The sequence below is a fragment of the Sunxiuqinia elliptica genome (genome assembly GCF_900113005.1).
Lineage (GTDB): Bacteria > Bacteroidota > Bacteroidia > Bacteroidales > Prolixibacteraceae > Sunxiuqinia > Sunxiuqinia elliptica.
On record NZ_FONW01000001.1, the window covers coordinates 1 to 57,671 of the forward strand.

Annotated in this window: 41 protein-coding genes (1 of these 41 running past the window's edge); 24 read left to right on the forward strand and 17 right to left on the reverse strand. The window is 41.6% G+C overall.

The genetic code is table 11. The features are described from left to right. The 8 genes from BM156_RS00005 to BM156_RS00045 form a co-directional block, all read left to right on the forward strand. The coding region (locus tag BM156_RS00005) for an integrase core domain-containing protein (RefSeq protein WP_139218177.1) at positions 1–312 on the forward strand (312 nt) is incomplete at its 5' end. 217 nt (positions 313–529) lie between these two features. Further along, a complete protein-coding gene (locus tag BM156_RS20565; protein WP_139218178.1) occupies positions 530–877 on the forward strand; it encodes a hypothetical protein in 348 nt (115 codons plus the stop codon). A 210-nt stretch (positions 878–1,087) separates the two neighbouring features. Beyond that, positions 1,088–2,044: a DUF3800 domain-containing protein gene (locus BM156_RS00020; protein ID WP_093917772.1), complete on the forward strand. Its 957-nt coding sequence runs from the start codon at positions 1,088–1,090 to the stop codon at positions 2,042–2,044. Between the two features lie 132 nt (positions 2,045–2,176). After that, positions 2,177–2,992, forward strand: a complete 816-nt coding sequence (locus tag BM156_RS00025) for an AraC family transcriptional regulator (RefSeq protein WP_093917773.1) — start codon at positions 2,177–2,179, stop codon at positions 2,990–2,992. A 79-nt stretch (positions 2,993–3,071) separates the two neighbouring features. Next, entirely contained in the window at positions 3,072–3,569 is a 498-nt protein-coding gene (locus tag BM156_RS00030; RefSeq protein WP_212733377.1) for a VOC family protein, read from the forward strand. 357 nt (positions 3,570–3,926) lie between these two features. Beyond that, positions 3,927–4,187 (forward strand): ATP-binding cassette domain-containing protein, encoded by a 261-nt coding sequence (locus BM156_RS00035; RefSeq protein ID WP_093917774.1) that lies wholly within the window; start codon positions 3,927–3,929, stop codon positions 4,185–4,187. A 43-nt stretch (positions 4,188–4,230) separates the two neighbouring features. Further along, on the forward strand, positions 4,231–4,641 hold the full coding sequence (locus tag BM156_RS00040; RefSeq protein ID WP_093917775.1) for a hypothetical protein: 411 nt from the start codon (positions 4,231–4,233) through the stop codon (positions 4,639–4,641). Positions 4,642–5,182: 541 nt separating this feature from the next. Further along, positions 5,183–5,626, forward strand: a complete 444-nt coding sequence (locus BM156_RS00045) for a hypothetical protein (RefSeq protein ID WP_139218179.1) — start codon at positions 5,183–5,185, stop codon at positions 5,624–5,626. Between the two features lie 71 nt (positions 5,627–5,697). On the opposite strand, the gene BM156_RS00050 is transcribed toward BM156_RS00045, so the two are convergent. The 11 genes from BM156_RS00050 to BM156_RS00100 form a co-directional block, all read right to left on the reverse strand. Then, a complete protein-coding gene (locus tag BM156_RS00050) occupies positions 5,698–6,414 on the reverse strand; it encodes a hypothetical protein (RefSeq protein ID WP_093917777.1) in 717 nt (238 codons plus the stop codon). A gap of 197 nt (positions 6,415–6,611) precedes the next feature. Further along, on the reverse strand, positions 6,612–11,327 hold the full coding sequence (locus tag BM156_RS00055) for an efflux RND transporter permease subunit (protein ID WP_093917778.1): 4,716 nt from the start codon (positions 11,325–11,327) through the stop codon (positions 6,612–6,614). Between the two features lie 156 nt (positions 11,328–11,483). Then, positions 11,484–14,567, reverse strand: coding sequence for an efflux RND transporter permease subunit (locus BM156_RS00060; protein ID WP_093917779.1), 3,084 nt, complete (start codon positions 14,565–14,567; stop codon positions 11,484–11,486). A gap of 12 nt (positions 14,568–14,579) precedes the next feature. Further along, the gene (locus tag BM156_RS00065; protein ID WP_093917780.1) at positions 14,580–15,638 is read right to left on the reverse strand and encodes an efflux RND transporter periplasmic adaptor subunit; all 1,059 of its coding nucleotides are present in this window, start codon (positions 15,636–15,638) and stop codon (positions 14,580–14,582) included. A 27-nt stretch (positions 15,639–15,665) separates the two neighbouring features. After that, entirely contained in the window at positions 15,666–17,150 is a 1,485-nt protein-coding gene (locus BM156_RS00070; protein WP_093917781.1) for a TolC family protein, read from the reverse strand. A gap of 276 nt (positions 17,151–17,426) precedes the next feature. Continuing rightward, on the reverse strand, positions 17,427–20,759 hold the full coding sequence (locus BM156_RS00075) for a golvesin C-terminal-like domain-containing protein (protein WP_093917782.1): 3,333 nt from the start codon (positions 20,757–20,759) through the stop codon (positions 17,427–17,429). Positions 20,760–20,829: 70 nt separating this feature from the next. Then, positions 20,830–21,723, reverse strand: coding sequence for an ABC transporter ATP-binding protein (locus BM156_RS00080; protein ID WP_093917783.1), 894 nt, complete (start codon positions 21,721–21,723; stop codon positions 20,830–20,832). 296 nt (positions 21,724–22,019) lie between these two features. Beyond that, complete coding sequence (locus BM156_RS00085; RefSeq protein WP_093917784.1) at positions 22,020–22,712, reverse strand: hypothetical protein; 693 nt, start codon at positions 22,710–22,712, stop codon at positions 22,020–22,022. After that, positions 22,699–23,079, reverse strand: a complete 381-nt coding sequence (locus BM156_RS00090; RefSeq protein ID WP_093917785.1) for a GntR family transcriptional regulator — start codon at positions 23,077–23,079, stop codon at positions 22,699–22,701. Before BM156_RS00090 ends, BM156_RS00085 begins: the two co-directional genes overlap by 14 nt. Before the next feature lies 1 nt (position 23,080). Then, positions 23,081–23,878 (reverse strand): hypothetical protein, encoded by a 798-nt coding sequence (locus BM156_RS00095; protein ID WP_093917786.1) that lies wholly within the window; start codon positions 23,876–23,878, stop codon positions 23,081–23,083. A gap of 147 nt (positions 23,879–24,025) precedes the next feature. After that, positions 24,026–24,835 carry an ABC transporter ATP-binding protein gene (locus BM156_RS00100; protein WP_093917787.1) on the reverse strand — a complete coding sequence of 270 codons (810 nt, stop codon included), beginning with the start codon at positions 24,833–24,835 and terminating at the stop codon, positions 24,026–24,028. A 404-nt stretch (positions 24,836–25,239) separates the two neighbouring features. On the opposite strand from BM156_RS00100, the gene BM156_RS00105 reads away from it, so the two are divergent. After that, positions 25,240–26,190: a mechanosensitive ion channel family protein gene (locus BM156_RS00105; RefSeq protein ID WP_093917788.1), complete on the forward strand. Its 951-nt coding sequence runs from the start codon at positions 25,240–25,242 to the stop codon at positions 26,188–26,190. Positions 26,191–26,486: 296 nt separating this feature from the next. Continuing rightward, positions 26,487–27,197, forward strand: a complete 711-nt coding sequence (locus BM156_RS00110) for an SDR family oxidoreductase (protein WP_170846807.1) — start codon at positions 26,487–26,489, stop codon at positions 27,195–27,197. Between the two features lie 4 nt (positions 27,198–27,201). Here the strand turns inward: BM156_RS00110 and gldB are convergent, their stop codons facing one another. Continuing rightward, positions 27,202–28,203 (reverse strand): gliding motility lipoprotein GldB, encoded by a 1,002-nt coding sequence (gene gldB, locus BM156_RS00115; RefSeq protein ID WP_093917790.1) that lies wholly within the window; start codon positions 28,201–28,203, stop codon positions 27,202–27,204. A gap of 132 nt (positions 28,204–28,335) precedes the next feature. Then, positions 28,336–29,163, reverse strand: coding sequence for a hypothetical protein (locus BM156_RS00120; protein ID WP_093917791.1), 828 nt, complete (start codon positions 29,161–29,163; stop codon positions 28,336–28,338). Between the two features lie 304 nt (positions 29,164–29,467). On the opposite strand from BM156_RS00120, the gene BM156_RS00125 reads away from it, so the two are divergent. The 3 genes from BM156_RS00125 to BM156_RS00135 all read left to right on the forward strand — a co-directional run bounded on the left by BM156_RS00125 (position 29,468) and on the right by BM156_RS00135 (position 32,779). Next, positions 29,468–30,145 carry a porin family protein gene (locus BM156_RS00125; RefSeq protein WP_093917792.1) on the forward strand — a complete coding sequence of 226 codons (678 nt, stop codon included), beginning with the start codon at positions 29,468–29,470 and terminating at the stop codon, positions 30,143–30,145. Positions 30,146–30,287: 142 nt separating this feature from the next. Continuing rightward, a complete protein-coding gene (locus tag BM156_RS00130; protein ID WP_093917793.1) occupies positions 30,288–31,931 on the forward strand; it encodes an NAD+ synthase in 1,644 nt (547 codons plus the stop codon). 146 nt (positions 31,932–32,077) lie between these two features. Continuing rightward, positions 32,078–32,779 carry a Crp/Fnr family transcriptional regulator gene (locus BM156_RS00135; RefSeq protein ID WP_243745411.1) on the forward strand — a complete coding sequence of 234 codons (702 nt, stop codon included), beginning with the start codon at positions 32,078–32,080 and terminating at the stop codon, positions 32,777–32,779. Positions 32,780–32,871: 92 nt separating this feature from the next. Here the strand turns inward: BM156_RS00135 and BM156_RS00140 are convergent, their stop codons facing one another. Both BM156_RS00140 and BM156_RS00145 read right to left on the reverse strand, forming a co-directional pair. Then, on the reverse strand, positions 32,872–35,358 hold the full coding sequence (locus BM156_RS00140; RefSeq protein WP_093917794.1) for a bifunctional UDP-N-acetylmuramoyl-tripeptide:D-alanyl-D-alanine ligase/alanine racemase: 2,487 nt from the start codon (positions 35,356–35,358) through the stop codon (positions 32,872–32,874). Next, complete coding sequence (locus BM156_RS00145) at positions 35,351–35,932, reverse strand: thymidine kinase (protein ID WP_093917795.1); 582 nt, start codon at positions 35,930–35,932, stop codon at positions 35,351–35,353. The genes BM156_RS00140 and BM156_RS00145 overlap by 8 nt, the downstream gene beginning before the upstream one ends. Before the next feature lie 77 nt (positions 35,933–36,009). Between BM156_RS00145 and BM156_RS00150 the strand changes: the two genes are divergently transcribed. The 11 genes from BM156_RS00150 to BM156_RS00200 all read left to right on the forward strand — a co-directional run bounded on the left by BM156_RS00150 (position 36,010) and on the right by BM156_RS00200 (position 55,708). After that, entirely contained in the window at positions 36,010–36,888 is an 879-nt protein-coding gene (locus BM156_RS00150; protein ID WP_093917796.1) for a hypothetical protein, read from the forward strand. A 2-nt stretch (positions 36,889–36,890) separates the two neighbouring features. Then, on the forward strand, positions 36,891–37,607 hold the full coding sequence (gene rsmI, locus BM156_RS00155) for a 16S rRNA (cytidine(1402)-2'-O)-methyltransferase (RefSeq protein ID WP_093917797.1): 717 nt from the start codon (positions 36,891–36,893) through the stop codon (positions 37,605–37,607). 93 nt (positions 37,608–37,700) lie between these two features. Further along, on the forward strand, positions 37,701–38,444 hold the full coding sequence (locus BM156_RS00160) for a YjjG family noncanonical pyrimidine nucleotidase (protein ID WP_170846808.1): 744 nt from the start codon (positions 37,701–37,703) through the stop codon (positions 38,442–38,444). Between the two features lie 780 nt (positions 38,445–39,224). Further along, positions 39,225–42,383 carry a SusC/RagA family TonB-linked outer membrane protein gene (locus tag BM156_RS00165; RefSeq protein ID WP_093917799.1) on the forward strand — a complete coding sequence of 1,053 codons (3,159 nt, stop codon included), beginning with the start codon at positions 39,225–39,227 and terminating at the stop codon, positions 42,381–42,383. Positions 42,384–42,402: 19 nt separating this feature from the next. After that, positions 42,403–43,923, forward strand: coding sequence for a SusD/RagB family nutrient-binding outer membrane lipoprotein (locus BM156_RS00170; RefSeq protein ID WP_093917800.1), 1,521 nt, complete (start codon positions 42,403–42,405; stop codon positions 43,921–43,923). A gap of 475 nt (positions 43,924–44,398) precedes the next feature. Next, complete coding sequence (locus BM156_RS00175) at positions 44,399–47,563, forward strand: SusC/RagA family TonB-linked outer membrane protein (RefSeq protein WP_093917801.1); 3,165 nt, start codon at positions 44,399–44,401, stop codon at positions 47,561–47,563. Positions 47,564–47,584: 21 nt separating this feature from the next. Beyond that, positions 47,585–49,102 carry a SusD/RagB family nutrient-binding outer membrane lipoprotein gene (locus tag BM156_RS00180; RefSeq protein WP_093917802.1) on the forward strand — a complete coding sequence of 506 codons (1,518 nt, stop codon included), beginning with the start codon at positions 47,585–47,587 and terminating at the stop codon, positions 49,100–49,102. A 28-nt stretch (positions 49,103–49,130) separates the two neighbouring features. Next, positions 49,131–49,865 (forward strand): BT_2262 family domain-containing protein, encoded by a 735-nt coding sequence (locus BM156_RS00185; RefSeq protein ID WP_093917803.1) that lies wholly within the window; start codon positions 49,131–49,133, stop codon positions 49,863–49,865. 18 nt (positions 49,866–49,883) lie between these two features. After that, entirely contained in the window at positions 49,884–50,402 is a 519-nt protein-coding gene (locus tag BM156_RS00190; protein ID WP_093917804.1) for a lipid-binding protein, read from the forward strand. Positions 50,403–50,912: 510 nt separating this feature from the next. Then, positions 50,913–54,080, forward strand: a complete 3,168-nt coding sequence (locus tag BM156_RS00195) for a SusC/RagA family TonB-linked outer membrane protein (protein WP_093917805.1) — start codon at positions 50,913–50,915, stop codon at positions 54,078–54,080. Between the two features lie 17 nt (positions 54,081–54,097). Continuing rightward, the gene (locus BM156_RS00200; protein WP_093917806.1) at positions 54,098–55,708 is read left to right on the forward strand and encodes a RagB/SusD family nutrient uptake outer membrane protein; all 1,611 of its coding nucleotides are present in this window, start codon (positions 54,098–54,100) and stop codon (positions 55,706–55,708) included. A gap of 258 nt (positions 55,709–55,966) precedes the next feature. Here BM156_RS00200 and BM156_RS00205 read toward each other — a convergent pair whose 3' ends face one another. Continuing rightward, positions 55,967–57,265 (reverse strand): asparagine synthetase B, encoded by a 1,299-nt coding sequence (locus BM156_RS00205; protein ID WP_170846809.1) that lies wholly within the window; start codon positions 57,263–57,265, stop codon positions 55,967–55,969. Beyond that, on the reverse strand, positions 57,231–57,671 hold the 3' portion of the coding sequence (gene dnaB, locus BM156_RS00210; protein ID WP_093917808.1) for a replicative DNA helicase. 1,107 nt of this gene lie beyond the right edge of the window; the window shows 441 of its 1,548 coding nt (coding positions 1,108–1,548); its start codon lies beyond the right edge, outside the window; it ends in the stop codon at positions 57,231–57,233. Before dnaB ends, BM156_RS00205 begins: the two co-directional genes overlap by 35 nt.

Sequence of the window (57,671 nt, forward strand, 5' to 3'; positions counted from 1 at the left end):
TTTCATTCTGACAGGGGGATACAATACGCCTGTACCGAGTTTAAAGAGCTGCTGGCGTCAAATCCATTTGTAACACAAAGCATGAGCAGAAAAGGAGATTGTTGGGACAATGCCGTTGCTGAAAGCTTTTTCAAGACCTTAAAAACAGAATGGATCTACAGAAACAAGTATGCCACAAAAAAGCAAGCGAGAGTTTCTGTTTTTGAATATATAGAAACTTGGTACAATACCCAGAGAACCCATTCTGCTTTAAATTATTTGTCGCCAGTGGAATTTGCTGAATTAATAAATAAACAAAAATTGGCAGCGTAGCTTAACTCAATGTCCACTTTTTTGTTGCAAGTTCAAGCCAGCTTTGCAGGCTTTGCCCCTCTCTTTGAAAAGAGAGGGGACAGAGTCGGTGTAATCCGTTAGGATTGCATAAAACTCCGGGGTGAGTTTGGTTGAAAAAAAACCACTTCCCCATTCACTATTTACGAACTGACTCTCCTCGTTCATTTAATCAGCCTGGCTTCTCCTTTTCCAAAGTTTGAAACTTTGGAAAAGGTTTGATCTCCGCAGGCCACTGTTCTCTGTCAATGCCTTCCCCGTGATGCCCGGCAGCCCTCTGTTTGGGTTCGAGGCCTTGCCCGTGGTGCTCGGCATGCCTTTGTTTGAGATCAGAAGCCTGCCAGCGGTGCACGGCAACCAAATGTTTTGCGTAGAAAGCTTGCCAGTGATGCCCGGCGACCAAATGTTTGTGAACAGAAGCTTGCCAGCGGTGCCCGGCAACAAAATGTTGGCCGACAAAAGCTTGCCGACGATGGCTGGCAGCCAAATGTTTGCGAACAGAAGCTTGCCAGCGACCAATGGGGAGCTATCTAAATCAGTAAGTTAGCACACTTCAAGCTTGAACTACGCTTCTGAAACCTGCAGCTGGCAAGCTCATAGCCTCGACCAGCGATTGTCCAACACTATTTGATCTATCAGCTTTATTCAGAATCAAAATTTCTGGTTAGCAATATCAATTATTATTGCTAATTTAATGCCTCGCCATGACGATGAATAAACGACTAGAACGGTGGGGCTAATTTAAAACAGACAAAATATGATTCTTGGAATAGATGAAGTTGGTGATTTTGCTATAAACTCAGAACAGTTTCATTTTTTCTTAGTCGTTCAACTTGACCAAAATAAAAATGGCATTGAAATTAAGAAGAAACAATTTTCAGACTGGTTGAAAACCATCCCAGAAGAGAAGATAAATGATAATGGAGAGGTAAAAGGCACAGACTTAACTGATGAAGAACTTTATGAGTTTGCTAAACATGTAATAGCAGCTGACCCAATTACTAGAATTCTACAAGTTAGAGTTGTGCCAGCCGAGAATCCACCAGAACTAATTGAAAAATTTAAAGAAATTGAAATTGGAAGAATCCAAGGAGCCATAGAATATTACCAAAAACATGGAAATCAACAAATTGCTAAGGACTTACAAAAACTTACATATTGGTATAAAAATCGAAACTATCAACACTTTCTAAAAATGTTAGTTCTTCACAGGGCAATATCAGAAGCACTAAATGAAACTATTGGAATTTCTATTTTATTAAGTTTTTTACCTGGAAATGAAGAAGAAAAAAACCTTCTTAATATCAAATTAAAAATCGACAGAGATTTTATAAATGGTCCCCAACCCAGAATCTTCTGGGGTGAGATATTGAGGAATGCTATTAGAGAATATTCACAAGCTAAACCTATCCCTGTTCTGGATACATGGAAAGATACTGGACATCCATTCCTAGAAAAATATAAAACTCCTGATGGAAAATTGAATTTCAAAGACATACTTAAAGAAAATTGCCACTTTTTTCACTCCCATGAACATTTTGAAATCCAAATGGCTGACATTGCTGGAAATATAGTGCATAGATATCAGAACAGAGGGAGATGTAAAGATGCCTATGACAAACTAGTTGAACCAATCAGGAAAGAACAAATAGATATAATTCATTTAAAATTGAATCCAAATCCAACAGATGACAATGAAATATTTATTGAATAATATAAAAATAAAAGTCAGCGCATAGCAAATTGTATATGGCATATGGAGCCCAGCATAGTTTGGAAGGTTAAACCCCACACTCTTCATATGGCTGAACCGTTATACCGTCACGCGATGAAACACAAATTGTAGATGAACTATCAAACCATTAAACCACATTGTGATTTAGCGTCCATCGTCAAATTCTACTGGACTTTGGAAGTGCCTTTTGATCCCAAAAATCAGAAGCAAAAAATCATCCCTGACGGCTGCATTGAAATGACATTCAACTTTGGAGACAAGATCAAAAGGTACACTTCGGAAACAGACTTTACCCTTCAGCCTGATGCTATGGTAATGGGACAGAGAACAAAATCATTTGACATCTTACCCCTTGGAAATGTTGACACTTTTGCTATCTGTTTCTATCCTATTGGATTTGCAAACTTCGTTAAACAACCTCTTGAAAACCTGGTTGACAAGGAAACACCTATTTCAGAGCTTTTCGAACAAGAAGAAGCCTCTGAACTAGAGCAACAAATGATTGAAGCGACTAACAGCCAGCAGAGAATCGCGATTATTGAAACCTTTCTTCTGAAAAAACTCAATGAAAAAAATACGATTAGTCAGATCGTGAAATCAACGGTTGATGTCTTTTTAGAAACAAACGGAACGGTTCCAATAAATGCCATTTTGAAGCATGATATTTCAAAGAGAAGACAGCTTGAAAGGCATTTTAGAAAACAAATTGGCATTAGCCCAAAGCAGTTAGGTAAAGCCATTCGACTTCAAGCAACCTTAAATTTGTTGCTCAATAAAAAATCAGAAACACTAACAGCAATTGCTTACGAGAGTGAGTATTTCGACCAAAATCACTTCATAAAAGATTTTAAAGACCTTATCGGGCTTACACCAAAGGAGTTTTTAAACAATGAACACATGACTTTATCTGCACTCTTCTACAAATAAGGTTTGCAGTGTCGCATTTCTACTATTTTGGCTTCGCGCCAGCCATTAGTTTTGCCCTTAAATCAAAATAAGCGCATCAATGGCAATCAAAGGAATAGTTATCGCATCGTTGGTTTCTGCAGTTTGTTTTGTTTCATGCACCAATTCGGACAAGACAAATTCTGATGCAACAACAAAAGACACTTTAACAAACTCAAAAGAAAATGATATGAAAAGTTACGTTTCAATGTTTGAAATTCCAGCAACGGATATTTCACGAGCAATTAATTTTTACCAGGCATTGTTAGACATCAAAATCGAAAAAATGGCTATTGAAGGAATGCTTATGGGAATATTGCCTTATGAAGGACAAATGGTAACGGGTGTGATCATCCAGGCAGATGGATACAAACCATCTCGAAACGGAGTTACCATGTACCTAAACGCAGGAGACAATCTCCAGGTAGCCCTTGACAGAGTAGAAAAAAATGGCGGGCAAATCCTGGTCCCTAAAACAGCACACGCAGACGAAAGTGGATACTTCGCAATCTTCCTTGACTCAGAAGGAAACAAGCTAGCTCTTAACTCGCCAAACTAACGACACTATCATACGTACGGATCTCGCACTGGTCGACTCACTATGTCATCAAAAGCAGAACCGTACTTTTTTATTTTAGATGTAGCATTCCAGTAAAAGAATGTCCCCCCACAACCTCAACCGATCAATTGTAATTTCATTCCCAGGTTCCGATAGTTATCAGGACACAACGACAACTTGCAAATAATCGTTCGCTACTAGACTTACAGCATCATTGTAAATGTAATTTTTTTATATTTGCGCCTCGAAAATAAAACGATATAATAAAAATGTGATTAATAATTTCTTTCAGAGAAATTAAAACCAAACAGTCATAGCCGGTTTAGTTGATTATTCAACTTTTTAGCGAAAGAAATTATGATATATCTACAAGGTAGTTCATCTATCCATCCAGACAAGGATTTACTTTTTGAGAATATATCTTTCTCAATTAACAATTCTGAAAGAAATGCATTAATTGGCAACAACGAAGTCGGAAAAGCAACACTACTGCAACGAATTGCTGGAAAACGACAAGCCTTCGAAGGACCGTTAAAAGCAGAAACAAAACCGTATCATATCCCCAAAATATTTGGACAATTTAATTTATCTGACAATTCCTCAAACGCTGGAAATTGACAGAAAGCCCCATACAAGAACCATTCACAATAATTTATAAACGATGAAGAGAATATTATTTATTTCAGTTTTAGCTGTATTATTTTTAGGTTGTTCTAAAGAGGATGAACCTGAAGTTTCTTCACCAAGTGAGGAAACAGAGCAAGCTGAAGCTTTTTCACTTAGCGGGAAAACATATGCCGCCTATGGAGGTCAGGGAGGAATATATGGCTTCGAAGTCTATGATGTTTACTATGTTAGTAGGTTTACATCAAATAACAATGTTGAACAAACAGCTCGTAAAAATTCTCCAACAGGAGAGATTTTGGGAGCGATTGTCAATTACACCTACACGATTGATTATCCCACGCTAACAATTACAATGGGATCAAATGAGGTCATCGCTACATTTGTAGATGAAGAAACCTATAGAACTGGAAGTGGTTCAAATGTAACGGAATATATCCTGCAATAAACGAAGCACGAACCACTAATTGAGTAGACGGCCGGTGAGCAAAAAAGCTCACTGGAGCGCCTCTCACACCGCCCTTTTAAATAAACTTCTCGCGTTTTTGCAGGTTAAACAGGCCATAGAGTAAAAAGACCACGGCAGCAAGAACGATTTTACTTACCAGAGGCTATCCAATTCTTTAGGAAAGCCTGCCAGCGATACTCTGCAACAACCTATTTGTAGCAAAACGATTCTTTTAAAACCTGCAGCTAGTTAACTGTAGCCTTGACAGGCAATCGTCCAACACTATTTTATCCATCACTTTTTTCTGAATCTAAATTTCTGATTAGCAATATCAATTATTATTGCTAATTTAATGCATCGCATTGACCATAGATAAACTAATAGAACGTTACCAACCATATTCGGAGGCTAAATTAGAATGCAAATGGACAACTTTTTCTTCGACTACATATTTCCGGTTCTTCTAAGTATTGGGATGATTCTTTGGATTTATTGTATTTGGTTCTTAAATAAATACGACAAGAACACGAATAGACTTGTAATGCTGCTCCTTCTGAATATCTATTACGTTCCTTTTTATTTATTCAGGGTTCGGAGAATCAAAAAAGAAAATAGGATAAAAGCTTTAAGTGAAGAAATATATGATTCGGGTTTTATTGAAATGTCCCGTCATAGTATCATCGACACACTTGACTTGTGGGCTTCCGAAGAAAAACAACTTGAATATAAAAAGACTGAAAGTGAAGCGAACCTTACAGATGAATTATTTCAACAATGGAAAACAGTTTACAGAATCGACAATAAAATTATTGGAGAAGCATTCAATAACTTAGAAACTGAATTACTCAAGACATTTGACAAATCAATTGCGATTAGTGATGAAAAATTCAGAAATGATTTTCCTGATATAAATGAATTTCAGAACACAAATGACTGGAAAGTTTTGAATCAATTAGCGAAAGAGATAATAAAAGAAATAAAATAAAAATACGGTTGGTAATTGAGTAGACGGCCGGTGAGCAAAAAGCTCACTGGAGCGCCTCTCACACCACCCTTTTAAATAAACTTCTCGCGTTTTTGCAGGTTAAACAGGCCATAGAGTAAAAAGACCACAGCACCAATCACCAAGAACAGGCGGTTTTTTAGGACAATTCCTTCCCACACCACTTCATTCATCCGCCCGGGAACATTAAAGGGGTTTAGGAACACGAACCACATCGTACGTTCCAATGCATCTGAAAGAATAAGCAGAATTATTCCCAGAATTACCATCACTACTGCTGTTCCATTGCCATTTTTGATGATGGTGGAAAACATAAAAGCCATGCTTCCGAGGAAGAAAACCGGAAACATCAGCTGGCCTGCCATTTCCAGCCAATTAACGGGAGCCAGAAAAATACTGCTGACACCTGCAAAACCAATGAGCAGCAGGAAGACCAACACAAAAATCAGCACCAAACGCACCAGCCAGACTTTGTACCGATAATCCGGAATTCCGAATAAAATTTCGAGAATCCCTGCATCCTGATCGTTCTGAATACCAAAAGTCATGGGATAAAAAATAAGCAGCACTGCCGGAAAAAATAAAACTCCATAAACAAACTCCTCATCAGGCAGTTCGCCATCCAGCACTGCAACGATGGAGACAAAAGCATAAAACGCAAATGCTGCCAACAAGAACCAAATAAACCGTCCTCCAAAGATGATCCGGAAATTATACTGAATCATTTTTCGAATCAGGTTCATCGTATTTTTTAGTTTGAGTGTATCCATAATTGCAGTTTAAAAGTTTGTTGTTATTAAGCAAGCCAGGGCTATCTCGAGTTTCAAATAATCCCGTTTCCGGTCTCCTCTTCACTCCTTGCCCCATGCTCTTACCCCTTTGCTCTTTGCCAAATCCTAAATTGTAAATCGTAAATAGTCTAATCCTCGCTAATTTTGCCTGTGCCTTAGCCTATTCCTTCGCCTTCTTACTTCAAATCTTTAATCAAACATAGGTAAGCATCTTCCAGCAAAGGTTTCGCCTCAATCGCTTCTTCTGCCGGTTTTTCACGGCTCAGCATCCGCACCCGGATGTTATCGCCAACCCGCATGTGGTGCGTAACCAAATGCTTGTTGGGCAGATTCTCAAATGCCTCGGCTGGCACATCGTATTGCCACACCAGTTGATCCGCCAAGCCCACCATATCCATCGGTGTTCCATGATATTTTACCTGTCCCCGGTTAATTACGGCCACCTGGTTACACGAACTTGAAATATCTTCAATAATATGGGTAGAAAAAATGACGATACGCTCGCGACTCAGCTCCACCAGCAAGTTTCGGAACCGAATCCGCTCGCGCGGGTCAAGCCCGGCCGTAGGTTCATCCACCACCAAAATCTTGGGTAAATGCAGTAAAATCTGAGCAATCCCAATCCGCTGTTTCATCCCACCAGAAAAAGAACCAATCTTGTCCCGCCGTTTCTCCCACATGTGTACCGCTTTCAAAACATACTCCACCCGTTCTTCACGCTCCTTCACATCGACCAAGCCTTTCAACAAGGCCTGATAATCCAGAAAATCCTGAGAGGGCATGTCCTCGTAAGTGCCAAATTCCTGTGGCAAATAGCCAATCAGGCCCTGCAGTTCTTCGCGCTTTTCCTGCGTGTCAATGCCATTGATCCACACCTTACCGTAGCTCTGCTCAAAGATTCCGCAGATAATCCGCATCATGGTTGATTTTCCAGCACCATTTGGCCCCAGCAAACCAAACATTCCCGTACCAATTTCAAGCGACACCCCATTGAGCGCTTTAAAGGGCACCCGGCGTTTCCCAATCACCGGAATTTGTTTTACCAAACGGTAAATGGTTCGTCGCAATCGGCTAAAGCGTCCGGTTATCCGGTCGATATTAACCTTTTCTTCGTACAGGCGGCGAGCTGTTACCGACACCATTAAAGCCAAGTACCAAAGGGCTCCGAAAGCTCCAGCCAAACCCGTATACTTGGTCTTTTGCCATAAGATGCCAACTGCCACCAAAGGAAAAAACCAAAACAAAAACCGTTTGACTACTCCGTTGAGCCTGCGATAACGCTTCCGCTGGGTCTCCGCATAACGATGTTCCAAATAAATGGCTACCGGCTTCCAAATCTGGTTCAGGTAGAGATAAACCATCACCATCATAAAACAAATCCAGAAAGTCGCATTTAAAAAGAAGAAGGTAAAATAGATGAGGAAAGCCAGCAGCGGTAACTGCCAAATCAACTGATCAAACTCTCGCAGGGAACGGTATTCCTTTTCCAGCCCGGCACGACGCCTGATATTCAGCCCTCCTCTCCACTCGCGGGCAAAGCGACTTGGTCGGTCGTATATTTTAACCAGGTTTTGAATGACGATATGCACCTTCTCATCCGGCGCAATCAAGCGGCTATTGGCCTTTTTCAAGCTGTTGAGCACAAACCAGGTGATTCCCGGAATAAGCACAACGGCCAGCACGGTATCCAACATTTTCCAAGTCAGAGCATCCACTTCAAAATAGATCAAGACCAAGGTGCCTGCCATCGCCACCAATTGAAATACTTTTAGCTTCCAATCCAATCCGTAAAACCAGTCCAAGGCATTTTCCAATCCCGAATAAAAGGTCGGGATAAAGATCAACGTCAACGCAGTACTCAAAGCCAAGCCACCAATTACGATGATTGCAAAAGGTGCTCCAATCACGCTGACATATTCTGCTTGTCCCATGGCCAGTGGCACCATCGCAACAATCGTGGTTATGGCGGTTATCAAAATTGGTCGCACCCGCGATAAGCCGGCTGTCATCAGGGCCCGAGGCCGACGATAACCCCGTTTTCGGAGAATGTTACTATAATCAATCAGAATGATTCCGTTGTTGACCACCACCCCAAGCAGAATGAGGAAACCGATCATCGTGTTGGTATTGTACAAACTGTTTCCAGTTATAATTAAGGCCAACAGCGAACCGATGGCTGCCAAGGGGATGGAAAAGAGTAAGACAAACGGCGTAGCAAACGATTCGAACACCGAAGCCAGAATCATAAAAATCAGAATGATGGCTGCCAGAATAAGAAACTTGAATTCACTTAAATCATCTTCTTCGTGAATCACTTCAGCTGCAACACCCGATGGAAAATTGTATCCGGCAATCAACGCATCAATATCATAGCGATACGACTCCAGCAAGTCTTTCGATTGCTGCGCCTCCGAAATCAGGCTGTAAGTTATTTCAATCTGCTTTTCCTGGTTCACCCGCTGAATGCTTGCCGGTCCACGAGCGTACACCATCTGCGTAAAATCCTGCATATCGTGCAAACCTCCGGAGGCATCACTAACCGGCAATCGCTTCAGGTCATCCATCGAGCGAGGCTTTTCCTCTTCCTCGTTCTCCTCACCTTGTTTGATGATAATTTCATACTCTTCCACGCCCTGATTAAACTGCACTCCCGTTGCTATTTCACCTGAAAAAGAGTTCAGTTCGCTGGCGACCTGCCCCATATTAATGTTATAAGTAGTCATCAAAAGCGGATCAAATAGCAAGTGAACTTCCGGGCGATTGTCCTGCACGTTGACTCGGGCACTGTTAATAAAATCCTGCTCTTCGAGGAAATACTCCAGGTCTTCCGCCACGGTCTGCATCATTTCAAAATCCTGTCCTTTAATGACCACCTTCTCCTGATCGGTACCAATTCCCATCATGCGCTGAAAGTCACCCATCATATTTCGGGCCCGGCCTCCAAAGCCACCGCCACCGCCGCCAGATTGACTTTCTTCAAAGGAAATTTCGGCCGATCCAATCTTTTTGGTGAGCTCATTAACATCGGCTTTTATGGTCGCAAAATCCCTTCCTCCAATTTTTTCATAGTCTTCAGCCAAAGTAATGGCCACCACCGCTTCTTCTTCCTGAATGGTGCTTACCACATCCTGCTTTTCTGCCAGCTCGCCCAACTTCTCTTCAATCTTAGCCACTGTTTCGTCGGTAGTTTCCAGACTTGAACCCGACGGCATGGTCACAAACAATTGGATCTGGTCATTTTCCACTTCCTGCAGCGAGCTGACACTTAACATCAAACTCACAAATATCGTGATAAAGAAAACGGCAACAGCTCCTAACACAGTGGCTGCCGGATACCGCATGCACGATTTCAGCAGCAACAAATACACTTGCACCATCCGGTTGTTGGTGGTCACCTTCTCAAACGAAACCGATTTTCCGCCTTTTCTTTTCAGGATGTAGTGAATCGCCATTGGAACGAAAAGCAGAGCAACCACCAGCGACACCAACAAGGTTGAGATAATGGAAATCCCAACATTCTTGCCAAGCAATTCAATCATGAAATTACTGGAGAACACAAATGGCAGGAATACCGTGATGGTAGTCAGCGTAGCCGCCAGAATGGATCGCCACACTTCGGATGTTCCCTGAGTCACGGCCGTATCGGGATCAGCGCCTTTCCCCGCCAGCCGGTAAATATTTTCGAGCACCACCACACTGTTGTCGAGCAGCATCCCAATGGCCAAAGCCATGCCCACTAGCGTGAGGCTGTTTAGAGTAATATCGTAGGCATAAAATAAGTTGAAGGCTGTAAAAATGGACACCGGGATCGCCAAGGCAATGAAGGCCACAATCCGAACATTTTTCAGAAACATCCAAAGCACAAATACGGCCATCAGCCCGCCAATCAGTGCCAGATTGATGATCTGATCAATATTCTCCTCCATGGTTTCAGCAGCATTATTCTGCACCACCAATTCCACCTCTTTACGAGCCAGCTCCGCATTCAATTTCTCAATCAACTCCAACACTTTATGCGACAGTTCAATCTGATTGGCCTGCGAGTCATTAATCAGCTGAATTGAAACTGCATCTTTACCATTCACGCGGCTGTAGGTTGTTTCCTCCTTCACCCCAAAACGCACCTCGGCAATATCTTTTAGCAGAATGGGGCCATCAGCCACCACCAGGTTTTCGATATCACTCACCTGGTCATACTCTGCCGTTACATGCACAAAGTAGAGTTTCTCGCTTTCATTCAGGTTACCAACATAAGTCCGCGAACGTGCATTGGATGACAAAGCTGTTCGCACAGCAGCAGGTGTAATACCATAAGCTTCACAGGCTTCCATATTCAGAATAACCTCAATGGATCGTTCGCGTCCGCCAAACACATTGACCCCGGCAATACCATCGACATTCTCCAACTCAGGCGCTATTTCCTGATCCACCACATTCCGCACCCGGTCAACTCCGCCACTTCCCCGAACCTGCAGATCCATAAACTGGGAATTGATTTGCGAGAGGTCCATCCGGTTGACATTCACCATCACCCCTTCCGGCAGCTGGCTTTTTATTTCGTTGATCTTCTCCTGAAGTTTCAGATAAGCAAAACTGAAATCGACATCCTTTTGGTAGTAAACAATGACGGTTCCCATTCGGGAAGTTATATTCGACTCAATCGATTCAATTCCTTCAAGTGTGCCAACAGCTCCCTCAATTGGAATGACAACTTCGTTTTCAAGATACTCCGGATCAGCTATTTGAGGAGTCGTTGCCTGCACAAACAAAAAAGGCAAATCGGCATTGGGCAACAGCTCAACCCCCAATTGTTTATAAGACACGTAACCCAACAGGGTCAGTCCGATAAACAACATACTGATCAAGGTTTTTCTATCAACTATAAATTTCATCTTGTAATTAGACGTTTGATGTTAAATATTTAGGCAATAGCTATTAAAAGAGAGAGAGTCAAGATCCAAGAACCAAGAGGGGATGGAAACGGGAGACAGTTTTCCCCTAAGCACTCTGCCCATCGCTCTCTGCGCTCTGCTCTTTGCTCTCTGCCCTTAGCTCGTCCGCTTCTGCAAACGGTCTTTCACTCCTTCAATCGCCTCGTACATGCACGGCAGCACAACCAGAGTCAACAAAGTTGAAGTGACCAATCCCCCAATCACAGCCAATGCCATGGGCGAGCGCAACGAAGCACTTTCGCCAATTCCCAGGGTTAGTGGGAACAAGGCCAGAATGGTGGTCAAACTAGTCATGATAATTGGGCGAATACGTTGCTGCCCGGCCAATAAAATGGCATCCAAACGAGCCATTCCATCTGCCCGAAGCTGCAAAATCCGATCGATAAAAATGATGGAATCATTCACCGCAATCCCTACCAACATGATAATCCCGATGTAGGCCATAATATTCAATGTTTTACCCAAAAGGAAAAACACCAAAATGGAACCTACCACTGCAAGTGGAATCGTCAACAAAATGGTGAACGGATGCAAAAGTGACTCAAACTGAGAGGCCAAAACCATGTACACCAGCACAATGGACAAGATTAAGGCAAAGCTTAAGCTCGCCATGGATTCTTGCCGCTTAGCTTCTTCCCCACTGATTTTCACCTGATAATCGGGAGGAATATTCATGGGTTGAATCGCTGTTCGTATTTCACGGGCAGCTTGATCCAATGGAACATCTTTTTCCAATTGAGCTGTAATTTTTCCAATCCGGTTCTGATTTCGACGATACACTTCTTTGGGCGATTGACCAATGCGAATATCGGCCAGTTCACTCACCAAAAACTCTTGATTATTACTCGAAATACGTAACTCATCCACCTGCTTCAATCCTTTTTCTGGCAGCTTGATGGTTATGTCCTGCATCTCCCCTTGTCGCTCCACCTGGCCAGCGACTTTTCCTTCCAGCTGATCTTGAATCTGGCTCACCATGTTGGTGACACTCAGGTTATACATGCCCGCTCTCAAGCGATCCACCACAATTTCAACCTCGGGCGAGCCTTCTTCCATGGAAGACTCGAAGTTGTACATTCCCGGAAGGCTCTCCACCCGGCTCATCACCTCAGCGGTTAAGGATTCAATCACCTCCAGATCTTCTCCCTGAACCTCGATCACCAAAGGAGCCTCATCGGTTCCCATGATGCTTTTCAAGGCTGTTTCGTCCTGCTGGTAGTTGATTTCCATGCTTGGAATTTCACCCACGGCCCGACTGATTTTTCGAATTGCTGCCGTTGAAGCCAAGTTCGTTTCCGGCTTCAATATAATTTTGATGGTTGCCGTATTTTCACCTTCAAAAATCTGGTTGGCCGAACCACTAACCCCTCCCGAAGGACCAACATGGCTGTACAAGGTCTCCAAGTCTTCAGCAAGCAATTCTGAGATCAGGGTTTCGAGGTTTTCCACTGCAGCTGAAGTCCGCTCCAGCCGGGTTCCTTCCTGCATGCGAACTTCAAGGCTAAATTCCCGGGTTTCGGTTTTCGGCATAAACTCTGTACCAATAAAAGGAAGCAACAAAGCCGAGCCACCCACCAAAATCAAAGCCAATAAAATCACCAGCCACTTCATTCGAAGCACACGCCCCAGAAAACGGCCATATCCCTTAACCTGAACCGATTGCTTTTGCGTTTTGCGCGGTTTCTTTTTATACAGTAAATTAAAGAGCATCGGGATAACCAGAATGGCTACTGCCAGGGAAGAGACCAGCGAAAAGGCCACTGTCCACGCCTGATCTTTAAACAATTCGCCCGATGCACCGTGCAAATAGACGATGGGCAAAAACACGATGATGGTTGTAATGGTAGAAGCCGTAATTGCCCCGCTCACCTGCGAAGTTCCCTCAATGGCCGCTTCCCGGACCGACATGCCCGATTCATGGTTTCGAAAGATATTCTCCATCACCACGATGGCATTATCCACCAGCATTCCCGCACCAAGAGCCAAACCTCCCAAGGTCATGATATTCAGGCTCAAGCCATTAAAGTACATCAAATTGAAGGTGGCAATGATCGATATCGGGATGGCAATGCTGATAATCAGGGTCGTTCCAAAACGCCTCAGAAAAAGGAACAGGACAAAAACTGCCAGGACAATCCCCAGCAAAGCCGACTCTTCCACTTCATTGATCGCATCGCTGATGAAGCTTCCCTGGTTAGTCACCATTTGTAGCTGATAGCCCGGCAACGCCTTTTCGATATCACCAATGGCCTTGTTAACCTCCTCAACCGCTTTGACCGTGTTAAACTTGGTTTCTTTATAAATAGACAAGCCCAGGCAGCGCTTGCCATTGAGCCGAACAATGTTTTCCGGATCTTTATTCTGAAAGCTCACGTTAGCCACTTCGCGTAAATAAATGGGGGCTGAAGCAACTTTTTCCTGCTCGGCAACCACCGGTTTGTAGCCGACAATAATGTTCTCAAAGTCCTCCCTATCGGTGAGTAAACTCACACCTTTAACCACATAGCGCAAGCCCATCTCCTCAATGCTTCCGCCCGAAATATTTTGGTTGAAACTGTTGATCCTTGTGCTAATCTCATCCAGGCTTAAGCCAAAAGCATCCAGCAGGTAATCGTTGGTTTCGATTAACACCTGCACATCTTCTTCGCCTGCAACATCCACTTCTGCCACCCCCTCCAAACGAATCAACTCATTTCGGATGTAATTGTCAGCCACCTTACGCAAGTCGTTCATGTCGTTGTTCGTCGGATGACTCAATCCCAGCAACATCACCGGCGATGTATTGGGATCGTGCTGCGTAATGTTGATTTCGTCAATATCTTTATTCTGAGCAAATGAACTCACCGCTTTCTGGAGGTCCAGAAAAGCATCGTCCATATCTTTATTCCAGGCATATTCCACCGTAATTTGCGCACTCCCCACTTTTGAGATGGACGAAACCTGAACGACATCCGACTGTCTGATCGCCAGCGCCTCGAGGTTCTCAACAAATTGCTTTTCCATCTCTTCCGGAGGACGTTCGCCCGACTCCATCTCAATAAACAGGCGTGGGTTGTTCAAATCCGGGAACAGGTCAACGCCCAGCTTATCATACGAGATGTAGCCCAACAGCACGATGCCAAGCACCAACATCCAAATGGTAACCGGATAGTTGACCGAAAATTCGCTTAACTTCTTCACGGCTAATCCTTTCTATTTGATGATTTTTACTTTGGAACGATCGCGCAGGGTCTCAAACCCTTTGACCACCAAGCGGTCATTGGCTTTCAAGCCCGAGGTAATTTCAACCCGGTCCTGATTTTCGTAGCCAAGCGTTACTTGTTTTTGTTCTGCCGTTCCCTTAACCACGATGAATACGGATTTGCCCCGTTGGTTCGACAAAATCACATCTTTAGGAATGACAATGACGCTATCTTTTCGATCCAGAATAATTTCGGCCTGAACAAACATCCCGGGGCGTAATTTCAACGCTTCATTCTGAACTTCCAGGTTGCCTTTAAAAGTCCGTGTTTCAGTACTGATAGCCGGCGATAGTGCTCCAACTTTTCCCTGCAAAGTATCTTCAGGAAGCGTGTAATTCATCACCCGAATCACTTGATTCTTATCGACCTCATTGATGTATTTCTCCGGAAGATTAACCTCCAGGTTCAAGGTTTCATAGCTCATCAAAGTGGCCACTTCTGCATTGCTGGCTACTTTTGTTCCCTCAGTAAAGTAGGGTAACTCGGTAATTACCCCGGTAAATGGAGCACGTACCTTCATCTTCTCCAACTGAATCTGAGCCAGCTTATAGCTATCGCGTGCGTTTACCGCCGACACTTCTGCATTACTCAGTTCACTTTGAGTCACTCCCCCCTTGTCAAACAACGATTTTTGCTTGGTGTACTGTTGCTCCGAAATATCCAGATTCAGCTTTTTGGCTTCCAAACCGATATTATTTACATACTCTTCATCCTCCAACTGCACAATTACTTGTCCTTGTTTTACCTTATCGCCAAGCATAAACGGCTTCCCAGTCGCCGGATTCACTTCCAGTGCATACCTGCCACTCATTTCAGTCAATAGGCTGGCTTCTTTTATTGCGGTTACTGTTCCGGTCGTATTGATGGTTTGTTCAATGAAACCAGGCTTAAGGTCTTCCACAGAAACCGGAATGGCAACTTCTGTTTCTGAATCGGCATTTTGATTGTTACAAGCTCCTAAGCCCAACAAGGCAAGGATCGTAATCAAGTGGTAAATTTTGATCTTCATGGGACTACGTTTATTGGTGGATGAATGCTAGTTTTTTCTTTTTTGAATAATTTCTTCAGGCACAATTCCCTGTTTGGATTCAAAATCGTACAAGGTTTGAATCTTCAGGTTAAGCAGTTCGATCTTATAATTGATCAACGACTCGGCATAGGCCATTTTCTTTTCAGAGAGCTGATTCTGATACAGGTTCAGATCCATACTGGTTAAATCGCCATTGGCGTATCGCTCCAGGTTGATTTCATAGGTTAACTGTGCATTTTTCTCGTTCTGACGCGCAATGTCGATTTGATTTTCGAGGTTGAGCAATGACCGGTATACTTTCCGGATGTCCAGCACAATTTGAATTTCCTGTTGCTCGGCGTTTAACTCCTGTGTTTTTATAACGGCTTCCTGTGCCTTAATCCGGGACTTTTTCTCACCCCAATCAAAAAGTGGCACATTGAACGAAACTGATACTTTGGGATTATTCGTAGGACTGTCGTAAATATCGCCCAGCTTACGGTCATCCCCAATGATCCCAATCGACAAGTCCATCTCACCCCGAAATTCATTCGAAGCTTTGGTCCGAATCAACCCAAATTGCGATGTTTCAATATCAATCTCACGTTGACGAATCTCCATACGCGAACCCAAGCCATAGTCAATGGCTTTTTGCAGGTCAACCTCCACAGGATTAGCCTCTACATTCGACATGACAGCAAAATCCTCGAAGATGTCCATCCCGATGTATTGCTTGAATTGATCCTTGTAGTTTTCGAGTAACACCCTTTGGTTTTGAACGTTCGACTTAGCCGTGGCATAGTTGAGCTCGGCTTGGTACAGCTCTTCCCGGGCTGCCAGTCCCGCCTCCACTTTGTTCTTGGTTATATCAAAACTCTTCTCGGTATTGGCTAACTCATCCTCGGTAATGCTCAAACTCATTTGTGCCAGGTAAACATCGTAAAAATACTGGGTTACCAGTTTCTCCAGATTGAGTTTCTGCATCGCATAACTCAGGTTTGAGTTTTCAAGATCCAGCTCTAACTCTTTCAGCTCCAAACGCAACTTATTATAGGTAAACAACGGCTGGTTCAAACTCAAATACAGGTTGTTTGAAAATGAACGGTCCTCAATATTGTTGGTGCTACTGGTACTTTTTTGCCATCCAAAACGATTCACCAACTGCACTGTTCCATCGGTTATCAAAATGGGCTGAGAAACCGTGAAAGTTCCCGAAGCTCCAAGCGACTCATTGGTGTACCAATTGGAATAATAATCGTCAAATGCACGTGTACGGCTGTAATCAATCGGATTAAGGCTCAAGGCAAACTGAGACTTCAAACTCGCCCGTTTAGCATTCAACGACTCTTGCGAGCGTTCTAATCCCAACAGCGAGGTTCGAATATCAGGGCTGTTTTGAGATGCTATTTCCAATGCTCTATCCAGGTTTAGCAACTGTTGTCCGAAAGCAAATCCGGCTGGCATGAAAGCAAGCAAGAACAGCAGTTTGATTGTTTTAAATCGTGTCTTCATATATTCGTTTTCAGTTTCAAGTTCTTAATTTCAAGTTTCAGGTTCACTTCTCACCTCCGCTCACCGTTCACAGTTTCAGCTTTCATCCTGGCTCTTCGCTCTCTGCTCTCTGCTATTTGTTCGAACGTTTGAGAAATGGTTTGAATTTGTTCCGGCCATCCATTGATCACCGACCACTTCTTCAATCATCTCCCGACAACTATCGGGCATCAATCAAAAATCACCGTCCATTCTCCCATCTCCGCTCTCCTCTTGGCTCTCTGCCCATTGCACTTCCTACTGCTTCACCAATTTCACAGCATCGGCAACCACCAAGCGCGCTTCCGACTCATTCGTTAGTTCAATACGAGCGGTATCTGAAGAAAAATAATAAGCTCCCAAATGGTTCCAGCCATCTTCAGCCGACTTCAAATCAACCAAAGCGTCTTCTTCTCCATCATCATGATGCACGATGAAATGGTATTCACCGTTCTTATTTCCGCCCCAACGCCCCCGGCGATCTTCTTTGTAGACGTAAGCGTACACATCATAAAAACCGGCCTCAGAAACGGGAACGTTCCAGGTAGCCACTTTATCTCCTACGCCGGATCGCAAGTAATAGGCCGACCGGATGTAGGCGCCATAAAATTCAGAATTCGTTGTCAAAGTCCAGGTACGGGGAGCTCGCCAAGAAGTGAATCCAGCATACTTTTCAGGATTCTGATTCTCCTTAATCAGTAATTCGCGAAGCAAGCTTGTTTCAGCCTCTCCACGGACTTCAAAGCCCGGATCTTCGTTATCCAGAATTAGCTCATTGTCTTCCGCAATCCGAACAGGTATATCCACCACTTGCTCTCCTTCGTACGGAACAGCTTTCTTATCTTCTTCAATGTTTTCCAACGGCATTCTAATTTCCGAAGGAATATTTTTAGAGGCTAGTGTATTGATCGAAAATCCACGAGGACTTTCATTCAACAAGAAGCTCACTTCCTTGCTTTGCTTTCCTTCTAAATGAATCAGTTTAGTAATTGTTTCCGGGGCTCCACCACCTCCAAAACGTCTTCCACCACCTCCCAAGCGAAAGTCAACGGTCAGGATGCCTTCTGTCTCTTCGGTATTACTCACCTTAAACTTCACCATCGTTTTCAACTGGTCGCCATCCAACACATTGACTGCATCGACCGATCCAATTAAAAACGCAGGCAGTTCTTTACTACTAAACCAGCCTTCCATGTACGGAATCAGGTCGATTCCAAATTCTTGTTGAAGGGCGGTATTGAAATCATCAATCGTTGATGCTGAAAACTTGGCATCATTCAGGTAGGCATATAAAAAGTCTTCAAAAGCATCCCCTTCCACTTTTGTTTTAATAATTGAAAACAAGGTCTTTCCTTTCAGTTGAATGACATTGTCAATAATCTGCTTTTGCTCCGGATCTTCCAGTATTTCCTCGAAACTATGCGATAACAAGGCCAAGTTTCCTTTTTCATCTTCGGACATCCCTTGTAAGTTACGCACCCAGCCCATTTGCTGCCCATCGGTTTTCAGTTTTTTGTAAGCTTCAAAAACACGATCGGTAACCGGCCAGCGCTCCGAACGAATGTAGTAGGCATAGTTGTAGAACAATGGAAAGACATAGAACGGGTTCTTCTTTTCCTCAACTTCCACTTCGCCACGCGAACGGTTCACATCGGGGCGCCCTTGCTCCCGAGTAAATGTGGACAGAAAATTCTGAAGGATCCTGATCTTCCGCTCTTCTGGTGTCAGGTTCTGCTCATCTCTGCCTCCCCATCGCCGACGTCGTTCCATTTGACCGTAAAAGTCAGCATCACGCTCCAACAAACCTTTTTCCGGATAAAGAATCATCCCGGGTTGAATTTGCTCACGCGCCCCAGTCAAAATCCGATCATAAGCAGTAAACTGAATCGGCACCTCAACCAGAGAAAGCTGCTCAAAGGGATAATATAAATCAACATTTCGCTCAAAATCCTGCAAGGCCTCAGTGATAATTGATGGAATGGTATCCTGAACATCTTCAAAAAAGGCTGAAAAATAATCGTGTCCTTTTCGGTAATAAATGTTGAAATCCAAGCCATCAATCTCCCGGCTCATCTGCTCATACTCACCAATGGCTAAAGCAATTTGCGATTGCGCATGAGAATTGGTAAAAACAAACCGATTATCCTGCTCTTCCAGCTCTCCTTGCGAAACGGCCCTTAGTCCTTTTGCAGTAATCACTTCCAACCGGTAATCACTAAACTGGCGGGCAGCCCATTGTTTGTTTTTTAATCCAAAGCCAACTCCCGGAATCGGATACCAATTTGCTTCGCGTGTAAGCAATACGTATGAAGGAGTGACAAACGCATAACGCTTATCAATTTGGTAAAGAAAGTTATGATAGGGTTCTGCCAAGGTCTCATCGTCCACATCCAAAAAACAAGCAGCCTCGTTAATTTTGCCTTGGTATTGAAAAGTCAACTGCAATTCACCGCCTGCAGGAACCCTTAAGTTGGTTAGCTTGACTAAGCCCAACTCTCGCTTATAGGTTTGACTCTGCCCGTTAACCAGCACTTGGCTCACCTGCAAGCCCGGATTCAGGCTAAAGATAACTTCATCAATAGCTTCATCGGAATTATTCCAAGCTTCAAGCGTCGTTTTACAAGCGATTGTCTCTCCCAGATGTTCCAACTGAATGTCGTAAGCTGACACCTCCAACTGTTGTGCTTCCAGATAGCGATCATTCAAGCTGATCATCTCTTCCCGCAGCTTCTGATCATCTAAAAAAGAATGAACATGTAAATAACCCAGGTAAAGTCCACCCGTCAAAGCAATGACGCCAACGATCAAAGACCAAAGACGCATTTTGTCGGAATGCGGAAGTCGACGCAACAACAAGATTGTGAAGCAAATGAAGGCTATGCCAAGCAGAAGATACATCCCACGGTGAATCAGGATGGTTTCCTGATTGCCAAAGCCAACAAAGTCAGACATGGTCAGCGGAATGTTATAGGCCATATAATCAAACAGGTAGTAAAACTTGTTTCGCAGGTAAAACAACGAAATGGCAACATAACCCAACAGTACCACAAAGGTAACTGCCTGATTTCGGAGCAATGACATCACTAAAAACGACAGCCCCATGATGAATATCAACGTTGGCACACTGATCACCAGAAAGTAACTGAGGTAAGCCATGGCATTGACACCCGTATTCTTTGTAATGAGGTTAAACAGCAAGGCAATAGCCAATATAATCAGGTTCAACACGATAAAGACCACGAAATTTCCTAAAGTCTTTCCTAAAACATACTCTCCGTTAGTCATCGGACGCATGTAAATGACCTCAGTTGTATCCAGTTTTTTATCTCGTTTCAGGAAATCGGATGCCAGAAAAATGGCAATCACCGCCTGCACCACATTCAAAAACAACAAATTGACATAAGGAATGATGGATGGAAGTCCTTTAATGGACCATTCGCCTGCCCCTCCACTGGATTCAATTAAAACTCCAAAATTGAAAAACGATAGAAACACAATGGCCAGTATGGCAAAAATCCGGAAGAACCAGCTTCTCAATAAAGTTTTGGTTTCGTAGCGGGCAATCGATCGTATGTTATGAATCGAGATCATAAAAAGTTTAGCGTTGTCAGTTTTCTGTTTATCGTTTCTTATTTATTGTTCTGGTCAAGGGCCTCAATTATCACCCTGCTGTCCATTGATTCAGACGGCTTTCCATAAAATAGACATAGGCGTGCTCTAGGTTTGGATCAATCGCATGCCCATTGTATCCATTGATCTCGTCAGCCACAAGCTGAATCTCCCAGCCTTCACTGGTTGGCACATTCGAAATTACTGGATATTTTTCATTGATTTCCTGATATTCTCGCTCGCTGGCATTGATCAGCCATACTTTTCCAACCGCTTGTTCAACCAAATCGTCCGGCGAACCACTGTAAGCCAGTTCTCCCTGGTTAAGCAAAGCCATGCTCTTACATGTGCTTGAAATATCCCCCACGATATGCGTAGACAGAATAATTATCACATCCTTCGTAGAAATAGTGGACAGCAGATTTCGAAACCGAATTCGTTCCTCCGGATCCAAGCCGGTTGTTGGCTCATCCACAATAATAATCTTCGGCTCATTAATCAAGGCTTGAGCAATTCCCAATCGTCGTTTCATCCCACCCGACAAGCGATTTGCCTGCCGATCGCGGGCTTCAAACAAGCCCACCTCTTCCAGCATCCGATCAACTGCATCTGCACGCCTCTTGCCCGACTTTATCCCAGCCAAACGTGCAGCGTAATCCAAAAATTCGTAGGTTTTTAGCTTCGAGAAAAAACGAAAGTCCTGAGGCAGGTAACCCAACATTTTGCGAATCTCTTTCCGATCTTTCTCCAAGTCAAGTCCATTCATCGTTACCTTACCATGACTTGGTTTCATCAAAGTGACCAGGATACGCATCAAGCTTGATTTACCGGCTCCATTGGGACCTAACAAACCAAACATGCCATTTTCGATTTCCAGATGCACGTCATGCAATGCCCGGTTCCCGTTGGGATAAATTTTGCTTAGTTGGTCAATCGTTATTTTCATTCGTTTTTAATTGTTCATTTATGTGGCATCCTCTACCTGCCCAGCTTACCATATCAGAAGAGCAACTTTTACCAGCTTAAACCATCTCGCTATCGGGAAATGCATCATCTTTTTAGGTAGATTTAAAAGACATCAATCTGAATCAAGTTTGCTCTCTGGTCGTAATATGAAGACTCTATTTTATTCAAAACGTTTAATGCTTAGCAAGATAAAATAAGCTTTTCCAAGTTAAATACGTTTACTTTTTTCGATGAAGAGGGCGAAATTCAAGACAAGTACTTTTATTTATTCTACTGCTATTGGTTCCACATCCGATAGTGACTTCTTTCGTCTACACTCAGACTTATCTTTCTTATCGGCGAATAACCATCTAAGTGAGCCCCATTCGTAAGTGTCCCTTCTAACTCCCCAATTTCAGTCTCAAATATTCGGATTTCAGTCTGATTCAAATCAAAGTTTAGTCGATCAATTTTCTGATTGTTAAACTGAATGTGGCTGTTTGAACTTCCTAAAATAGCTAAGTGCCCCAATTTTGGAGTCGTATACTCCGATCGCATATAAAGCCAACTATCGGTTAAGCTGACTACCACAGAATCGGATTCAAAATCAATTAAACTCACCTCACTATTCTGATTTACTCTCAGGTTCTGAATATCGTTCACAACAAGCTCCAAAGGCATCCCCCTTACCTCTCTTTCAGGTTGAGCTAAAAACAGCGTATCATTCTTCACATTCCAAGTCGGCATCACCAAACCACTATCCAGCGAACTATAATTAACTGTCAACTGATTTGAAGCTCCATTTCTGATTTGAAGCTTGACATACTTTTCTGCCACAACCGTTGAAAACTCGCCCAAAGCCTCGTTCTTAGAATGATATTCTTCGGGAGCTATTTCCCACAAGTGCACTTTTCCGGACCAGAAAAGCAAAACGGTACTTCCTACAAGAAACACCACAAAAGACAGGATGATATAATTACTCGTTTTCATTGCAATCGTTATTTTTTATCACATCCAATAGTTCAGACAGATCGTTACTGGTTAATTTTAAAAGTTTTACTTTTCGAATAAGATCGGGTAAGTCCATCTCATAAAACGTTGACTTCTCGCGGCTACGAACAAGTTCAAGCGCTTCATCTGAAACGAAAAATCCTATTCCTCGCTTGTTTTCAAAAATCCCAGCGTCGCTTAAAATGGTATAAGTTCTCATCACCGTATTCCGGTTGACTTCAAAATCAGCTGCCAAATCCCGAATTGAAGGAACCCGATCTCCCGGATTCAACTTCCCCTCCAAAATCTGATGGCACAGGTTATCTGCTATTTGCAGAAAGATTCCTTTCGTCGATTGAAATTCCATTTCAGATTTCTTTTTCCTTAAGTTTCATATAAGCCAATGGAAGAAAAAACAACCAAGTTGAATAGGCCAGCATGTAAAAATAAAGTTGAATGTTAATCAAATCGTCTGTAAGCCTGTATTCTCTGACAAAAATATCGAAACCACTCACCACATCGGGGTAAAAAAGATGAGACAATAACACAAAAAACACAATCAATAAACCAATGGTTATTGCAACAACAATCAAGGTTTTAACCAATGCAAAGCGATTAAAAAATGTAGCACCAGCAAAAGCAATTGAAAAACAAGAAAGACCTGATAATATAACTGCCAGCCGATCTCTAAAACTCGGAAGCTCTTCGAACAAGTTGGCATACGAAAAATCTGGAATTATAGACGGATCATAATTTCGAAGAGGGTTAGGAACCATAGAAGCCTTAGCCAAATGAGCCCCCACCCAAAACAATCCCATGCCGATAAAGGTGACCAGAACAACTCGAATCACAAATTGCACCAGGAACTTTTCAAAAATCGATGCTGGTAGCAAAAAGTAGTTCCCTCTCAACACCGAATTATTCAGCGCAGGGAAAGCTGTTCCTACAAGTACCAAGAGCCCCATAAAATACATGATAAGCACAGGAAAATAGTCCTCGTAACTATTAAATCCAGACCGCCCCATGTACATAAAGAACCAAATGAAGCCATAGGCAATAATCCCCATCCCTAGAATTCCCAACAGATAGAGTCTCTGATTAATCAACAAATCATATTTCAACAAACGGGCAAAACGGTTCAAACTAAAAAAACGGTTCAATTTCATCTGTATAAATTTTAATTTCCTGATCATTTAAAAATTCAAATTTGACAGACAGAACCGCTCCATCCGTCGCTCTCACATAAAATTTGTTCATTCTTGTTTTTGTAATTTTTGAATGAAAAATTTCATGTTCGTTTCATAACTCCAGTTTTAAATGGCTTCCTTCACCAAAGCGTTAAATAATAATTCCAAATCAACCTCCGATTCTTGTCGATCGGCAGCAAGCATAACCTTAAATCCACTCGGGCATCTTTCATAATAGAGTGGAGACTCAATAACAGCAAGCGAGTCGACGGCTAAGAATTTCCACTGCTGACTAATTTCATCCATATTTTTGTCTAAAATGATTTTTCCTTCATCAAGCACCAACACTTTCTCTATGATGGTTTCCACATCTTTTACCTGATGGGTCGAAATCAACACTAGCTGCTCATCGGTCACAGATCGAATCAAGACCTTTCGAAAAAGACTTTTGGATGGAATATCCAACCCATTGGTGGGCTCATCTAAAATCAGTAGCTTACAGTTGGTAGACAAAGCAAAAGCAATCAAAAACTTTTTGCGCTGCCCATGTGAGAGTTTATTGATATTTCGCTGAGACGCAAGTTCAAAATCCTTTAATATTTGCGCCATCTTTTCATAATCAAAATCAGGATAGAGTGGTGCCGTCGCTTTCACATAACAAGAGATTGTTACCGGCGGAAGGATGAACTCTTCGGGAACAAAATAAATACTCTCTAAAAATGAGGGATTCCGTTCAAAAGGCTCATAACCATTTATCTTCAATTGTCCCCCTTTGGGTGCCAACAGGCCAGCAATCAATTTGAGCAAAGTCGTTTTCCCTGCTCCATTCTTTCCCAAAAGCCCAGCAATGCTTCCGTTTTCTTGCCGAAATGAAAAGCTGGAAAATAATTCCTGTTGCCTTTTATAGCGAAAGCTCATTTCTTGAATTGAAATCATGATTAAGAATATTAGTGTCCTATCAAACTAGGACACAAATTAAATTCTTTTTTCAATCCCTTCCAAGCCTCACTCAAGTTTCATTCTGTTTACCCTCGATTACACAAAAACCAACCACCTATCAATCACATATATATGGTAAAATATTTTCCAAGAAAAAAGTAAAACATGCTTCTAAAACATAGTTTTACTTTTCACAAAACAAAGCTTCAAGAAGGCCTATATTCGTCTGTGAACCCTTTTCCACACATTCCAATAACCTCCACATTCATTGTAAAATTTTTGCTTCGCCCCATTCACTCTTGAAGCCCAGCAACTCAGCGTTCCACTGACAATAATTATTTTTGGCACGATATTGTTTTTTACCATAACTTACAGAAGTAATTCAACTCAAAATACAAGCGATGGAAAAATTATTTACTGATGAATTTTGGGAAACATTAATAGGAAGTATTACTAAGTGGCTGGTTACAGAACTTCCTGCCATACTCTTTCTCATCATCCTCCTAGTCATAGCCTTACGCACCAGTTCTTTCATGATTAGAAAACTTAAAAACGTGCTGGCAAAACGCACCGTTAACCAAACTGATGAACCCAACCTGGAAGTAGAAAAACGACTGAATACCCTTATGGGGATTGTGAAAAAAGGGGTTGCCATTTTCATCTGGACAATCTTCATCATGATTTTCCTAAAGAAAATAAACATCGACATTGCTCCCCTAATTGCCGGTGCCGGGATTGTTGGTTTGGCAGTTGGTTTCGGTGCCCAGGAACTGGTTCGGGATTTTATCACCGGCTTTTTCATTTTGCTCGAAAATCAAATCCGAACAGGCGATGTAGCCATTATCAATGGAACCAGTGGACTGGTTGAAAAAATAGAGCTACGTACCATTACCTTGCGCGACTTATCGGGGACTGTTCATGTCTTTCAGAATGGAAAAATCAATACCGTTTCCAACATGACCAAAGGGTGGTCGGCCATTGTCTTCGACATTGGCGTTGCCTACAAAGAAAACCTGGATCGTGTAATGGAGATTATGAGTGAAGTTGCAGAAGACCTTCGCCAAGATCAAAAGTTTAAATCGCTCATTTTGGAGCCTATGGAAATTTTTGGCTTGGATAGTTTTGGAGATAGTGCTCTTGTGGTTAAAGGACGGATTAAAACCAAGCCAATCCAACAATGGGTTGTTGGGCGCGAATACCGAAAACGTTTAAAAGAAGCTTTTGACAAACACAAGATTGAGATTCCATTTCCACACCGGACGATTTATTGGGGTGAAGAAATTGATCCATTGAAACTAACGCTGAGACAGGCCGAAAAACAAGCCAAAGGACAAAGCGAACAGACGAAATAAACAAGTTTGCTTACAGAATTTAGAAAGCAATATTGTTACATGAAGATTCGAAAAGCTGACCAGGAACATGGTCAGCTTTTTCTTTTGCTGTTTTCTGACAAGAATCGGCACGTTACTCCTTGCCACTAAATTCAAATTCCTGCTCTGATTCGACTGGCTTCTTTCGAATGATTTCAATCAAAAATATCCACGGAAGTGGTTTTCTATTGAACATCGACCAATAGAATCGTGATTGTCCCTGCTGGTAAGGACCTGTTATTTTTTGTAATTTCGAAGAAATGCAAAAGACCAACACAATGAATCAAACAAAAACAGCCATTATCACCGGAGCGAGTCAAGGAATTGGAAAAAACTGTGCTTTAGGGCTAGCAAGAATGGGTTACCATTGCATTTTGATGGCTCGCAACCAAGAGAAGCTGGAAGAAGTTGCAGAAATCATCAAACAAAATGGAGGGGAATCGTCCTTATTTGCCGTCGACCTCACCCAAGAAGAAGAATTGGTCAGCTGTTTACAAACAATCAAGAAATACTACGGCAATATTCAAGTCTTGGTCAACAATGCCGGGATGTACACCGGCGGAACATTGCAAATCACCAGCCATGCTTTCAGGCAACAACTGGAACTAAACCTGACTGCCGGCTTTATCCTTCTTCAAGAGCTTGTTCCCGTGATGAAAGCTCAAAAAAGTGGCTCCATTTTCAACATTGTTTCTCGATCAGGGAAGGTTGGCTTTGCACAAAGTGGTGCTTACTCGGCCTCTAAATTTGGCTTGCTTGGCTTAAGCGAATCGCTGTACCGCGAATTGGCTGAATATGGCATAGCAGTAACTGCAATTTGCCCTGCATGGGTAGCCACCGAAATGGCTTCAGTAGCCGGTTCTCCTCATCAGAATGATGAAATGATTCAACCCGAAGACATTTTCAAAACCATTGCTTATCTGCTTTCACTTGCTCCCAATACACGTATCAAAGAAATTGTTATCGAAGCTCGGAAAAGCATTCGTTAGCAGACTATTCTGGCTGATAACCAGACTGATTTAAAATTCCCAGGTAATCGTGATTCTCCATTAGCTGTTTCAAGGTCGTTTCTGGGTTTTTCCGCATGTAACTCCGAACAATCTGCCATCCCAACCAAGCGCCAACACGCCCTGGTGATTCGGTTGAAAAACTAGAGGTGTAGGGACCATCATCGACATAGCGTTTGATATCCATCCGGTTGGTAGAAAAGAGTAGGTTTTGCTCTGCCATATAACTCCACATGGCGGCCTCACTATTCTCGCAAAAAGTAAGTTGAGCACCAGTATAGCCAACAACCACGCTGTCGGGCGCATCTGGCATCATCGCCTCGACAAAATACAGCAGACTTCCTTGGTGCACCATGCTTTCAACTACTTTACTGGCTTTAGCACTAATTGGAAATTCCGTAGCTCCCCAAAAGTACATTGCATCCGGTACAATCTTCTGCGGATACATATTTCGAATTTTATAGGCCGGAATGCCCAGTCGTGGATAATAATAGGAATTAGCGCCCAGGTACCTATCCAAACTAATCCCAATCAGCGAATCGGCGACCACCACCGACTGGTTCAATCCACTTATGCAGGTATAAATGTTCGGAACCACCTTTTCTGGAAAGTAATAATGATAATGCTTGAATGCCTGCTGAAATTCATCAGCCAACTCCTCCCGGTCAATCAGCTTATCTGTTTGCTGTTTCAAGTTCACAATCATCGTATCGGCAACAAACGACTTTAATTGGGGCAAAAAATCCGCTTGCTCTGGTCCACCTATCCCAATCATATGGAAGTTGAACAACTCAAAGAAACGCCCATATTCTTGCTCTAATTTCGGAACGGTCATTTCTAGTTGCTCAGTTGTCTCCAAAAGCGCCTTATCATACGACTTGAACTCCTGAGTGATTTCGATATCTGAAACATCAATCTTCAATGGATTTCGCTGACAAGCAAAAACACTTACTAATATAATCAACACTAGGATCCAGCAATTTCTCATCTTCTGTTCTTTTGATTTTCCTCGGAGTGAATAAAAGCCCCGACTGTTTTTAATCGGGGCTACACCTTTAACTCTTCAAACTAACAAATATTTCACAAAAGAATCAATTTCTGACACCTTCTCTTTATAAGATCATTCTTGTTTCCAAGCAGAATCAATCACTTCCCAAAGTTCAGCTTTTACCTGCTTCCTCACCTGATTCGTTTCCGTTGTCAGCTCATTCATCATTTTTCCCGGATGTGCCTTCTCAAAGGCCTCCATAATATCAGCTGCTCCCAATTTCGAAAAGTCAGCATAATAGTCAACTGTTACGTAATCGTAAGGCATCCCAGCGCCCATCGGATAAACGCATTCCCACAACGACCAGCCCGACCTTGTTCCAGCATCCACCAAAGCCTGATGGACGGGCTTCCAAACTTTACGTTCATGCTCAACATAGGCGCCGCCATTGCCGGGCTTCACTTTCATAAAATTAACCTGAATGTACTTAAAGTCTCCCGGTCCGCCTTCCGGATAAACAAAGTCATCCCGATACAAAAGCTGTTTCCGAACCAACTCCCGACTGCTTAAAGTTTCAGCGAAAGCTTTGTCCAGATCTTTTCCCGGATGGACCTTTTCCATATCGACTTGAAACGTGTGTTCCAGCTTGGCCGGATCATCAAAAAGCGCCGCAGTAACAAAGTTATACTCATCGTCGCTTCCCGCATAATGAATGGCGTAAAGCACCCAGCCGACAATCTCTCCCTGTTTGATTCGCTCCTCGTGAATTGGCTTCCAAACTTCCTTCTCCAATTCTACATACTTCGCTTCATCGCCCTGCTTGACTTTCATAAAATCAACTACCACAAAATAGTTCTTGCTTTCCTGAGCTTGACTTTTCAACACAAAAGCTCCCATAAAAAGACTTAATACTAAGGCAAAAAGAGTCACCTTCGACATCGCAATTTTTCTTGTTCTCATTGTAAATCCATTTTAAGTTAACCCACTAGTTTCTAGAATAAGTTACGACTTATTTAGATCAAATAAAAATAAAACATCCACCCAAAACACTAACGCACAGCAACTTAAAATAAAGTTCATTAAAGGCAGATAACATAGACAAATGCTATGTTACAATTTATAGAGAAGGGTGATAAACTGCCCTGAAACGTTCAAGAAAAGTGTGATTGACCAAACAGAATTGCCTTTTTAAATAGAATATTCGAGATTTGCAGATACAAAAATGCAAAGAACAAGCGTTCTCTAAGTCAGAAAACAAACAGCTATGAAACAGAAATATCAAAAATTGTGGATCATTATCCTGCTTATTTTCGCAGGTCAGGCTTCTTGGGCTCAAGGAAAAACGGAGCTGTCTTTTACGGCAAGCCCAACCATTAACTGGCTATCATCAGATCAAAAAGGAGTTGAAAGTGGGAAAGTCACCCTTGGCTTTAACTACGGAGTAAATGCCGATTTTTATTTTGATGAAGGCAACCGCTATGCATTGGCAACAGGGCTTCTAATTAACAGCACCGGCGGAAATCTTCGCTATTACGACAATTCTGATGATATCCAGTTTTCCAGACATACTTTTGACTCCGGCACCACTTTTCGTTACCGCCTAAAATACATTGAAGTGCCATTGGCTCTGAAGCTGAAAACCAGCCAATTCCGTCGTTGGTCATATTGGGGACAATTCGGGTTCTCTGGAATGATCAATATCCAGTCTAAAGGAGACAGCAGCAATGACCTCCTGGATAAAAGCAATATCAATGACGAAGTTAAACTATTCAACCTTGCACTAAACATTGGTGTTGGTTCACATTTCGATTTGGGAGGCAATAATGCGATTGATGTAGGAATTGTTTACAAAAACGGTTTTATGGATGTCACCTCCAACAATCAGTTTAAGGATAAAACCGATCTTAATTCGCTGATGTTAAAACTTGGCTTGGTTTTCTAGAAATCAACCCGTTTTTTCTCTTTTTCAATTATTTTTGCTCTCCAAAGCAGATTGATCATCAAATGAGCCTCAAGAGTTCCCTATCTGACTAAAAAAGCAGATGGGGCATTGACACATTTGAAAACATAGAATTTTAAATCAAATGAAAATAGCACTTGCGCAACTGAACTACCACATTGGTAATTTCGAAGATAATGCCCGAAAAATTATCGAAGCGATCCAGAAAGCTGAACAGCAACAAGCCGAGCTGGTTGTCTTTTCAGAATTAGCCGTAACTGGATATTATCCTCATGATTTGCTCGAACGGAAGGAATTTATCGAACAGGCGGAGCAAACCATCGAAAAGATAGCAAGTGCCTGTACCAATATTGCCGCACTGGTTGGTGCACCAAGCATCAATACCGACAGCGATGGAAAACAGCTTTTTAATTCAGCTTTTTTCCTAAAAGATGGACAAGTTCAAGCAATTCGCCATAAATCCCTGCTTCCAACATATGACATTTTTGACGAATACCGGCATTTTGAGCCCAACAAACAGTTCGAACTCATTGAACTCAATGGGAAAAAACTGGCCGTAACAATTTGCGAAGATCTTTGGGACGAGCAACCAACCCACAATGTGTTTGGCAAAAACAAACTTTATACCTGCTCTCCATTTGAAGAGTTGAGCAAGCTGAAACCAGATTTGATGATCAATTTATCAGCTTCTCCGTTTTCTCACAACCAAGCGAATTGGCGAAAAAATGTGTTGGTAAACAAAGCCATTCACTACCAATTACCCATTGTGTACGTCAACCAAATTGGCGCTCAAACTGAAATTGTTTTTGATGGAGGCTCTTGCTTTTTAAAAGCAGATGGAAGCATTCCGGTAGAGTTGGCCTATTTCCAGGAAGATTTTCAGATAATTGATACTGACAATCCAAAGGCACATACACAAGCCCAAACAGATTACATCGCCAAAATACATGAAGCCTTGGTGCTCGGAATTCGGGATTATTTCCAGAAATCCGGTTTCAAAGATGCTGTTTTAGGACTTTCCGGAGGAATTGATTCCGCCTTAGTTTGTGCCCTTGCCGTTGATGCCTTGGGCAAAGACCATGTTCGGGGCATCCTGATGCCATCAAAATACTCGTCTGATCATAGTGTTGCCGATGCTGTTCAGTTGGCCGAAAACCTGGGAATTCAATACGACACCGTCCCTATTCAAAATATGGTTAACGAGTTCGAGAAACAACTGGCCCCTCTCTTTGAGAACACACCAAGTGGCGTTGCTGAAGAAAATATCCAAGCCCGTACTCGCGGAACCTTGGTTATGGCCGTATCGAACAAATTTGGACACATACTCCTCAATACAACCAATAAAAGCGAATGTGCCGTAGGGTATGGAACCTTGTACGGTGACATGAATGGAGGACTAGCCGTTCTGGGCGATGTATACAAAACGGATGTTTACAAGCTATCGCACTACATCAACCGAGAGCAGGAAATCATTCCCATCAACAGTATCCAAAAGCCACCATCAGCAGAATTGCGTCCCGACCAAAAAGATACTGATTCGCTACCCGACTATGATATTTTAGATGACATCTTGTTTAACTACATAGAACTCAACAAGTCACCTCAAGAAATCATTGAAAAAGGCTTTGAGCAAGAAACCGTCAAAAAAATTATAAAAATGGTTAACCGAAATGAGTATAAACGGTTCCAAGCCCCCCCTATTTTAAGAGTAAGTTCGAAAGCTTTCGGCTTTGGCAGAAAGATGCCCCTGGTTGCGAAATACGACTAGTTCCAAAAAGAGTAAAAAAAACAAAAGCCCCTGTACACGAGGCCTGATGTGGCTCAGCGCTTTTTAGCATAAAAGATTTCTAAAACGTTTTTTATTTGTTAAAATTAGTTAACTTTGATGCTCTATAACATATAAAGTTGGAATATATGCTGAGTCACGAAATGGGGATTAAGGAGATGCTGGAAAATCCGAAATCGGTTTTCAGCCTTTTAACTCCTGAAGAAAAAGAACTACTGCTCAAACACATCACGTTGACCAATTTTAAGAAAAACGAATTCATTTACAAGGAAGGGGATAAACCAACCGGGTTTTCGTTTTTAATTGAAGGAAAAATCAAGATTTTTAAGGAGGGAGTCGGAGGACGTGAACAAATTATCCGGATGACCAAACCCAATGGTTTTATTGGGTATCGCGCGCTTCTGGCAGAAGAAATCCACATTGCCTCGGCAGTCGCTTTAGAAGACTCTTTAGCGTGCCATGTCGATTCTGGATTCTTTTTTAACCACATGCTGAAAAACTCGGACATTACAGCAAAGCTCTTACGGAAACTAGCTCGCGAACTTGGGTTCTCAAACAGCCGAACCGTTACCCTTACACAAAAGCACATCCGAGGCCGATTGGCTGAATCGCTGCTTTTGCTAAAAGAAAAATACGGCTTTGAAAACGATGGGGCAACTCTGAAAGTTTTCTTGTCTCGTGAGGATATTGCGAACTTGTCTAACATGACCACCAGCAATGCCATCCGAACTTTATCAACCTTTGCAGGCGAAAGAGTCATTGCCATTGACGGCCGGAAAATTCGAATCTTGGATTCACAGAAACTCGAACGCATAAGTAAACTTGGATAAACTGGTTTCACTAAAAACCAGAAAAAAGGAGAAAACAAGTACAAACTTGATTTCTCCTTTTTTATTTCTTCACCTTACGGCTTAAGTCAATTTTATTCTTGAGAATAAATGCGCTTCACACGCTGCGATATGCCTGTTAATATTTCGTAGGGAATAGTTCCAGCCCATGCCGCCAGCTCCGTTAAATGAATGTGCGAGCCCATTAACTCCACTAAATCGCCGGCTTTCACTTCAACATCAGTAACATCCAACATCGTCATATCCATACAAACATTTCCAATTACAGGAACTACGCAACCATTCACCCACATCTTGCCACCACCATTACTAAACCGCCGGTCATAACCATCAGCGTACCCAACCGGAACAACCGCTACCTTTTTGGGGTTTGCAACTTCCCCTTTACGCCCATATCCAACAGTCTCTCCCTCGTCAACTTCTTTAATCTGCGAAATCGTACTCACCCAACGGGCAACCGGACGAACAGATACGGCAGAAGTAGCCGCGACCCCGTAAAGCCCAATTCCTAAGCGTACCATCTCCATTTGAAATTCAGGAAACCGTTCGATTCCGGCGGAATTCAATAAATGCCGAATAACCGGATTCTTCTGCCTGGACACTACCTCCTCAGCTAAATCAACAAAACGGGTGTACTGTTCTTTGGTAAAGTCATCATGCAAAGATTCGTCGGTTGCAGCCAAATGCGAAAAAACCGATTGAATTCTCAAGGTATCATTTCCACCAACTTCCTCGGCCAGATGCTTCAACTCCTCAAGCTTGGAAAATCCCAAGCGGTGCATGCCTGTTTCTAGCTTAATGTGTATCGGATAGTCAGAAACAGCAGCACTTTGGGCTGCCCGATAAAAAGCTTTGAAAACCTCGACAGAATAAACGTTAGGCTCAAGGTGATAGGCAATCATCGCATCAAAGCTATGCGCTTCAGGATTCATTACAATAATTGGAACGGTAATTCCCGCTCTTCTTAACTCAATGCCCTCGTCGGCAACAGCTACTGCCAGGTAGTCGACTTTCTGATACTCCAATGCCCTCGCAATCTCTACCGTTCCGCTTCCATAGGAAAACGCTTTCACCATAATCATGATTTTGGTTCCAGGCTTGATCTGGCTTCTGAAAGCATTCAGGTTTTCAACCAAGGTGTTTAAACTAATTTCGAGCCTCGTTTGATGATATTTTTTTTGAAGAATTGCCGCCAAATCCTCAAAACAAAACTCACGTGCACCTTTTAGCAAAATGGCTTCATCGGCAAACAAATTATCAGGATGTTTATCCAATAACTCTTGAGTTGATGAGAAAAACTGAGAGGGTAATTGAAATACAGACCGGAACTTACCAATCGTTTCGCCAATTCCAATTAGCCGACTCACCTTATTCAGCATTAGCAAACGGTTAATTTCTGCATACAGTTGATCCGGAGGAAATCCTGACTGTCGCATATCTGATAAAACGACCGTCTTATGCTGTCGGCTTGAACTGGTTTGTTGCTCCTGAAACTGCAAAGCAATTTCCAACGAGTTGATATCAGAATTATAGAAATCATTAATCAGAATACAACCATTAATTCCCTCTTTCAATTCTAATCGCATCGCTATGGGCTGCAAATCTTCAAAAGCAGTTGCCAGCACCGATGAAAACCAGCCTTGCACCAAAATCAATGCTAAACAATGGCAAGCATCCTCAATGGAAGCTTCATCACAAAACGGAATGACCACCTGATGCTGAATTCCATCCCAAGCAAAACCAATCCGTGTTTTCTGCCCCTGCTTCTCTATACCAAAAAGCAAGTCAGCTTCTTGCTGACCTTCTATTGCCCAGGAAAACAACCGAGTTGACACCCCCTTAAACTTTTTTGCGACCTGCTGAGCAATCCAAGTTGTATCTGCTCTAAAAACCAACAGTCTTGCATTTTCAAAAAGCTGTAGTTTCTCCTCTAGTTTTTCTTCTAAGCTCGAGAAATTCTCCTGATGCGCATCACCTATATTGGTTAAAATACCCAACTCCGGACGAATTAAGCCAGCCAATTTTCGCATTTCGCCAGGCTTCGAAATTCCAGCTTCCAGAATTCCCAAATCAGCCTCTCCCTGCATACTCCAAATAGAAACAGGAACACCAACCTGCGAGTTATAACTCCTCGGACTTCGCCGAATACGAAACTGGTCTTGTAGCAAATCGAACAACCATTCTTTAACTACCGTTTTTCCATTGCTCCCCGTAACTGCCAATACCGGAAAGTCAAAATGATTCCGAACATCGGAAGCCAACTTCTGCAAAGCTTCCAAAGTATCTTTCACTTCGATAAAATGTGCTTGCCCAAACTCCTCAAACTCCGCTGGGAAGTGCGAAACAACAAAACAGCGCACGCCTTTTTCATACAACTCCGAAACGTACTGGTGCCCGTCATGCCGCTCACCCGCTAGGGCAAAAAACACAGTCACCACCGGATCAACCAAAGTCCGGCTATCAATAGCCACATTCCGAATATTAAAATCAGACGCTAAAGCGCCCTTCTGATAAGTACCATTAAGAATAGATCCTAATTCTTTTATTGAGAGATCACTCATGAGTCATTACTTTATTGTAGCAAACCCGACACAGCGGTTCATATTCCGTCTTTTCTCCCAGCATTACTTGCTTTTCGTTGGACACCAACCGATGAGAAAACTGAGCCACACTTCCGCATCGCATGCAAATGGCATGCACTTTCGAAACGTAATTGGCAATTGCCATAAGCTCAGGCATTGGACCAAAAGGTTTTCCTTTAAAATCCATATCTAAGCCAGCAACAATAACCCGAACACCCAAGTCGGCCAGTTTCTGGCACACCTCAACCAATCCTTGATCAAAAAACTGCGCTTCATCGATGCCAACAACATCAACATTCCCAGCTAACAACAAAATATTCGCTGAATTTTCTACAGGCGAGCTTGGAATCGAGTTTTCATCGTGTGAAACCACCTTTTCATCAGAATAGCGGGTATCAACCACCGGTTTAAAAATCTCCACCTTTTGCCGCGCAAACTGTGCACGCCTCAACCGCCTAATTAATTCTTCTGTTTTGCCTGAAAACATAGAACCGGCAATAACTTCAATTGTCCCACCGTTTTTATGATGGCTGACATCCCTTTCAAGAAACATTTACCGTGATTAGTTTTGGATTTTACTACTTTTACAAAAGTAACGAATTTGTTGGGTTAAATTGTTTTTAATTAAATATGGAAAAACAGAAATTAATACAAATCATATTAAAAGATTTAAGAGAATTAGATGATATAGCGGATGGACTGGGACGCTCTCAGGGCCTTTCGAATTTTGAGATTGATATTGCGCTAAGTAAATCAAAACTCATCTATCAGGAATTCCAATTTTTACAGGAAATAGAAAAACAAAAGGTTGAAATCCCTTCAATCCCCAAACCTGTAGAAGCTCCAGTAAAAGAAACTTTAGCAGATCATCCAGCGCCTCAAGTTGAAACAGTTGCTCAAGAAGAGGCGGAGGAAGAACGACCAACAGAAACACCAACAGCTGAAAAGCCAGAGACAGTTTCAGAAGAAAAAGTTGCGGAACAACACAAACCTGAAACAGCTTCTGAAGCAAGCATTACCGAGGAGGAAATTGCTGTAGAGATCAAAAATGAGCCACTGGAATCAACAACAGCGACAAAGGAAGCGATTGAAGTAGAGGAAATAGCAGCAGAATCTCCAGCTCCAAAAGAAGAACCACAAAAAAAGGACGATACAATCGATGAAGAAGAGCTAACAGAAGAGCCCACAGAACAAAAGATTGTAGGTGAAAATTTTGCCAAGGGAAAGTCGCTCAATGATTTGCTTCTTGAAAGTAAAACACTGGATCAGAAACTGGCTAACTCTCCAATCGAAAAGCTGGAAACTGCTATTGGCTTGAACGACCGTTTTCAATACACACGGGAACTGTTCAACAACAACCCGGAGCTATTCAGAGACACCGTAAAAGAAATAGATCAATCCACAAATCTGGAAGAAGCCGTAAGTTTTCTTAATTCAAATTTTAAATGGAAAAAGACGGAAACCTCCATTCAATTTGCACAATTAGTAAAACGTCGCTTCACAAATTAATTATGGGAAAACTATATATTGTACCAACTCCAATTGGCAATCTGGACGATATGACGCTTCGGGCCATTAAAGTTCTGAAGGAGGTAGATCTTATTTTAGCCGAAGACACACGCACCTCTTCGAAACTGCTGCATCATTTCGAGATTCAAAAAAAACTATTCTCACATCATAAGTTCAACGAACATAAAACCGTAGAAAACATTGCTCAACGCATCGCTGCCGGTGAAACAATCGCACTAATTTCCGATGCCGGAACCCCTGCGATCAGTGATCCTGGCTACCTCTTAGTAAGAGCCTGCCTCGACCACGATGTTGAAGTTGAATGTCTTCCCGGAGCTACGGCTCTAATCCCTGCGTTGGTCAATTCTGGTCTTCCTAACGACCGCTTCTGCTTCGAGGGATTTCTTCCGCCGAAAAAAGGACGCCAAAAAAAGTTAACCCAACTTGCCGAAGAAGAGCGCACCATGGTTTTCTACGAATCGCCTTACCGCTTGGTAAAAAGCCTGGAACAATTTGCCGAGTTTTTTGGGGCAGAACGCAGGGCCTCTGTTTCGAGAGAATTGAGCAAACTCCATGAAGAAAACCAACAAGGCACTTTAACTGAATTAGCTGAGCACTTCAAATCCAAAAAGGTTAAGGGAGAAATCGTCATCGTTGTTGAAGGCAAACAGCAACAAAAGCAAAAAACTGACGGTTCACCAAAAGAACAAAAGAGCTGAAAACAGATGATCACATTTTCATACAACTTAGATTTTAGAAACCGTCTGTCTTACTCAGTAGAATATAAGAGTAGAACTCGAAACTGAATGTCCATGAGAAGATACGACCACTTATTTTTTGACCTCGATCATACTCTTTGGGACTTTGAAACCAATTCAAGGCTAGCCATGCAGCAAACAATTCTCGAGCTAAAGCTGGAGTCCCAAATAATCGATTTTGAACAATTCATTCACTATTACGAACAGATCAACAGCCAGCTTTGGGAATTATACAGAAAGCAAGAAATTAGAAAACCGGAACTCATCAGACAACGATTTGAGCAAACGCTTTCCCATTTTGAGATTCATGGAACTGATCCGATGGTCATGAACGACCACTACCTCAAACGAATGCCCCTGCAGAAGAAGCTCTACCCTAGAGTTATTGAAACACTTGAATATCTCCAACAGAAAGGCTATCAAATGCACATCATCACCAATGGCTTTACAGAAGTACAGCATCAAAAGATTGAATCCAGCGGACTAAGCCCTTACTTTCAGCGTGTTTTTATATCTGAAGAGATTCAGGCTCCAAAACCTGACAAACGTATTTTCCAATACGCCCTTTCATCATGCAATGCCAAAAAAAATAGAAGTATCATGATTGGCGACTCCTGGGAATCGGATATAGAAGGTGCTCGCAATTTCGGAATCAGCCAGATATTCATAGATAATACTAGCAGCTTCCCTCAAAAAATGCACACACACCCTAATAAAAACTCATTTACAAAGACATCACCCCCTAAAAACACCACCCACATCATTAAAAGCATCAAAGAACTAACACGATTACTCTAATTCGAGATTTCTTAACATCAATTTAAACTTCCCCCATATACAAACCAAAGTTCTAGAAAGACAAAGCTTTAGAATTACAAATTATCAACATCGCCGTTCTGGCAACCAAAGTAAAAGCCTCCGGAGCCTATACCGTACGTCTGTTAAGCAATATCAACAATTTACTTACAGTTATATTTTTTTACATTTGCAATTGTTGCATTTTAAAAGAAAGAGAAACTCAAAGCTTTCATTTTAATCCACCAGCACTAAAAATGAAGCAACTTAAAAAAATAAATTGGTTGTTTTATAACATAAGACAGAACAAGCAGAACAAATAATCAAACCCTTCAAAAGAACATAACAACGAAATAAAAAAATGCAAAAACTAATAAAATTTAGCACAAGAAAAATCTACAAGAGAACAACTTACAAACAAACAATACGAACAAATGTCTAAAGATGATTAATTATATATATTTACATATCTAGTAAAATTACTCATGAATGTCATTTCATTACACCTATGACATTTGTCAATTAATCAATCAACTTAACATTAAAATTTTCATGATTTTGCCTTTTTTCTAATTTTGTAATTGTTAATTTTTTTTAACATTTCACAAATAGTTTAAAAGAAGAAGCCAGAAATGGCTTAACAAACAACAGAGGGGACGGCTTATTTGGGGGAATAATCGTCTCTGACTTCAAAAACAAAGGGGAACAACAAATTCACATTCACCTCTCCTTAGAAAGAAAAAGTAAAAGAATTGATGCTGTTTATTTATTAAAATTATTTCTATGAAAAAAATCGCATTACTGCTTGCAATTTTTGCAATTGGCTTGCAGTCCCTATGGGCTCAAACCAAGGAAATTACAGGTACAGTAACCTCTTCGGAGGATGGAAGCTCAATACCAGGGGTTTCTGTGTCTGTCAAAAACACCACCTTAGGAACAATTACCGATCTTGATGGAAACTATGTATTAAAAGTACCTCAAGATGCAACGACACTTGTTTTTTCATTTGTTGGAATGCAAACCCAGGAAGCTGAAATTACAGGTACCACAATTAATGTAGCCCTAGAATCTGATGTTGTTGGAATCAACGAAGTTGTTGTTACTGCACTGGGAACAAGCCGGGCTAAAAAATCTCTGGGATACGCCTCACAAGGAGTAAGTAGTGAAGAACTAACTGCGGCAAATTCAGTTAGCCCGATTTCATCACTATCAGGAAAAGTTGCCGGACTGCAGATTTCCGGACAAAACTTCTCCGGATCTCAGAACATTCTAATCAGAGGTGCTAGCTCTTTCAGTCAAAACAACCAACCATTATTCGTTGTAGATGGAGTCCCCATCAGCAACGAAAACTTCAATACCACAAGCACTCAAAACGGAGGCGGTGGCTATGACTATGGATCAATGACCAATGACTTGAACTCATATGATGTAGCCAGTGTCGAAGTACTGAAAGGAAGTGCGGCTTCTGCGCTGTATGGTAGCCGTGGTCAGAATGGAGTGATCATGATTACCACAAAATCAGGAAAAGCTGGGAAAAAATCTTTTTCTGTAGAAGTCAACTCTGGAGTCAATTTCGAGACCGTTTCTATTTTGCCAAAACAACAGAAACAATACGGAGGAGGCTACGGATTTGAAACCGTGTCCATCGAAGGGAAAGACTACCTCATCCCAGACTACGCCGTAGATGAAAGCTGGGGACCAAAGTATGAAGGCCAAGAAGTTCTACACTGGTGGGGCGTTGCAGATTACGAACAAGGCATAACAAGCACCCCCCAAACGGCTCCTTGGGTTGCCCCTAAAAATGATGTAAAATCATTCTACGAAACAGGTGTTTCCTATCAAAACTCACTAAACGTAGTTACTACAAGCGACCGTTCTGCCCTGAGAGTTGGCTACACAAACGTCAACATGACAGGTATTGTACCAAACTCCGAGCAAGAAAAACACAACTTCAACATCAACGGACAATCATCTCTATTCGAGGACATCATCGAGTTGAATGCCAATTTGAATGTAATCAAAACAGAGACTATGGGGCGTCCTCAATTTGGATATGGAGACAACTCACAATCACAAAAATTCTTCCAGTGGGGACAACGTCAGTTAGACTTTGACAAACTAAAAGACTACATCAACCCAGACGGGACACAACGAGTATGGAACCGGAAATCTTTAACGAATCCAAAACCCAACTACTCAGACAACCCCTACTGGACCGCCTATAAAAACTACCAAGATGACGATCGCACAAGAATCTTCGGTAAAGCAGGACTGAAAGCGAACATTACGGACTATTTAAGTGCGTCAGGTAATTTTTACTACGACACCTACACATTTAATCAAAGAGAACGTGTAGCAAAAGGTTCACAAGCCCTTTCAAGCTATTTGCAGATTAACCGCCAAGCAACAGAAATTAACTTGGAAGGAAAATTAGAATTCAACCGCAATTTCGAAGATTTCAGCGTACTTGCAATGCTTGGTGCCAACACCCGCAAGAATGATTATTCAAGATTCGAAGGAGAAACAAACGGAGGCTTGGTTGTAGACGGACTTTATAACTTAAACAACTCTGCCAACCAACCGCTACTGGATGATTTCAAACGAGAAATTCAAGTTAACAGCTGGTTTGCATCTGCTAGTGTTGGCTACAAAGACATGCTTTACCTTGACGGAACATTCCGTAAAGACTACGACTCCACTCTTCCAACAGGTTCGAACGAATATTCCTACTCTTCTGTTTCTGCCAGCTTCTTAGCATCAGAACTTTTAGAAGTTGATTGGTTGGACAATTTAAAAGTTCGCGCCAATTACGGAGAGACAGGTAACGGAACAGAAGCCTACCAAGTATTTAATACTTATCTCATCAGCGATCCATTCAATGGAAGCCCTCAGTTCACCAATGACGATCGCCTAAAAAATCAGAATCTAAAACCTGAGCTGACCAGCGAAATTGAATTCGGAATTGAAGCTGCTTTCCTAAAAAACAGAATTGGATTTGATATCAGCTACTATAATCGCGACACCAAAAACCAGATCGTTCCAATTGAAGTAAGTGGAGCCAGTGGCTACGTAGAGCGAGTAATCAATGCAGGAAAAATCAATAACAAAGGGGTTGAAATTCTGCTGTATGGAACTCCGGTTAAGATCAAAGATTTCTCCTGGGACATCACGTTAAACTTTGCTAAAAACCAAAACGAAGTCCTTGATTTACCTGAAGGCCTAGACAAGATCCAGCTAGCAAGAGCTCCTTTTGGCGGCGCATACATCAATGCTGTTGAAGGAGCAACATTCCAGGAAATTTTCGCCTATGACTATGTTCATGACGAAAAAGGCAATAAAGTTGTTGGCGAAGACGGCATCTACCTAACCTCCGGAGAACTAACTTCCGTAGGATCCGTGCTTCCAGACTACACAGCCGGGATTCACAATTCTTTCAAATACAAGAATTTCGATTTTAGTGCACTCATCGACATCTCCGAAGGTGGAAAGTATTACTCGATCACCAACATGTGGGGAATGTACTCAGGAATGGCAGAAGGCACTGCAGTTCCAACATCCAACGGAAACACCATCCGCGAAGATGGCATTATCTTACCTGGCGTAAAAGAAGACGGTTCTCCCAATACAACATCAATCACAGCTGAAGACTGGGGAGTATCTCACTATCATGGAAATGGAACCCCCAGTGCAACCAGTATCTTTGATGCTTCCTATATCAAACTTCGTGAAGTCACTTTAGGTTACACCATTCCAAAATTTGTTGACATCATCGAATCTGTCCGCCTATCCATTTATGGGCGAAACCTTGCAGTTTGGGGATTAGACAACAAGGGAATTGATCCAGAAACGGTCGTTGGTGGATCTGGGAATATTCAAGGACTTGAAGGAGGAATCATTCCTGCCACACGCTCTTTTGGATTCAACCTAAAAATTAATTTCTAACAATATTAATACGATAAATATGAAGACATTAAAATATATCACACTTTTCTTCGTAGGCGTCTTGCTATTTTCTTCCTGTGAGGTTGACTACTATGGTGATCCAAACAATCCAGAAATTGCACCTACATATGGAATCATGAACCGTGTCCAAAAAAGATTCATGGACGACACTCGTGACGAATGGTTCTCCGGGCGTCAAATGTTATTATGGGTTCAATACTGGAATCAGGTAAACTACACTGAAGAAGACCGCTTTCAATATCGTGAAACCGTCAACCAAGGAGCTTGGGACGACATTTACAAAAACGCTCAAGACCTGAAAGACATCATCACCCTTAACACAGACGAAGCAACTAAAGGAGACATGGCTCAGTTTGGAGCAAATGTCAACCAAATTGCCGCTGCCAGAATCATGCTAACTTACGTTTATCTTCAAGCAGTTGAACTCTGGGGAGACGTGCCATACTGGTCATACGGAAGCGACAATCCATCCTTCCAAGCCAATCAACTAAAGGACAATGGCATCGATCGGCCGGCCTACGCTAAGCAAGAAGACATCTATGCAGACATGCTCAAAGAACTCGATGAAGCCCAACAAAGCATCATCACTTCTGAAAACATGATTGATGGAGATAACTTCTTTGACGGAAATGCAGCTCAATGGAAAAAGTTCGCAAACTCTCTTCGCTTAAGAATAGCCAACCGAATCAAAGACGTTTATCCAGCAGCTGAAAGCCACATTACTGGTGCCATCGCCGCTGGAGTGATGGAATCAAACGAAGACAACGCAGGAGTAACCTACGAAGACAATGCAGTTAACGGAGCTCCAATGTACAGAGCCTTCGTTGTTGAAGCTCGTACAGACTTTGCTCCTTCCATGCAATTTGTCGAGTTACTTCAAGGAGAAAGAGGACCTTTCGCCGTTGAAGATCCTCGTCTTGACCTATTTGTCGCAGACAATGAAGATGGCTTTAAAGTAGGCATCCCTTTAACTGAAGCTAACGAAGTCGTTACCTCATTTAAAGCCGAATCAATGCCAGGGGACGCCATCCTAAGCGCAGATTATACCGAAATTTACATGGAGTATGCTGAAGTGTGCTTCATCATGAGCGAAAATAACAACTGGGATCAAAGCTGGTATGAAAAAGGAGTTAAAGCATCTCTTGATCGATGGGGAGTAGATGCTACTACAGCAGACGATTACATTGCAAATCTTCCTGCTGCAAGCGAGGAAACAGTCATGATGCAAAAGTATATCGCACTTTACATGCAACCAATGGAGGCATGGAGCGAATATCGCAGAACGGGCTATCCCAACACATTAGTACAACCAAACACTCCTTATGAGTACACTTGGCCAACTGCTGACGGGACAGCAACAGAAACCTATGAATTCAAACCAATAGGAGGACTAACTGACGTTCCTGGAAGAAACAAATACCTTCTGAACGAAGCCAGCATCAATGACGACAATGTCAAAGCCGCTGCTTCATCCATCGGAGGAGACAAGCAAGACACTCCACTTTGGTGGGCTAACTAAAAAAAGACTAGGACTGGAGCAGGCACTTCTTTCTCCTTCAATTTCAAAGAAAAGTTCTCAGTAACTACCTCTCCAGTCCTTCCTTTAATAAAAAAAGCAATATTTTCTATAACATATGTTGTAAAAAATATTGCTTTTTTTATTATGTATTATTCTTTTTAAACCCCAGTAAAAATAGGGGATCCATAACACCACACTTTCCAATTTCACAACTAGTAGAAACAAAGAATCTATCAAAGAGCTTGTTATATCTACCATTTTCATTTTCAGAATTCAATCAAATCCTTATTTTTGTTAGAGTTAAGATTTTTTAACATTTGTTATACAATACAAATGGAAATTGAAGGGGAACAAACTTAACACATTCTTACCGGTTGGGGGACCGGAATATTAATCTCTTTTAAGAAAGCAAATCATATTCGCTATCTACGATATAACTTAGAATTGATGCTGTTTAATTATTAAAATTATTTCTATGAAAAAAATCGCATTGTTACTTGCAATTTTTGCATTTGGGTTGCAGTCAGTCTTGGCGCAAACCAATGAAATTACAGGGACAGTAACTTCTGCTGAGGATGGAAGTTCCATCCCAGGTGTTTCTGTTTCTGTAAAAGGTACCACTCTTGGTACGATTACTGATTTTGATGGGAAATATACACTGAAGGTTCCCGAAAATGCAACCACCTTAGTTTTCTCCTTTGTCGGTATGCAAACACAAGAAGCTCCAATCAACGGGGCTACTGTCAACGTACAAATGGAAGCGGATGTTGTGGGAATCAACGAAGTAGTAGTCACAGCACTGGGAATTTCCAAAGAACGTAAGTCTTTAGGCTTTGCTTCAACGTCTGTTAGTAGTGAAGAATTCGCTGAAGCAAAAACAATTAATCCGATGAATGCCCTGCAAGGGAAAGTTGCCGGAGTAGATATTTCTAGTGCTCCAAGCCCCGGAGGAACCCAAAACGTAATCATACGTGGAACTTCTTCTTTCTCCAGCAACCAACCTCTCTATGTAGTAGATGGCGTTCCAATCACCAACTCTCAAGTACAAACGGGATCATCTCTCAACTGGAATACAGACTTTGGATCAGGGCTAAATGCAGTCAACCCTGATGATATCGAAACAATGACAATCCTAAAAGGAGCCGCAGCAACAGCACTATACGGTTCCAGAGCCGCAAACGGGGTCATACTCATCAAAACTAAATCAGGTAAAAACACAGGTGGCAAGATGAGAGTAAGCTACGACGGCTCGATAACTGTTCAGAATGTAGGACGAATTCCAGAACGTCAGAGCAAATTCGGACAAGGATGGAGTGGAGATCATGCACTTGACGAAAACGGAAACTGGGGACCTAAATACGACGGGCAGATGCGTCTTTGGGGATTTATTGTAAATAACAGCCAGTTATTAAAGCCATATGCTTTTGTAGAATCTAGAGTAAGAGATTTTTACGACTATGGCATAAGTTATAAAAATGCAGTTTCTGTATCTGGTGGAAATGAAAACACAACCTATTTCATGTCTGTTTCAAACAATAACACAGACGGTGTTTTACCGGAAGACTTTGACACCTACAAAAGAACTACACTTTCAAGCAAAGGAAGCCATAAGTGGGGCAGATTAAAGCTTAGCTCATCAATCAACTTTAGCAATGAGAAGACAAAAGCTGTTCCATCAGGACAAGGAAACTCTGTTTTCAGAAGCCTTTGGGAAATCGCAGAAGACTACTCCATTGTTGATTTTAAAGATTACAAAAACCCATTTTTCAACCTTGACAATTATTTCACTCCATATGGACTGAACCCTTACTACGCTTTGTTTGAAAACGGTTCAGAACAAAAGAGAAATAAGTTTTACGGAAAAGTCCAAGCAGACTTGGATATAACAAATGAGTTGTCTTTTACTTATCGTTTTGGAGGAGACTTTGAAGCTACCAACACAGAAGCATGGGTTGCTATTGTCGATATTCCAGAAGATGCTCCTAGTTATAATGCTCAATCCCTAGATCCTGGTAGTTACTCAATAGCCAAAAGAGCTCGATACGAGACAAACCATGATGCATTCTTGAAATACAACAAGAATTTCGGAGAGAAATTCAGTTTAAATGCACTTATTGGAGCAAACATTAATGAAAGAGGTTTCCAAAGAGTCACTGGAGAGCTCACTGCACTTGACGTACCAGGATACTATAATCTTTCAAACGGAACTTCTGATGCTGTTGCTTCTCAATACGAAAGTAAAAGAAGACTTTGGGGTGCATTTGCAAACGCAGAACTAGGTTACAATGACTATTTATACCTAACAGTAACTGCTCGTAATGACTGGTCTTCTACCTTACCGCCAGAAAACAATAGCTATTTCTACCCTGGAGTAACAGGAAGTGTTATTCTATCAGAACTAGCCAAAGAAAGTGGTATGTCATTAAATGCTATTGATTTTGCAAAACTAAGAGTAGCCTATGGATGGACTGGTAATGACGCTGGTGTATATGACATATATCCTGTTTTCCAAAAAGGTTTTATCGATAACCCTGGATTCCCAAATGTCGATGATCTGGAATTTCCGCTAAATGGAATAAATTCTTGGATGATTAGCAACCAACTGGGAAGTCCTGACCTTGCACCTGAGATTACAAAGGAATATGAACTTGGGCTTGAAATGAATATGTTCTCAAACCGCCTAGGATTTGACGTTTCATACTACAACAAGCTAACCGAAGGACTTATTAACTCTCAACCTCTTGACCCCTCTTCAGGATATACCTCAATTGTTAATAATATTGGAGATGTTAGAAACAAAGGGTTCGAAATACTCCTATTTGGATCACCAATTAGAACAAACAACTTCGAGTGGATCGTAAGTGCCAATTACTCCCAAAATGATAACACTGTTGAAAGCCTTGCTGAAGGCGAAATCTTTTTAGCGGGTTATGGTGGAGCAAGCATTGTTGCAGTTGAAGGTAAAGAAATGGGGCTGTTTAAAACATTTATCACTCAAACAACTGAAATTAACGGAGAAGAACACATTGTAGTCGATGGAAACGGAATGCCTCTCTCAACTCCTGATGAAGTTGTTCTAGATAAAAGTATCAACGAAGACTTTAGAGCTGGTCTATCAAATACATTCAAATACAAAGGAATTGCACTTGGAGCTACTTTAGACCTACGTTACGGAGGCTACATTTACTCTTATCAAAAAGACTACATGGGCTGGACTGGTAGTGGATTGGAAACAACATTCAATGACAGAAATCCATTTATTATTCCAAATTCTGTAGCGTTAGTCAATGGTGAATATGTAGAAAACACAACACCTGTAGCATCTGCTGACTTACACGACTTCTATAGTGAAGGAGGCTTCAACCGTACGGATGAATTCTTTATCGATAGGTCATATCTGAAACTAAGAGAAGTAAAACTCACCTATGACCTTCCTAAAAGATTTGCTCGCAAATTAGGCGTTGAAAGCGTAAGAGCTTCTGTTGTTGCCGGCAACATCTTACTCTGGACTCCTTCGGAGAATCAATACATTGACCCTGAAACAACCACATTCGGGAATGACCTTAGTGCAAAATTTGGTGAATTTGGAGCCAATCCAACTAACCAAAATTACACATTCGGGTTATCTGTTACATTTTAATCATTTATAAACTATAGAATTATGAATCTAAAAAAATTACTATACATTTCACTGATTACCCTTCTAACTTCAACGTTAGTTGGATGTGAAGATTGGTTGGATGTAAACAGAGATCCCAACAATCTAAGTGAACTTAGCAGCCCCGAAACTGTTCTTCCTGTTGCTCAACTTGGAATAGCAAATGCTTTAATGGGATGGGAAATGGGTTTTCACGGTGCATTTTGGTCACAATATTGGACCCAAGATCACACGTCATCTCAATTCAAATTTATTGATCAATACAATGAAGATGATTTTAGCATCACTTATCGTAACCTTGTTCCATTTGCATTAAACGACCTAAAAGGCATAATGGCTAGGTCAGAAGAAGGAAGTGGAACTTATATTATAGCAGAAGCACTTTCTATCTACACTTGGCAAATAGTAACTGACACATGGGGAGACATCCCTTATTCTGAAGCTCTTGGTGGAGAAGAAGGTTCTTTTTCTCCCAAGTTCGATACTCAAGAATCAATTTACGATGATCTACTAACAAGAGTTGATGCGCTGCTTCAAATGAACTTCGCAAGTGCAACAATCACCTCTCGATACGATTTCATATTTGATGGTGATATGCTAAAATGGAAGGCCTTCGTAAAATCATTAAAACTAAAATTAATGATCCGCCTTTCTGAAACATCCAAATACAATAACGCTGATTTGATCGCTCTTGCAGAAGCCGGAGGATTCATTACTGAGAATGCAATGATACACGGCAACATCTGGAACGACAAAGACGGCAAACGTCACCCAATGGACGAATTCATCGATGCGGGATATTTTGACAATGTTATTGCTAGTAGAACAATGATCGAATACCTTGTTGTAAACAACGATCCTAGAATTGGAAAACTTTATGAGCCTACTCCTGATGGAAACTATTTAGGATCATTCCAAGGAGACTTTGCTTACACCGGTGACACTGACGGAGATGGGACTACTGATGACAAGGAAGATTTCAGCTTGGTTAGTTTTGCTCCAACTTCAGACATCCCCTTAATGACGACCTGGGAAATCAATTTTTATCTTGCTGAAATCTATGCTAGAGCCAACAACTCAGGCGAAGCAAAAGCTTATTATGACAATGCTGTTCAAGCTTCCATGGATTATTGGGAAGTCAGCGGCTCAATTACTGGATCAGGAGAATATGCTGAATGGCCAAACGGAACTGTAGAAGAAAACATAAAGGCTATAGCTATGCAAAAGTGGGTAGCTTATTGTAAACTTCAGCATATGGAAGCATTCTACGAAAGAAACAGGACCAAATATCCTTCTGTTAGCTCAATTTTAATTAAAACACCGGCAGATCGATCGGATATTCATCTTAATTACCCAGCAGGAGAATTTATCGTATCTATTGCAGGGCAAGGTAAATTGAGTGGCAATCTTCCTGCTTCTCCTATTTATCCAAATGATGTTGTAACAAGAAACACTACCAAACCATCTCAAAAAACAAGCATGGGTGAGAAAGTATGGTGGGATCAAAAAGCAGGTAAATAGTTTTTTTAACTTTTAACTAAGTACAAATATGAAATCAATTTATTCACTTATAAGCATGATTGTCCTTTTAAGCCTGTTTACAAGTTGTGACAAGGAATCTGAAGGATGGTCAACAACAATAACCCACTATGTGACCTTTTCATTTGATATGGCAGAAGGCACTGACCAATTAGGGAACAATAAAATAATCATCGACAAAGGAGAGGCATACGATGTCAATCAAAACTTTGCTGCGATGGAAGGAGAAACAGATGTTATTGATAAAGTTTCAATTGATGGAAGTGTAGATGGAAATACCCCTGGATATTACGTTGTAGACTATTCTGCAATTAACAACGATGGCTATTCTGCTGCTGCCTCCATTGGTGTTTTTGTTTCTAATCCTGATATAACAACGGACTTTTCCGGCAGTTACAGCGGAGACGTATACAGAACTCCTACAGGTGGCTCTTACGAAGATTCTCCAGTAACAATTAAAAAAATTACTGACGGCATCTTTTACATAGACAGATTGCTGGGAAGCTACTATTATGACGGTGTCGGTTATAAAATATATGGAAATTATTTTGTCCATGGGTTTGTTCGACTTAATGCAGATAATACACTGACTCACCTAGCTAGCATCTCTCCTGCCTGGCAAGATACGCTGGGCGGTGAAGGAATTGTAGATGGCAAATATGATCCCGAAACCGGAGTTATCACCTTTGGATCAATCTATGCTGGAGGTCGCACCTTCCATGTTACCTTAACTCCTAATGAATAACGCTTAAAATCTTTTAACATGAACAGAATATATCTATACGCAATCATTTTCAGCTTCTTTGGAATTCTTAGTGGTTGCCAAGAAGACCCTGAGATCTGGGATAGCTCAACTGCAGATTTCGACGGGAACTGGTATGTACAGTACAACCACGAAACTCTGGGAGAAGACCCTTTTGGTGAAGGCCTTACAACTTTATATACCTACAACACGGCATCCAATGACGGAGCTGAGATATGGTTTACTGATGAAGGTGGTTTTTGGGATTATAAAGTTCGTATTCCTGTAAATCAAGCTAGTTTAACTTTTGGAAGTACGTCTGAAGTAACAAGCATCATAGACGGCTATGAAATAAAAGTCATTGTCAATAATGGAAAGATTATCAAAAACGCAGTAGAGCTCCCCTCTGGAGCCATTGTTGATAGTATCTATTTCGAAGTGTGGTTTGAAGACCTTCAAGATGCCACTGAAATTGAAAATGATAAACTCATTGTTGGAGGCCACAGAAAATCAGGTTTTGAAGAAGATGAGCCTCATTAATCAATAAAGTACGTTAAGATTTAGGACTGGAGCAGGCACTTCTTTCTCCTTCAATTTCAAAGAAAAGTTCTCAGTAACTACCTCTCCAGTCCTTCCTTTTACATCAAAAGCGATATTTTTTATAGTTTATGTTATAAAAAATATCGCTTTTTTTATTTCTGCCTACTTCCCTGAAAACTCCATATTCAGTGGGTTTATAAAAAACAACTATCAATCAAAAGCCCCTTCCAGGTAACAATTTCTTAAGACAAATCACAATCCTGGGAGATTTCATTCCCAAAATTCAACGAAATCCTTACTTTTGTTAGAATTAAACTTTTTTAACATTCGTGTTAAAAGTTACAAATTGAAATTGAAGGACCAATTTTGTATCAAGTTTAACTAAACCACTTTCTGCTCTATAAATGGGGTAGACTGTAATCGTATTTCCATCGTAGGAATAGAACTCTATACGAGTTTTTCTATATATGAAGAAAATTATTATGCTGTTTAATTATTAAAGTTATATCTATGAAAAGAATCGCATTATTGCTTGCAATTTTTGCTATTGGGTTGCAGTCAGTACTGGCTCAAACCAAGGAAATTACAGGTACAGTAACTTCCGCGGAGGACGGAAGTACAATCCCTGGTGTTTCCGTGTCTGTTAAAGGGACAACCATGGGGACAATTACAGACCTTGATGGACACTACGTAATTAAAGTACCAGAAGAAGCCTCAACATTAGTCTTCTCGTTTGTGGGACTTCAAACTCAAGAGTTAGAAATTTCGGGATCAGTCCTTAATGCAACTCTGACTCAAGACTTCGTAGGAGTTGAAGAAGTAATGGTAGTTGCCTATGGTACCTCTACAAAAGGCTCCTTTACTGGATCTGCCGCAGTTTTAGATAATGAAAAACTTGAAAAACGCCAAGTGTCAAACGTATCGAATGCGCTGGCAGGAGCTGTTGCAGGTGTACAAATACTTGCAGACAATGGTCAGCCAGGATCTTCTGCAAAAGTTCGTGTACGCGGAGTAGGCTCAATCAATGCCGAATCAGATCCACTCTATGTTGTTGACGGTATTCCATTTGATGGTGATCTGTCTTCTATCAACAGTTCTGATATTGAGTCCATGACTGTCTTGAAAGATGCTGCCTCAACTGCCTTATACGGAGCCCGGGGAGCTAACGGAATCATCATGATTACCACCAAGAAAGGTACTTCTGGTGAAGCAAGAATCAACTTCGACATGAAAGTAGGTGTAAATTCACGCTCGGTAAAAAACTATGACGTATTTACAAGTCATCAGAAATACACAGAAAAAGCCTACAATGCTATTTACAATGCCGGAATATACAATTTGAACTACGACGAAGCTCAAGCAAATGCTTACGCAAATGAAAAATTAGTCACTAAATCTGAAGGAGGTTACGGTTACCAAATCTATACTGTTCCAACAGGAGAGCTCCTAATTGGGACTGACGGGAAACTAAATCCAAATGCGACATTGGGATATGCTGATGCAGATTACTATTACACCCCAGACAACTGGGCTGACGAAACATTTTCAAAAAACCCAAGACAGGACTACAACCTTTCAATTTCCGGAGGAAATGATAAGCAAAACTATTTCCTTTCATTAGGCTATATGGATGATCAAGGTGTTGTTTCTGGTTCAGGATTTAACCGTATTTCAGGACGTTTCAACGGAGACCACAAAGTAAAAGAGTGGTTAAAGGTTGGAGCAAACGTAAGTTACAGCCAAATCAACAGCGATTATCCTGATGAGCAAATTACGACTAACTCCAGTGGTAATGCATTCTACATCGCAAACTACATTGCTCCTGTATATCCAATGTATGTTCGTGATGCTGCAACAAAAGACATTCTATTAAATGTAGGCCGTAAGGTTTATGACTATGGTGACGGAGAAAGCACGAATTTCTCACGTACGTTCATGCAGATATCAAATCCTGCAGGTGATTTAGCATACAACAAAACCGAGTATTTAAAAGATATCGTAAATAGTTCTTGGTATGCTGAACTAACACCTCTTACAGGTCTGAAACTTACAGCCAAATATGGCTTCAATGTAGACAACACCAAATACAATTCATTGGGTAACGCCTACATGGGGCAAAGCGCTGCCTATGGAGGTACAGCCTACCAAGAACAAACTCGTATACAAGGTTTAAACCAGCAATACATTGCTTATTACCAATTTATGCTTGATGACATTCATCAATTCGACATCACAGCGGGTTACGATGGATACACCTACTCAGAAGAGCTCATTTTCGCTTCAGGTCAAAACCTGTATAATCCTGAAAGCTACTATGTGAACAATGCCATTGACAACCTTAGAGGTGGAGGGAAAATAGATAACTACGCCACAAAAGGTATCCTTGGACGTGTAAACTATTCATACAATGACACCTACTTTGCAAACATCGCCTACCGTCGCGATGCCTCTTCTCGCTTTAGCCCAGATAATCGTTGGGGGAATTTCTACTCTGCAAGTGTCGCATGGATGATGAGCAATGAGGATTTCCTTACCGGTGTTCACTGGATCAACATGCTAAAATTAAAAGCATCATACGGGGAACAAGGAAACGATGACATTGGTAATTACTACGCATGGCTTGACCAGTTCAATATGACGGGCTCCGATGGATTTTTCTCTGATGGTCCACGAAAATATAAAGGGAATGCTGACCTAACATGGGAAACATCAACTTCATACAACATAGGAGCTGATTTCACCCTTTTCAATAATATCCTATCTGGATCATTAGAATACTTTGGGCGTAAGTCTGTCGACATGCTGTACTACAAACCAATACAAGGCAGCCAAGGCTACACTTCACTTCCGATGAACGTTGGATCAATGACTAACTCAGGACTAGAAATAGACCTAGCTTGGAATATTGTAAAAACCAACAATATTCAATGGAGTCTGAACACAAACGCGACCTCAATAAAGAATAAGATCAATGAACTTCACCCTGACTTAGAAGGTGAACTAATCGATGGAACTCGTATTTACGAAGAAGGAGAGTCAATGTACCGGATGTATTTAGCTGAGTATGCTGGGGTAGATGCTGAAACAGGCTTAGCGCAATATTGGGCTGAAGACGAAGATGGAAATCGAATCAAAACAAATGATTACTCTCTGGCTCAAGAATATAAAACGGCGACTGAAGATTTACTTCCAACAGTTTATGGAGGATTCGGAACAACCATCGATGCTTATGGATTTGATGCATCAATTCAGTTCTCCTACCAACTAGGAGGTAAAATCTATGACGCAGGCTACGCTCAATTAATGCATGGAGGAAAAGCAAGTTCAGCCGGAACTAATTGGCACAAGGACATTAACAACGCTTGGACTCCAACAAATACAGATACGAATGTTCCTCGTTTAAATGCAAATGACCTATACGCTAATTCTCGATCAACTCGTTTCATCACAAGCTCAGATTACCTAAGCCTTAATAACATCACAGTAGGTTATACCCTACCAAAAAACATGGCAAATTCTGTAAAATTTGAGAAAATCAGAGTTTATTTCACAGCTGATAACGTTGCATTAGTCTCAAAACGTAAAGGACTGGATCCACGCCAAAGCTACGTACAAGCAACAACTGCTCGTTACACGCCAATCCGCACCGTATCAGGAGGAATCAATCTAATATTCTAATTATAAAATTGAAAACGATGAATATTAATAAAATATATTTTCTTGCACTAATCGCATCCCTTTCCTTAGCATTAACAAGCTGCGAGGATTTGGATACACTCCCTGGGGGGAAAGAAGTTACAGATTCGCAAAAAGATGAGGTTGTGAACAACGACCCATCTAAGGCCGAAGCTGGAGTCAACTCCATTTTTGCTCAGTTTTCCGTTTTTGCTCCAAACGAGAAGGTTTTTGACGCCGAACGTCATAACGATTTTGGCTATGGTGCTTTAATGATGTTCACTGATGCCAATGGAAACGATGTAATATCTGAAGACAATGGTTACAACTGGACTGGCAATGATCTTGACTATACAGACCGGGAACATACCTCTCGAGAAGTTCAAATCATATGGAATGAAATGTACGCCATCATTGACATGACCAACAGTGTTATTGGAGCCAATCCATTGGATGTTGAAGACCCCACTCGTCAGTTCTATTTAGGACAAGGACTAGCAACCCGATCTTTTAGCTATTGGGTTCTAGCTCAACTATTCCAATTCAACTATGTTGGCAATGAATCAGCTCTTTGTGTACCCATTGTTACCAATGAAAATTCAGATGAAACAGCGATAAACGGTGCACCACGCGCTACCGTGAAAGAAGTTTACGAATTGATTCAATCAGACATTGACAAGGCTATCGACCTGCTAACTAAGGCAGAGGGAGAAGGAATAGCTCGTAAAGACAAACGCTATGTTGACCTATCTGTTGCCTATGGGATCCGTGCTCGGATCAACCTAACCATGCAAAAGTGGTCTGAGGCAGCTAGTGATGCAGCAAAAGCAATTGAGCTATCGAGTGCTGCTCCTGCAAGCATCGAAGATGTAAAGAAACCTGCTTTCTGGACTGTTAATGAAGCAAACTGGATGTGGGGTATTGTCATCAATGAGACTGACAGGGTTGTTACTTCCGGTATTGTAAACTGGATTTCTCACATCGGATCACTAAACTGGGGCTATGCCAACTACTCAGGAGGAAAACAAATCAACAAAATACTGTTTGAATCAATTCCTGCAAGTGATGTTCGTAAAGGATGGTGGATTGATGAAGACTTAACTTCACCAAATTTAAATGAAGAACAAGCTGAAAAAATGGTAAAAACCGGTTACCCGGCTTTTACTCAAGTTAAATTTGCTCCTTATAATAATATCGTTGGAAACTCAACAAATGCCAACGACATTCCTCTGATGCGTATTGAAGAGATGTACTTAATTAAGGCAGAAGCTGAAGCGATGAGCGGAGCAGACGGCAAGTCAACCTTGGAAAACTTCGTGAAAACATACCGTAATCCGGACTATGTTTGCCAAGCAACTTCCGCGACTGACATCCAGGAGGAAGTATTCAATCAGCGTCGTATTGAGCTGTGGGGTGAAGGCCTGAATTGGTTCGATATTATGCGTTTAAACAAAGGGGTTGATCGTAGAGGTGCTGGATATCCAAATGCGACAACGATATTTAATATTCCTCCCAAAGATAATATTCTACTTTGGCGTATTCCGGAGGCTGAAATTCAAGCCAACCCATCTTTGAGCGAGGCTGACAACAACCCTCATGCATCAAAACCAACTCCAGTAGAAGATATCTAATTTGCTAATCTTCCATTTTTACAAAACATGGAAATTAAGCAAACTTAACAATATCAAAGGAGGTCAATTCGAATAGAATTGACTTCCTTTCTTTTAGAAATATCCTTGATTTGTTCCCGCCTTAACACTTGGTAACTCATACACCGAAACAAAAAAGCAGATTAAGCATATAACAATACCAGAGAAACTTACATCGATACCAAAAATAGAATAATATCCCCTCAAGAAACTGTTTCGATAATACTCCAAACACTAGTATCACGTCTTCTGCTTTTTCTTTTTTGCTGCGGGAAAAAGAATATTATTTAAGATTAGGCGGTAGCCCGGAGAAGTAGGATGAAGGCTTAAGTCGGTAGGTGGATCACCTACTAAGTGACGGTAATCTTCAGGATCGTGTCCTCCATAAAAAGTCCAAAATCCTTTACCAAGCTCACCATGAATATAACGGGCCTCTCCTGCTGCTTTATTCTCCCCCATAATCAGAACATTGGGCTTTACCAATTGATGATTAAAAGCCGTAGTTTGCCCCATAAATCCCTTTATAATACGCTGGTGGTTTTGGGTCAACATGGTAGGTACCGGATCCCATTTGGCCGAAAAATCAAATAGCGTAAAATAGTCTTCGGTAGGTCTCACTTTTCTTGTCACCGAAACATCAATATCCGAAAATTCATACTCAAATGGATCTTTCACAACCTTAAAATTGTGGAAAGCCAAAGCATGATCATAATTCAGTTTCTCATTCATATGCGGGTCAGCCGGATCTCCATCGAACATGGATTCACAGATATCAATCCCATCTGCAGCAATGGCAATGTCATACGTGTCGGTTGCTGCACACATGGCGAATAAGAATCCCCCTTGAGCGATGTAAGCTTGTATTTGCTTGGCCACAGCCCGTTTCATTTCAGATACCTTTGCAAATCCCATTCGCTCAGCCAATGCCTTATTGGTATTAACTTCCTGCTGGTACCATGGCATGTGTTGGTAGGAACGATAAAACTTCCCAAACTGCCCGGTAAAATCTTCGTGGTGCAAATGAAGCCAATCGTAATCTTTAAGTTGATCCGTTAATATTTCTTCATCGTAGATGACATCGTAGGGAATCTCGGCATAGGTTAATACCAAGGTAACCGCATCGTCCCATGGCTGTTTATTGGGCGGAGAATAAACGGCAACTTTAGGCGCTTTCTGCATGCTTATTGCATCCTGATTGACCTCAGGAAGCGCAATTTCGGACAAAATAGCGTTGGATTGAGCGTCAGCAATTTTCTCCACACTTACCCCACGAACCAAACATTCGTTTTCAATCTCTTCGTAATAGGGAATCAGAAAACTGCCTCCCCGATAGTTCAAAAGCCATTTTACTTCAATGGCTTGCTCCAAGGTCCAGTAAGCAATTCCATAAGCTTTTAAATGATCCTTTTGCTTTCCATCCATTGGAACCAACAGATAGACAGCAAAACTACTTTGCGCAACTAATAGCGAAAAGCATATAAACAAGAACAGTTTTTTGAATTTTTTAGAATGGAATATCATCTGATTTAGGTACCTCATAGGAATCGGAATTTTCAGATTCAAAGCCGCTGTTAACAGGCATTTCAACGCCTCCCATATCGTCATTCATTTTCGATCCAAATGTCTGCCCTACAATACCTCCGCCAATCTCTTCCGGAATTACAGTTTCCAAATCACAAAACTTAACTTGTTGTTTCTTAAAGGCTAACTGAACATCTCCGACCGAACCATTCCTGTGCTTGGCAATGATAATTTCAGCAACACCCAGTAGTGAATTCCCATTCTCGTCTTCGGTAATTCCATAATACTCCGGACGGTGAATAAACAATACCAAGTCGGCATCCTGCTCAATTGCTCCAGATTCCCTCAAGTCAGATAGCTGAGGACGCTTTCCTTCACGCGACTCCACCGAACGGTTCAACTGGGAAAGTGCCAAAATAGGAAT

Bases quoted from the DNA above. Each gene is read 5' to 3' on its own strand.
- BM156_RS00020 (WP_093917772.1), top strand. From the start codon at position 1,088: ATGATTCTTGGAATAGATGAAGTTGGTGATTTTGCTATAAACTCAGAA.
- BM156_RS00025 (WP_093917773.1), top strand. From the start codon at position 2,177: ATGAACTATCAAACCATTAAACCACATTGTGATTTAGCGTCCATCGTC.
- BM156_RS00030 (WP_212733377.1), top strand. From the start codon at position 3,072: ATGGCAATCAAAGGAATAGTTATCGCATCGTTGGTTTCTGCAGTTTGT.
- BM156_RS00035 (WP_093917774.1), top strand. From the start codon at position 3,927: ATGATATATCTACAAGGTAGTTCATCTATCCATCCAGACAAGGATTTA.
- BM156_RS00040 (WP_093917775.1), top strand. From the start codon at position 4,231: ATGAAGAGAATATTATTTATTTCAGTTTTAGCTGTATTATTTTTAGGT.
- BM156_RS00045 (WP_139218179.1), top strand. From the start codon at position 5,183: ATGCTGCTCCTTCTGAATATCTATTACGTTCCTTTTTATTTATTCAGG.
- BM156_RS00050 (WP_093917777.1), bottom strand. From the start codon at position 6,414: ATGGATACACTCAAACTAAAAAATACGATGAACCTGATTCGAAAAATG.
- BM156_RS00055 (WP_093917778.1), bottom strand. From the start codon at position 11,327: ATGAAATTTATAGTTGATAGAAAAACCTTGATCAGTATGTTGTTTATC.
- BM156_RS00065 (WP_093917780.1), bottom strand. From the start codon at position 15,638: ATGAAGATCAAAATTTACCACTTGATTACGATCCTTGCCTTGTTGGGC.
- BM156_RS00070 (WP_093917781.1), bottom strand. From the start codon at position 17,150: ATGAAGACACGATTTAAAACAATCAAACTGCTGTTCTTGCTTGCTTTC.
- BM156_RS00075 (WP_093917782.1), bottom strand. From the start codon at position 20,759: ATGATCTCGATTCATAACATACGATCGATTGCCCGCTACGAAACCAAA.
- BM156_RS00080 (WP_093917783.1), bottom strand. From the start codon at position 21,723: ATGAAAATAACGATTGACCAACTAAGCAAAATTTATCCCAACGGGAAC.
- BM156_RS00085 (WP_093917784.1), bottom strand. From the start codon at position 22,712: ATGAAAACGAGTAATTATATCATCCTGTCTTTTGTGGTGTTTCTTGTA.
- BM156_RS00090 (WP_093917785.1), bottom strand. From the start codon at position 23,079: ATGGAATTTCAATCGACGAAAGGAATCTTTCTGCAAATAGCAGATAAC.
- BM156_RS00095 (WP_093917786.1), bottom strand. From the start codon at position 23,878: ATGAAATTGAACCGTTTTTTTAGTTTGAACCGTTTTGCCCGTTTGTTG.
- BM156_RS00100 (WP_093917787.1), bottom strand. From the start codon at position 24,835: ATGATTTCAATTCAAGAAATGAGCTTTCGCTATAAAAGGCAACAGGAA.
- BM156_RS00105 (WP_093917788.1), top strand. From the start codon at position 25,240: ATGGAAAAATTATTTACTGATGAATTTTGGGAAACATTAATAGGAAGT.
- BM156_RS00110 (WP_170846807.1), top strand. From the start codon at position 26,487: ATGAATCAAACAAAAACAGCCATTATCACCGGAGCGAGTCAAGGAATT.
- gldB (WP_093917790.1), bottom strand. From the start codon at position 28,203: ATGAGAAATTGCTGGATCCTAGTGTTGATTATATTAGTAAGTGTTTTT.
- BM156_RS00120 (WP_093917791.1), bottom strand. From the start codon at position 29,163: ATGAGAACAAGAAAAATTGCGATGTCGAAGGTGACTCTTTTTGCCTTA.
- BM156_RS00125 (WP_093917792.1), top strand. From the start codon at position 29,468: ATGAAACAGAAATATCAAAAATTGTGGATCATTATCCTGCTTATTTTC.
- BM156_RS00130 (WP_093917793.1), top strand. From the start codon at position 30,288: ATGAAAATAGCACTTGCGCAACTGAACTACCACATTGGTAATTTCGAA.
- BM156_RS00135 (WP_243745411.1), top strand. From the start codon at position 32,078: ATGCTGAGTCACGAAATGGGGATTAAGGAGATGCTGGAAAATCCGAAA.
- BM156_RS00140 (WP_093917794.1), bottom strand. From the start codon at position 35,358: ATGAGTGATCTCTCAATAAAAGAATTAGGATCTATTCTTAATGGTACT.
- BM156_RS00145 (WP_093917795.1), bottom strand. From the start codon at position 35,932: ATGTTTCTTGAAAGGGATGTCAGCCATCATAAAAACGGTGGGACAATT.
- BM156_RS00150 (WP_093917796.1), top strand. From the start codon at position 36,010: ATGGAAAAACAGAAATTAATACAAATCATATTAAAAGATTTAAGAGAA.
- rsmI (WP_093917797.1), top strand. From the start codon at position 36,891: ATGGGAAAACTATATATTGTACCAACTCCAATTGGCAATCTGGACGAT.
- BM156_RS00160 (WP_170846808.1), top strand. From the start codon at position 37,701: ATGAGAAGATACGACCACTTATTTTTTGACCTCGATCATACTCTTTGG.
- BM156_RS00165 (WP_093917799.1), top strand. From the start codon at position 39,225: ATGAAAAAAATCGCATTACTGCTTGCAATTTTTGCAATTGGCTTGCAG.
- BM156_RS00170 (WP_093917800.1), top strand. From the start codon at position 42,403: ATGAAGACATTAAAATATATCACACTTTTCTTCGTAGGCGTCTTGCTA.
- BM156_RS00175 (WP_093917801.1), top strand. From the start codon at position 44,399: ATGAAAAAAATCGCATTGTTACTTGCAATTTTTGCATTTGGGTTGCAG.
- BM156_RS00180 (WP_093917802.1), top strand. From the start codon at position 47,585: ATGAATCTAAAAAAATTACTATACATTTCACTGATTACCCTTCTAACT.
- BM156_RS00185 (WP_093917803.1), top strand. From the start codon at position 49,131: ATGAAATCAATTTATTCACTTATAAGCATGATTGTCCTTTTAAGCCTG.
- BM156_RS00190 (WP_093917804.1), top strand. From the start codon at position 49,884: ATGAACAGAATATATCTATACGCAATCATTTTCAGCTTCTTTGGAATT.
- BM156_RS00195 (WP_093917805.1), top strand. From the start codon at position 50,913: ATGAAAAGAATCGCATTATTGCTTGCAATTTTTGCTATTGGGTTGCAG.
- BM156_RS00200 (WP_093917806.1), top strand. From the start codon at position 54,098: ATGAATATTAATAAAATATATTTTCTTGCACTAATCGCATCCCTTTCC.
- BM156_RS00205 (WP_170846809.1), bottom strand. From the start codon at position 57,265: ATGAGGTACCTAAATCAGATGATATTCCATTCTAAAAAATTCAAAAAA.